This window comes from Chelativorans multitrophicus (assembly GCF_011317445.1).
In the GTDB taxonomy this organism is placed as follows: domain Bacteria; phylum Pseudomonadota; class Alphaproteobacteria; order Rhizobiales; family Rhizobiaceae; genus Chelativorans; species Chelativorans multitrophicus.
This window is the reverse complement of sequence record NZ_JAAAPL010000004.1, coordinates 167,993-224,975: the sequence shown is the minus strand read 5'-3', so window position 1 is coordinate 224,975 and position 56,983 is coordinate 167,993. Positions and strand designations below refer to the sequence as shown.

51 protein-coding genes and 1 other RNA gene (2 of these 52 cut by a window edge) are annotated in these 56,983 nt (G+C 61.5%); 23 read left to right on the top strand and 29 right to left on the bottom strand.

Annotated features, from left to right (window positions below; all coding sequences use genetic code 11):
• Positions 1–1,024, bottom strand: partial view of a translation elongation factor 4 gene (lepA, locus tag GNP00_RS19200; protein WP_041545780.1) — the 5' portion only. The gene continues 785 nt to the left of window position 1, outside the view; 1,024 of the gene's 1,809 nt are visible here — the first part of the coding sequence; the start codon lies at positions 1,022–1,024; the stop codon falls past the left edge of the window.
• 170 nt (positions 1,025–1,194) lie between these two features.
• Positions 1,195–1,665, bottom strand: a complete 471-nt coding sequence (locus tag GNP00_RS19195) for a CYTH domain-containing protein (protein ID WP_011583382.1) — start codon at positions 1,663–1,665, stop codon at positions 1,195–1,197.
• An 89-nt stretch (positions 1,666–1,754) separates the two neighbouring features.
• Between GNP00_RS19195 and GNP00_RS19190 the strand changes: the two genes are divergently transcribed.
• Positions 1,755–2,492: a CerR family C-terminal domain-containing protein gene (locus tag GNP00_RS19190; protein WP_011583381.1), complete on the top strand. Its 738-nt coding sequence runs from the start codon at positions 1,755–1,757 to the stop codon at positions 2,490–2,492.
• A gap of 57 nt (positions 2,493–2,549) precedes the next feature.
• Complete coding sequence (mbfA, locus tag GNP00_RS19185) at positions 2,550–3,533, top strand: iron exporter MbfA (RefSeq protein WP_011583380.1); 984 nt, start codon at positions 2,550–2,552, stop codon at positions 3,531–3,533.
• 84 nt (positions 3,534–3,617) lie between these two features.
• Here the strand turns inward: mbfA and GNP00_RS19180 are convergent, their stop codons facing one another.
• From GNP00_RS19180 to GNP00_RS19165, 4 genes are all read right to left on the bottom strand, one after another.
• A complete protein-coding gene (locus tag GNP00_RS19180) occupies positions 3,618–4,124 on the bottom strand; it encodes a YciE/YciF ferroxidase family protein (RefSeq protein ID WP_011583379.1) in 507 nt (168 codons plus the stop codon).
• A 476-nt stretch (positions 4,125–4,600) separates the two neighbouring features.
• Positions 4,601–4,960 carry a DUF1850 domain-containing protein gene (locus GNP00_RS19175; RefSeq protein WP_011583377.1) on the bottom strand — a complete coding sequence of 120 codons (360 nt, stop codon included), beginning with the start codon at positions 4,958–4,960 and terminating at the stop codon, positions 4,601–4,603.
• Positions 4,957–7,083: a TRAP transporter permease gene (locus tag GNP00_RS19170; protein WP_166016221.1), complete on the bottom strand. Its 2,127-nt coding sequence runs from the start codon at positions 7,081–7,083 to the stop codon at positions 4,957–4,959. The genes GNP00_RS19175 and GNP00_RS19170 overlap by 4 nt, the downstream gene beginning before the upstream one ends.
• Positions 7,084–7,214: 131 nt before the next feature.
• Positions 7,215–8,171 carry a TAXI family TRAP transporter solute-binding subunit gene (locus GNP00_RS19165; protein ID WP_011583375.1) on the bottom strand — a complete coding sequence of 319 codons (957 nt, stop codon included), beginning with the start codon at positions 8,169–8,171 and terminating at the stop codon, positions 7,215–7,217.
• A 276-nt stretch (positions 8,172–8,447) separates the two neighbouring features.
• On the opposite strand from GNP00_RS19165, the gene GNP00_RS19160 reads away from it, so the two are divergent.
• Together GNP00_RS19160 and cydB are read left to right on the top strand one after the other, a co-directional pair.
• Complete coding sequence (locus GNP00_RS19160) at positions 8,448–9,884, top strand: cytochrome ubiquinol oxidase subunit I (protein WP_011583374.1); 1,437 nt, start codon at positions 8,448–8,450, stop codon at positions 9,882–9,884.
• 5 nt (positions 9,885–9,889) lie between these two features.
• Positions 9,890–10,894 (top strand): cytochrome d ubiquinol oxidase subunit II, encoded by a 1,005-nt coding sequence (gene cydB / locus GNP00_RS19155; protein ID WP_011583373.1) that lies wholly within the window; start codon positions 9,890–9,892, stop codon positions 10,892–10,894.
• A gap of 13 nt (positions 10,895–10,907) precedes the next feature.
• Here cydB and GNP00_RS19150 read toward each other — a convergent pair whose 3' ends face one another.
• From GNP00_RS19150 to GNP00_RS19130, 5 genes are all read right to left on the bottom strand, one after another.
• Positions 10,908–11,180: a hypothetical protein gene (locus GNP00_RS19150; RefSeq protein ID WP_011583372.1), complete on the bottom strand. Its 273-nt coding sequence runs from the start codon at positions 11,178–11,180 to the stop codon at positions 10,908–10,910.
• 83 nt (positions 11,181–11,263) lie between these two features.
• Positions 11,264–12,067: an isocitrate lyase/PEP mutase family protein gene (locus GNP00_RS19145; RefSeq protein WP_011583371.1), complete on the bottom strand. Its 804-nt coding sequence runs from the start codon at positions 12,065–12,067 to the stop codon at positions 11,264–11,266.
• Between the two features lie 90 nt (positions 12,068–12,157).
• The gene (gene dut, locus GNP00_RS19140) at positions 12,158–12,643 is read right to left on the bottom strand and encodes a dUTP diphosphatase (RefSeq protein WP_011583370.1); all 486 of its coding nucleotides are present in this window, start codon (positions 12,641–12,643) and stop codon (positions 12,158–12,160) included.
• A gap of 73 nt (positions 12,644–12,716) precedes the next feature.
• Entirely contained in the window at positions 12,717–13,199 is a 483-nt protein-coding gene (locus GNP00_RS19135; RefSeq protein WP_011583369.1) for an SRPBCC family protein, read from the bottom strand.
• Complete coding sequence (locus GNP00_RS19130) at positions 13,196–13,510, bottom strand: ArsR/SmtB family transcription factor (protein WP_011583368.1); 315 nt, start codon at positions 13,508–13,510, stop codon at positions 13,196–13,198. Before GNP00_RS19130 ends, GNP00_RS19135 begins: the two co-directional genes overlap by 4 nt.
• A gap of 151 nt (positions 13,511–13,661) precedes the next feature.
• Between GNP00_RS19130 and GNP00_RS19125 the strand changes: the two genes are divergently transcribed.
• On the top strand, positions 13,662–15,260 hold the full coding sequence (locus GNP00_RS19125) for a peptide chain release factor 3 (protein ID WP_011583367.1): 1,599 nt from the start codon (positions 13,662–13,664) through the stop codon (positions 15,258–15,260).
• 10 nt (positions 15,261–15,270) lie between these two features.
• On the opposite strand, the gene GNP00_RS19120 is transcribed toward GNP00_RS19125, so the two are convergent.
• Complete coding sequence (locus GNP00_RS19120; RefSeq protein WP_011583366.1) at positions 15,271–15,690, bottom strand: HIT family protein; 420 nt, start codon at positions 15,688–15,690, stop codon at positions 15,271–15,273.
• 112 nt (positions 15,691–15,802) lie between these two features.
• On the opposite strand from GNP00_RS19120, the gene ffs reads away from it, so the two are divergent.
• From ffs to coaBC, 4 genes are all read left to right on the top strand, one after another.
• An RNA gene (gene ffs, locus GNP00_RS19115) (signal recognition particle sRNA small type) lies at positions 15,803–15,900 on the top strand.
• A 105-nt stretch (positions 15,901–16,005) separates the two neighbouring features.
• The gene (locus GNP00_RS19110; protein WP_011583365.1) at positions 16,006–17,808 is read left to right on the top strand and encodes a DNA polymerase III subunit gamma/tau; all 1,803 of its coding nucleotides are present in this window, start codon (positions 16,006–16,008) and stop codon (positions 17,806–17,808) included.
• A 12-nt stretch (positions 17,809–17,820) separates the two neighbouring features.
• The gene (locus tag GNP00_RS19105; RefSeq protein ID WP_011583364.1) at positions 17,821–18,144 is read left to right on the top strand and encodes a YbaB/EbfC family nucleoid-associated protein; all 324 of its coding nucleotides are present in this window, start codon (positions 17,821–17,823) and stop codon (positions 18,142–18,144) included.
• An 82-nt stretch (positions 18,145–18,226) separates the two neighbouring features.
• Positions 18,227–19,462, top strand: a complete 1,236-nt coding sequence (gene coaBC / locus GNP00_RS19100) for a bifunctional phosphopantothenoylcysteine decarboxylase/phosphopantothenate--cysteine ligase CoaBC (protein WP_011583363.1) — start codon at positions 18,227–18,229, stop codon at positions 19,460–19,462.
• Here the strand turns inward: coaBC and GNP00_RS19095 are convergent.
• On the bottom strand, positions 19,356–23,192 hold the full coding sequence (locus GNP00_RS19095; protein WP_166016219.1) for a hypothetical protein: 3,837 nt from the start codon (positions 23,190–23,192) through the stop codon (positions 19,356–19,358). The genes coaBC and GNP00_RS19095 overlap by 107 nt on opposite strands.
• 515 nt (positions 23,193–23,707) lie before the next feature.
• Here GNP00_RS19095 and queC point away from each other — a divergent pair.
• From queC to queE, 3 genes are read left to right on the top strand one after another with little or no spacing between them, the layout of a single operon-like run.
• A complete protein-coding gene (gene queC, locus GNP00_RS19090) occupies positions 23,708–24,406 on the top strand; it encodes a 7-cyano-7-deazaguanine synthase QueC (protein WP_011583361.1) in 699 nt (232 codons plus the stop codon).
• On the top strand, positions 24,406–24,762 hold the full coding sequence (gene queD / locus GNP00_RS19085; protein ID WP_011583360.1) for a 6-carboxytetrahydropterin synthase QueD: 357 nt from the start codon (positions 24,406–24,408) through the stop codon (positions 24,760–24,762). Before queC ends, queD begins: the two co-directional genes overlap by 1 nt.
• Entirely contained in the window at positions 24,759–25,499 is a 741-nt protein-coding gene (queE, locus tag GNP00_RS19080) for a 7-carboxy-7-deazaguanine synthase QueE (protein ID WP_011583359.1), read from the top strand. The genes queD and queE overlap by 4 nt, the downstream gene beginning before the upstream one ends.
• 42 nt (positions 25,500–25,541) lie before the next feature.
• On the opposite strand, the gene GNP00_RS19075 is transcribed toward queE, so the two are convergent.
• The 4 genes from GNP00_RS19075 to GNP00_RS19060 form a co-directional block, all read right to left on the bottom strand.
• On the bottom strand, positions 25,542–26,090 hold the full coding sequence (locus GNP00_RS19075) for an SRPBCC family protein (RefSeq protein WP_011583358.1): 549 nt from the start codon (positions 26,088–26,090) through the stop codon (positions 25,542–25,544).
• 117 nt (positions 26,091–26,207) lie between these two features.
• Positions 26,208–26,561 (bottom strand): ArsR/SmtB family transcription factor, encoded by a 354-nt coding sequence (locus GNP00_RS19070; RefSeq protein ID WP_011583357.1) that lies wholly within the window; start codon positions 26,559–26,561, stop codon positions 26,208–26,210.
• 142 nt (positions 26,562–26,703) lie between these two features.
• Positions 26,704–27,189, bottom strand: coding sequence for a bacterioferritin (bfr, locus tag GNP00_RS19065; protein WP_011583356.1), 486 nt, complete (start codon positions 27,187–27,189; stop codon positions 26,704–26,706).
• Complete coding sequence (locus GNP00_RS19060; RefSeq protein ID WP_011583355.1) at positions 27,155–27,466, bottom strand: hypothetical protein; 312 nt, start codon at positions 27,464–27,466, stop codon at positions 27,155–27,157. The genes bfr and GNP00_RS19060 overlap by 35 nt, the downstream gene beginning before the upstream one ends.
• 418 nt (positions 27,467–27,884) lie before the next feature.
• Here GNP00_RS19060 and GNP00_RS19055 point away from each other — a divergent pair, with 418 nt between their 5' ends.
• The 6 genes from GNP00_RS19055 (at position 27,885) to GNP00_RS19030 (ending at position 36,054) form a co-directional block, all read left to right on the top strand.
• Positions 27,885–29,105 (top strand): ABC transporter substrate-binding protein, encoded by a 1,221-nt coding sequence (locus tag GNP00_RS19055; protein WP_011583354.1) that lies wholly within the window; start codon positions 27,885–27,887, stop codon positions 29,103–29,105.
• A 43-nt stretch (positions 29,106–29,148) separates the two neighbouring features.
• Positions 29,149–30,828, top strand: coding sequence for an ABC transporter permease (locus GNP00_RS19050; protein ID WP_011583353.1), 1,680 nt, complete (start codon positions 29,149–29,151; stop codon positions 30,826–30,828).
• 9 nt (positions 30,829–30,837) lie between these two features.
• Complete coding sequence (locus GNP00_RS19045; protein WP_011583352.1) at positions 30,838–31,479, top strand: ATP-binding cassette domain-containing protein; 642 nt, start codon at positions 30,838–30,840, stop codon at positions 31,477–31,479.
• Positions 31,480–31,596: 117 nt separating this feature from the next.
• Complete coding sequence (gene hrpB, locus GNP00_RS19040; protein WP_011583351.1) at positions 31,597–34,062, top strand: ATP-dependent helicase HrpB; 2,466 nt, start codon at positions 31,597–31,599, stop codon at positions 34,060–34,062.
• Between the two features lie 39 nt (positions 34,063–34,101).
• On the top strand, positions 34,102–35,427 hold the full coding sequence (locus GNP00_RS19035; RefSeq protein ID WP_011583350.1) for an ActS/PrrB/RegB family redox-sensitive histidine kinase: 1,326 nt from the start codon (positions 34,102–34,104) through the stop codon (positions 35,425–35,427).
• A gap of 60 nt (positions 35,428–35,487) precedes the next feature.
• Positions 35,488–36,054, top strand: coding sequence for an ActR/PrrA/RegA family redox response regulator transcription factor (locus GNP00_RS19030; RefSeq protein WP_011583349.1), 567 nt, complete (start codon positions 35,488–35,490; stop codon positions 36,052–36,054).
• A gap of 10 nt (positions 36,055–36,064) precedes the next feature.
• On the opposite strand, the gene GNP00_RS19025 is transcribed toward GNP00_RS19030, so the two are convergent.
• A complete protein-coding gene (locus GNP00_RS19025; protein WP_041545777.1) occupies positions 36,065–36,565 on the bottom strand; it encodes an MmcB family DNA repair protein in 501 nt (166 codons plus the stop codon).
• 67 nt (positions 36,566–36,632) lie between these two features.
• Positions 36,633–37,025, bottom strand: coding sequence for a Cu(I)-responsive transcriptional regulator (cueR, locus tag GNP00_RS19020; RefSeq protein WP_011583347.1), 393 nt, complete (start codon positions 37,023–37,025; stop codon positions 36,633–36,635).
• A gap of 193 nt (positions 37,026–37,218) precedes the next feature.
• On the opposite strand from cueR, the gene GNP00_RS19015 reads away from it, so the two are divergent.
• On the top strand, positions 37,219–37,839 hold the full coding sequence (locus GNP00_RS19015; RefSeq protein WP_011583346.1) for a L,D-transpeptidase: 621 nt from the start codon (positions 37,219–37,221) through the stop codon (positions 37,837–37,839).
• Positions 37,840–37,918: 79 nt separating this feature from the next.
• Here the strand turns inward: GNP00_RS19015 and GNP00_RS19010 are convergent, their stop codons facing one another.
• The 5 genes from GNP00_RS19010 to GNP00_RS18990 all read right to left on the bottom strand — a co-directional run bounded on the left by GNP00_RS19010 (position 37,919) and on the right by GNP00_RS18990 (position 44,969).
• Complete coding sequence (locus GNP00_RS19010) at positions 37,919–38,488, bottom strand: NifU family protein (protein WP_011583345.1); 570 nt, start codon at positions 38,486–38,488, stop codon at positions 37,919–37,921.
• Between the two features lie 93 nt (positions 38,489–38,581).
• On the bottom strand, positions 38,582–39,073 hold the full coding sequence (locus tag GNP00_RS19005; RefSeq protein ID WP_011583344.1) for a universal stress protein: 492 nt from the start codon (positions 39,071–39,073) through the stop codon (positions 38,582–38,584).
• 82 nt (positions 39,074–39,155) lie between these two features.
• The gene (trpS, locus tag GNP00_RS19000; protein WP_011583343.1) at positions 39,156–40,223 is read right to left on the bottom strand and encodes a tryptophan--tRNA ligase; all 1,068 of its coding nucleotides are present in this window, start codon (positions 40,221–40,223) and stop codon (positions 39,156–39,158) included.
• A gap of 89 nt (positions 40,224–40,312) precedes the next feature.
• Complete coding sequence (murJ, locus tag GNP00_RS18995; RefSeq protein ID WP_011583342.1) at positions 40,313–41,899, bottom strand: murein biosynthesis integral membrane protein MurJ; 1,587 nt, start codon at positions 41,897–41,899, stop codon at positions 40,313–40,315.
• A gap of 262 nt (positions 41,900–42,161) precedes the next feature.
• Positions 42,162–44,969 (bottom strand): [protein-PII] uridylyltransferase, encoded by a 2,808-nt coding sequence (locus tag GNP00_RS18990; RefSeq protein ID WP_041544940.1) that lies wholly within the window; start codon positions 44,967–44,969, stop codon positions 42,162–42,164.
• A gap of 116 nt (positions 44,970–45,085) precedes the next feature.
• Between GNP00_RS18990 and GNP00_RS18985 the strand changes: the two genes are divergently transcribed.
• Positions 45,086–46,051, top strand: coding sequence for a small ribosomal subunit Rsm22 family protein (locus GNP00_RS18985; RefSeq protein ID WP_011583340.1), 966 nt, complete (start codon positions 45,086–45,088; stop codon positions 46,049–46,051).
• Between the two features lie 9 nt (positions 46,052–46,060).
• Here the strand turns inward: GNP00_RS18985 and mutS are convergent, their stop codons facing one another.
• Positions 46,061–48,706: a DNA mismatch repair protein MutS gene (gene mutS, locus GNP00_RS18980; RefSeq protein ID WP_166016235.1), complete on the bottom strand. Its 2,646-nt coding sequence runs from the start codon at positions 48,704–48,706 to the stop codon at positions 46,061–46,063.
• A gap of 181 nt (positions 48,707–48,887) precedes the next feature.
• Here mutS and GNP00_RS18975 point away from each other — a divergent pair, with 181 nt between their 5' ends.
• Positions 48,888–51,173: an NADP-dependent malic enzyme gene (locus tag GNP00_RS18975; RefSeq protein ID WP_011583338.1), complete on the top strand. Its 2,286-nt coding sequence runs from the start codon at positions 48,888–48,890 to the stop codon at positions 51,171–51,173.
• Between the two features lie 313 nt (positions 51,174–51,486).
• Positions 51,487–53,043, top strand: a complete 1,557-nt coding sequence (locus tag GNP00_RS18970) for a phospholipase D-like domain-containing protein (RefSeq protein WP_011583336.1) — start codon at positions 51,487–51,489, stop codon at positions 53,041–53,043.
• On the opposite strand, the gene GNP00_RS18965 is transcribed toward GNP00_RS18970, so the two are convergent.
• Positions 52,953–53,879 (bottom strand): lysylphosphatidylglycerol synthase domain-containing protein, encoded by a 927-nt coding sequence (locus GNP00_RS18965; protein WP_157038146.1) that lies wholly within the window; start codon positions 53,877–53,879, stop codon positions 52,953–52,955. The two genes, GNP00_RS18970 and GNP00_RS18965, sit on opposite strands and share 91 nt — an antisense overlap.
• Before the next feature lie 144 nt (positions 53,880–54,023).
• On the opposite strand from GNP00_RS18965, the gene GNP00_RS18960 reads away from it, so the two are divergent.
• On the top strand, positions 54,024–54,821 hold the full coding sequence (locus tag GNP00_RS18960; RefSeq protein WP_011583334.1) for an endonuclease/exonuclease/phosphatase family protein: 798 nt from the start codon (positions 54,024–54,026) through the stop codon (positions 54,819–54,821).
• Here GNP00_RS18960 and GNP00_RS18955 read toward each other — a convergent pair.
• The 3 genes from GNP00_RS18955 to GNP00_RS18945 all read right to left on the bottom strand — a co-directional run.
• The gene (locus GNP00_RS18955) at positions 54,795–55,934 is read right to left on the bottom strand and encodes an Mrp/NBP35 family ATP-binding protein (protein ID WP_011583333.1); all 1,140 of its coding nucleotides are present in this window, start codon (positions 55,932–55,934) and stop codon (positions 54,795–54,797) included. The genes GNP00_RS18960 and GNP00_RS18955 overlap by 27 nt on opposite strands.
• A gap of 172 nt (positions 55,935–56,106) precedes the next feature.
• Positions 56,107–56,823: an HAD family hydrolase gene (locus GNP00_RS18950; protein ID WP_011583332.1), complete on the bottom strand. Its 717-nt coding sequence runs from the start codon at positions 56,821–56,823 to the stop codon at positions 56,107–56,109.
• 77 nt (positions 56,824–56,900) lie between these two features.
• Positions 56,901–56,983: the end of an aldo/keto reductase gene (locus tag GNP00_RS18945; protein ID WP_011583331.1), read on the bottom strand. Its footprint extends 679 nt past the window's final position; the window shows 83 of its 762 coding nt (coding positions 680–762); its start codon lies off the right edge, out of view; its stop codon occupies positions 56,901–56,903.

Genomic DNA, 56,983 nt, shown 5'->3' with positions numbered 1-56,983 from the left:
AACCGAGCGCGGCGGAGGTCTCCATCTCGTAGGAGAAGCTGGCGTCGTTGAGCCTGAGCTTGCCCACGGCGGCGCGCAGATCCTCGAAATCGGCGGCGTCGACCGGGAAGAGGCCACAGAAGACCACCGGCTGGGCCGGCTTGAAGCCGGGAAGCGCGGCGGCCGTCGCGCGCTTGTCCTCGGTGATCGTGTCGCCCACGCGGGTATCCGCGACCTCTTTGATGGAGGCCGTGATAAACCCGATCTCGCCAGGGCCGAGCGACTCCACCATCACCATCTTTGGCGTCATGACGCCGACACGGTCGACCGGATAGCGTGCTCCCGTGCCCATCATGCGAACGGTCTGTCCCTTCTTCAGCACGCCGTCGATGATGCGCACCAGCACGATCACGCCGAGATAGGCGTCGTACCAGCTGTCGACCAGAAGCGCTTTAAGAGGGGCGGAGGCGTCGCCCTCATGGGGCGGAGGAAGGCGCATGACGATGGCTTCCAGCACCTCGTCCACGCCGACGCCCGTCTTGGCCGAAATGGGGATGGCGTCGGATGCGTCGAGGCCGATCACGTCCTCGATCTGCGCCTTGACGCGCTCGGGCTCGGCGGCGGGCAGGTCCACCTTGTTGAGGACTGGAACAATCTCGTGATTGTTGTCGATGGCCTGATAAACATTCGCCAGGGTCTGCGCCTCCACGCCTTGAGAGGCGTCGACGACCAGAAGCGAGCTCTCGCAAGCGGCGAGCGAGCGGGAGACCTCGTACGCGAAGTCCACGTGGCCGGGAGTGTCGATCAGGTTCAGCACGTAGTGCTCGCCGTCACGGGCATCATATTCGAGACGGACGGTGTTTGCCTTGATGGTAATGCCGCGCTCGCGCTCGATATCCATCGAGTCGAGCACCTGCTCCTTCATCTCCCGCTCCTCCAGCGAGCCGGTCATCTGGATGAGCCGGTCGGCGAGCGTCGACTTTCCATGGTCGATATGGGCGACGATGGCGAAGTTGCGGATGTTCTTTATTGGCGTGTTCGTCATGCGCGGCATGTAGCAGTGCCGCCAGGGGCAGGCAAGCGAGGAAGGCGCGCGGAAAACCCGGGAATCAGCGATGCGCACCGGGCTGACAGGCCCGCGCAATCTTTTCAGCCGCTTGCGCGTCTCGTTGATGCGCGCCGGGGCGATCCTACTTGCCTATTCTCTAAGGCAACTTATGCGAGACTTTCCGGCAAACCGCGCAGCGCCATCGAGGCGTTGAGGTAGGCCGTGTCGCCCGTGACCTCGCGCCCGAGCCATGAAGGCAAATCGGCATCCTCCACGTTTTCGGGAGTCTCAAGTTCGGCAAGGATGAGCCCGGAAAGGGGGCCGGAGAATTCATCCACCTCATAAACGCGGCCGCGGTGTGTGACGATGTGGCGCGTCTTTTCTACGACGAAACCGAGCGCGAAGGCCTCCATCTCCAGCGCATCCTCAATCGTGATCTCATATTCGAATTCGTCCCGCACGCGAGCGGCGGGGCCCAGTTTGAGTGTCAGCGTCGCCCGGCCCTCTTTCAGCCGTACTCGTAAGCCACGATCCTCGGACGCGACGAGATAGAATTGCCTAATCGCGACGGACGCTGTGGCCAGTTCGCGCCAGGCATTGCTGCTTACGAGGAATTTGCGTTCGCTTTCCTTGGCCATGCTGCCTCTCCTCAAGACTAGTCAAAACCCGTGGGAGAACTTGCGCAAGAGCATTGACCAAAATCAATCGACTGATTAAATGGCCGGCTATGGAAATCATTCTTGGTACTGGTGACGGAAAACCCCTGCGTCTCAGCGGGGCTGATCGAACACGCGAAGCGCTGATCCGCGCCGCGCTCCGGCTCTTCGGTGAACAGGGATTCGACGCCACCTCGACGCGTGCGATCGCCGCCGAGGCGGGAGCGAATATCGGCTCCATCGCCTATCATTTCGGGGGAAAGGAAGGGCTTCGAGCGGCCTGTGCCCGCTATATCGTCGAAAGAATCGCGGCCGTCACCGATCGCACCCTTGATGATTTTGCCGAGGGCGACGAAAAGGTCTCCGCCACTCCGGAGGAAGCCCGCGCCCTGCTCTGCCAGGTAATCGACACGCTTATGGGCTTTATCGTAGCTTCACCTGAAGCCGGTGAGTTCGTGCAGTTCCTGCTGCGGGAGATGACACATCCGACCGCAGCACTCGACATCATCTATGACGGGGTGTTCGAGCCGACGCATCTGCGGCTCTGCAGACTGTGGGAGGCAGCCACCGGCGAACCCGCCGAGAGCGAGCAGACCAGAATCGCGGTCTTCACCATCATCGGTCAGGTGACCTATTTCAGAATCGCGCAGGAAGCAGTTCTGCGGCGCATAGGCTGGGAGCGGATCGGCCGCCGCGAAACCGCCGCGATCTCCGAGATTGTGAAGGGCAATCTGAAGGCCATCCTGGATCAACGCAGGTTGAAAGTGCGGCAGAGCAGCCTTGCGACGCAGGCACTTCCCGATCCTTGACGATTTAAAAGGGGAGACCTAGTTTAGAATTATTCTAATCAGGTGGGGTTCCCCGTTATGTTCAATCGCCTCTTCGGGTTCAACCGCCGGTCTTTCTCCTCCCTTTCCGAACAAGAGATCCTGGCTCTGGCGATTTCGTCTGAAGAAGACGACGCGCGAATCTATCGCGCCTATGCGGACGGGCTCGCGGCGGATTACCCGCACTCGGCCGCCATGTTCGAGGAGATGGCGGCGGAAGAAGACGAGCACCGGGAAGCGCTGATCGACATGCATCGCAGACGATTCGGCGAACGGATCCCGCTCATCAGGCGCGAACATGTGCGAGGCTATTACCAGCGCCGGCCGGATTGGCTGGTGCGGCCACTTGGACTGGAGCATGTGCGCGCGCAGGCGGCACAGATGGAGGAGGAAGCGCAGCGCTTCTATACGGAAGCTGCAAAGCGCACCGAGGATGCCGCCACGCGAAAGCTGCTGGGCTTTCTCGCGGCAGCCGAGCAAAAGCACGAGACGCTTGCCGAGCAGCTGGAGAAAAAGCATCTGGGACCTGAGGCGCGCAGCGAGGAAGAGCGGACCGAGAGAAGGCAATTCATTCTGACCTATGTCCAGCCGGGGCTTGCAGGCCTCATGGACGGTTCGGTCTCCACGCTTGCGCCAATTTTCGCTGCCGCCTTCGCCACAGGCGACACGTGGCAGACATTCCTCGTGGGGCTTGCTGCTTCGATCGGCGCCGGCATTTCGATGGGATTCACGGAGGTGGCTTCCGACGACGGCATCATCTCGGGACGGGGGTCACCGATAAAACGCGGCCTCACAACCGGCGTCATGACGGCACTTGGGGGGCTCGGCCATGCCCTGCCCTATCTCATCCCGCATTTCTGGACGGCGACCATAATCGCCTTCATCGTCGTCTTCTTCGAGCTTTGGGCGATCGCGTTTATCCAGAACCGTTACATGGAGACGCCCTGGAGCCGCGCGACGTTCCAGGTCGTGCTGGGAGGAGCTTTGGTCTTCGCTACGGGGATGCTGATCGGCAACGCGTGAACGGAGGCGGGTATGTCAGCATAATAGCCCTCCTCCACCAGCCAGCGGCTACGGAGGAGGGCTCGCGGTCAGTCAGCAGGGAGATTATTGCACTGCGGCAAGATTGATTCGGCTTTCGGCAAGTTCGGTAAGCTTCTCGTCGGTCGCCTTCTCCTCGGCAAGGTTGCGCTTCAGGATATCCGCGCATTCCGACATGCCAAGCTCCTGTGCCCAGGTGATGAGCGTGCCATAACGGGTGATCTCATAATGCTCCACGGCCTGAGCAGCCGCGATCAGCGCGGCATCGAGCACCTTCGGGTCCTCCACCTCGCCGGCAATCTCGTCCGACTCCTCAATGATGCCGTCGATGGCCGGGCAATCGACGCCCTTCGGCTCCATATTCATCATCTGGAAGACCTGCTCCAGATTGCGAATGTGGCCTTCTGTTTCCCTCAGATGCTGCTCAAATCCTTGCTTCAGCTGCTGGTTGCTGGCCTTCTCCATCATCTTGGGCAAGGCCTTCGTGATCTGGTTTTCGGCGTAGTAGATGTCCTTGAGCGTGTGCATGAACAGATCATCCATGCTCCTGATGTCGTTCGAAAACAGACCCATCTTTTTTGTCCTCTTCTTGTCGCGTTACGACCCGCGGGGCTCCCCGCGCCGGTCCTCTAAGGACTAACCCTGCTCCGGGCACTCTGTTCCACGCCAAGGGCGGATGGGGACGCCATTTTCTGTGGCATTTTGAGCACAGGAGGAAGAACAAAGAAGCTTGCCACGCCGCCGCCAAAATCGCTCCCATTTTCCGCCATGGAGCGATGGTGTCTGGCCTCTATCGAAGCGAAGCGTTCACCCGGCATTCATCCGTTTTCCGTAGGATCTCATTCGGGAGGGACGTTCGAAGAGCCAGGACACGGGACCATGGGGTTCATCAAGTTGATCGTTGCCGGCGTGAAGGCCGTCCGTGATTTCTTTGCACCGCGTTATCGCCCGGAGTGCCACTATATGCGCGGTCCAGGACCAGCCTGCGCCCGGCGTGAAGGCGACAGCCCCTCGGCCCACGCTTAGAGCCTTACACCGCCAGACAGAATTCAAGGACAATAGCTGACGACGATCGTTGATCCAGGGCGGCCGCCAAGCGCATGGCACGTCCCGGCCGCGCAAAGTGTCCAGGCGCTCTGCGTCGCGCCGGAAGCAGCAAGGCGCAGTTCCGGAAGGAGGCCAACGTCCGGCCTATAAATCCACCAGCCTCGCTCGTAACGGGACCCTGGTGGTGGCTCCATGCCGGCACCAGACCCCTGAACGCGGGCCTCAACGATCTCCACACCGGCGGGCGAGGCCCGCCACGTCTCCTGCCACTCCACCTGCTCAACCGAATGGGTCCAGGAGAGGGTGAAAAGATTTGCGAGGATCACCGTCAGCTTCCCGCCAGCGAGGATACAGAGACTCATTCGGCCGCACTGCCTCTTTCAGAGCCGGCTCGCTTGGTTCGCGAGGTCTGGCGCCGAAGAAATACGATGGCAAGAAGGATGGCCGAAAGACCAAAGCCGATCTCGTCCGTTATCGGCAAGGCTGCAACCAGCGTGAAGGCCGCTGCTGCGGCAAGGAGCCGCTCCCACCAGGAAAGCGGGCGGTTCAGGTAGCCGATGACGGCCGCGCCCCAGAGGCCGATCGCAAGGCCTGCTTTTACGATGATGTAGGCGACCGCCAACGGATATCCGAAGGCGGCTGCAGTCGGCCCGCCATCCTGGAGCATTAGTACGGGCGAATAGACGGCCATAAACGGAATGACAAAACCGGCCGTCGCGACTTTTATGGCTTCCATGGAGATCTTTAGCCCACTCTCGCGCGCAATCGGACTTGCCGCGAAGCACGCAAGGGCGACGGGAGGCGTGAGATCGGCCAGGATGCCGAAGTAGAAGACGAACATGTGGCTGACGATGAGCGGAACGCCGAGCGCGAGCAAAGCGGGACCAGCGATCGAACCGGTAATGATGTAATTGGGGATCGTCGGGATGCCCATGCCGAGAATGAGGCAGGTGATCATCGTCAGGATGAGCGACAGGAAGAGGCTCTTTTCGCCAACCGAGACGATAAACTGCCCGAAGGTGTTGGCAGCGCCGGTCAGCGTCAGGGCGCCAATGACGACGCCCACGATCGCGCAGGCTACGCCGACTGGAAGCGCTGCTTTGGCGCCTTCGGCCAGTGCCGCGCGACAATTGTCAATCGTCTTGATCCCGCCCTCGACCGCAAGATTGGCAAGGATGAGAGCCAGCCCTGCGAGAAGAACGACATTGATGCCGAAACGAAAGAAGCTGGCCGCCACAAGGCCCAGCCCCACCCAGAAGATGACGCGCAAAACATAGGAGGGCAGGCCAAGCGCCACCGATCCGCCCAACACCAGGAGGATCGTAAGCCCCAGGCCGACCGTGCCCGCGTAAAGCGGCGTATAGCCGCTAAAGAGAAGATAGACGAGCACGGCGAGCGGAAGGATCAAATACCAGCCTCTGCGCAGCGCAGCGACCGCCGAAGGCAGTTCGGCGCGGGGCAGGCCGTGCAGCCCGCGCTTGCCCGCTTCCAGATGCACCATCCAGAAGGCCGAGGAGAAATACAGCAAGGCCGGGACGATCGCGGCCTTGACCACCTCGTAATATTCGATGCCGAGCGTCTCCGCCATGATGAAGGCGACGGCTCCCATCACGGGCGGCATGATCTGCCCGCCCATCGACGCGGTGGCCTCCACTCCACCGGCAAAGGCCGGCCGGTATCCGAAGCGCTTCATGAGCGGAATCGTGAACTGGCCGGTGGTGACCACGTTCGCCACGCCGGAGCCCGAGATGGTGCCCATGAGAGCCGAAGTAATGACGGCGACCTTGGCAGGCCCGCCTTGGGCATGGCCGACGAGCCCGAGCGAGACGTCGGTGAAAAGCCGGATCATGCCGGCACGCTCAAGGAAAGAGCCAAAGAGAATAAAGAGGAAGATATAGGTGGCCGAGACATAGATGGGGATGCCGTAGATCCCCTCCGTGCCATAGGCCATATGCTCGATCACCTGCGAAAAATCATAGCCGCGGTGGTTGAGCGGGGCGGGAAGATACTGGCCAAGCAGGCAGTACAGCAGAAAAGCGCCGGAGATGATGGGCAGAGGCGGCCCCATCAGAACATAAGACGCGGCGAAGACGGTGATGAGCGCGATCACGCCTACGACGATGTCGATCTGCGTGGGATAGCCGGCACGCAGGATTAGCGGCTCATATTCCACGAACTGATAGAGCGCGACGGCGACGCCCGCGAAAGCAAACAGCCATGCAAGCGCCTTCACCGGACGGCCGGCATTCCTCGCCGAGGCGACGACAGGGAAGACGAGGAGCAGCAGAAATCCCACGTGGAAAGCCCTGACGATCTGGCTCGGCAGGTTGATGAGATGCGCCGCCGTACCGATCTGAAATACAGAGAAGGCCACGGCGATCCACATGAGAAGCCGGCCTTCGATCGTACGCTTGAAGTCGCCGTGCGTGGGATCGAGAAGCTCCGGTTTCAGCGCGGGGGGAGAACTGCTCTCGGCTGTCGTCATTGAATAATTTGGCCTCCCCTATTGCATCCCAGGTCAGCTCGACCGCTAACGCTTTCGCGCTTTATGGCGGGCAGCCAAGCGCGAAAGACGGCGTTATGCGGCAGCATTGGCCTTCCGCTATACCTGATCGGCTAGAGCAGACCCTTTTCCTTATAATACCGTTCCGCGCCGGGGTGCAGCGGAATCGGAAGGGCCTTGGCAGCGTTTTCGAGCGAGATGTCCCTGGCGGCGGCGTGGGCGGCCGTCATCTCATCCAGATTCTCGAAAAGCTGCTTGGCCATCTGGTAGGCCACCTCGTCTGAGACATCCGAATGCGTGACGAGGATATTGGTGACGGCAAGCGTCGGGACGTCCTCCGTCTGGCCCTCATACGTACCGGCCGGAATCGTCGCCGACTGGAAAGGCGCGCCGAGTTTCTCGGCGACTTCAGCGGGAACGGCCACCATGTTGATCGGCATGGAAACCGCCAGATCCTTGATCGAGGCCACGCCGAGGCCCGCCGACTGGAGGGTGGCGTCGAGCTGCCGATTTTTCATAAGTTCGACGGATTCGCCGAAGGGCAGATATTCCGTCTTCGACAGATCGTTATAGCTCATGCCTACAGCCTCGAAGATCTGGCGCGCATTGAGCTCCGTACCGGATTTGGGCGCGCCGACTGACAGGCTCTTGCCCTTCAGGCCCTCTAGGTTCTCGATGCCCGACTCCTCGGATGCCACGATCTGGATGTAGTTCGGATAGATTGCCGCGATGGCCCTGAGCTTGTCGAGCTTTTGCGGGAAGCCGGCTTCCTCTTGCCCCTCCCAGGCGGCCTTGACGGAATCGCCGAGCGAAAAGGCAATCTCGCCCCTGCCCTGCTGCAGAAGGTTGAGGTTCTCCACCGAAGCCTTGGTCGCCTGCACCTGCGTGCGAACACCCTCGATATTTTCGCCGTAGATCTTGGAGAGCGCGACGCCGAGCGGATAATAGACGCCGGACGTGCCGCCCGTGAGCACATTGACGAATTCCTGCGCGCCGGCGGCAGCCGGATGGAATCCGAGCCCGAGCGCCACAGCTGCGGCGGCCACATGTTTCCTGTTCAAGCCAATCATCTCGTCTCCTCCAAATCTCCCTGACTATCCCTGCATGGCAAGGACCGTCGATTCACGGTGATTTGGCCAACCATAAAGGCAAGCGAGGAGGCTGGGAACTGGTCACGTCTGCGACTTTCGGATCAAGACGCGGCGTGCCGCCCGGAATTTCGAAAATCTATTGGTCGATAATAAGCGCCTGCGCCAACAGATCCGCCCAGAGCGGACATCGCTGTCGTCTGCTCCATCATTATCAAATTTGGTTGCCGGACGGGCACCCGTGGTGGAGAGAACTTAATGGAATTCGATCCAGTCCTGCTCGCGCGCATACAATTTGCCTTCACCGTTTCCTTCCACATCATCTTCCCCGCTTTTTCAATCGGCCTGTCTGCCTTCATCGCCGTGTTGCTGCTCGCATGGAGGTGGACGAAGAAGGAGAATTTCCACCGCCTCGCGCGCTTCTGGACAAAGATCCTCGCCGTTTCCTTCGCCATGGGCGTCGTGTCCGGCATTGTGCTCAGCTATCAGTTCGGAACGAACTGGAGCCGCTTTTCTGAATTCAGCGGCAATGTGATCGGCCCGCTGATCGGCTACGAGGTGCTGACGGCGTTTTATCTGGAAGCGACATTCCTCGGCATTCTCCTGTTCGGCTGGAACCGGTTTCCCGCCTGGCTCATCACTCTTGCAGCCTGCCTCGTTGCTATCGGAACGTCCATCAGCGCATTCTGGATTCTCTCGGCCAACAGCTGGATGCAAACCCCCGCCGGCCATGAAATTCGCAATGGGATCGCCTATCCCGTCGACTGGCTCCAGATCATCTTCAACCCGAGCTTCCCCTATCGCTTCGCGCATATGGTGAATGCCGCCTATCTCGCGACAGCGGTCGTGGTGCTTGCGGTCGGCGCACGATATCTGCTCGCGGGACGGTATTCCGAAGAAAGCCGCACCATGCTCAGGATTGCGGTCGGCATGATTGCGGTCTCGGCAACCCTCCAGCTTGTCATCGGCGACCAGCACGGGCTCAACACCCTTGAGCACCAGCCGGCGAAGGTGGCGGCCATGGAAGGGCATTGGAGCGGACAGGATCCCGCGGCACTGGTCCTTTTCGGCATCCCTGACAAGGAGGCGCGAAAGAACCATCTTGAGATCGCCATTCCCAATCTCGGCTCGCTCATCCTCACCCATGACTGGAATGGGACTTATCCAGGAATGACCGATTTCCCCGAGGACCAATGGCCGCCGGTAGCCAAGATGTTCTTCGCCTTCCGCATCATGGTGGGAATAGGGCTTCTCCTGATCGCGGTCGGCTTCTGTGGCCTTTATCTCTGGTGGCGGGGACGGCTATTCGAAAACCGGCTCTACCTGCGAGCCACCTCCTATATGTGGCCACTTGGCTTCATCGCCATCCTGGCCGGTTGGTTCGTCACGGAGCAGGGACGGCAGCCCTGGCTCGTCTACGGCCACCTGCGCACCGCGGCCGGCGTTTCGCCTGTACCAGGTGCAAGCGTGGCGAGTACGCTCGCCCTGTTCGTCTTCATCTATGGGATCGTGTTCGCCACCGGCATTTACTACATCAACCGGCTGATCAATGCGGGTCCAAAGGGCCAGGCGACCGAGGCCGCCGCAGGTGTGCCGAACGGCCCGCTCTCCGGCGCTGAGGAAGCCACGCGCGAAGCGACCGGGCGATCGCCGGGCGACGGCCCAGGCGCATCGCTCGCCCCGCCGAAGGGATGACAGCGATGGAATGGTATCTCCCTGCAATATGGGCAGGCCTCATCGGCACTGCCGTGGCAATGTATGTAATCCTCGATGGGTTCGACCTCGGCATCGGCATCCTCTTTCCTCTCACGCATGAGGAGGAGGAACGGGACCAGATGATGAATTCCGTCGCTCCCTTCTGGGATGGCAACGAGACCTGGCTGGTGCTGGGCGGCGGCGGCCTTTGGGTGGCATTCCCGACAGCCTATTCGGTGATCATGCCCGCGCTGTACCTGCCTGTAATGGGAATGCTCCTGGCTCTGGTGCTCCGCGGGGTGTCTTTTGAATTCCGGTGGGTTGCAAAGCCAAGCCACCGGATGTGGGACATCGCCTTTGCAGGCGGCTCCATTATTGCCGCTTTTCTGCAGGGCGTGATCCTCGGCGGACTGCTGCAAGGGATCCAAGTAGCGGACAGGCAATATGCCGGCGGTCCCCTGGATTGGCTGACGCCATTTGCCATCTTCGTGGGTCTTGCCGTGGTCGCGGGATACGGTCTTCTAGGCTCAACCTGGCTGTTGATGCGCACGATCGGGCCAGTACAGGAACTGGGACGCCGCTACGCGCCGATATTCCTCCTTGCCGTGCTGGCTGGGATGGGGATTGTAAGTCTCTGGACGCCGCTTTTGATCGACCGGATCGCGGAAAGGTGGTTCAGCCTTCCAAACTTCTATGTCTTGTGGCCCGTACCGGTCGCGGCAGCCCTGGTCGGCTATGGCATCTGGCGCTGGCTGGCCGAAGGGCGCGAGGGACTTCCCTTCTTTGGCGCGATCGTCCTTTTCCTGCTCGGCTATGCCGGCCTTGTCATCTCCACCGTGCCCTATCTGGTGCCGCCGCACCTCACTTTCTGGGACACGGCAGCGGTACCGGCTTCCCAGATCTTCCTGCTGATCGGGACGGTCTTTCTCCTGCCGCTCGTTTTCGGCTACACCATCTTCGTCTACTGGGTCTTCCGTGCCAAGGTCGGCCCTGGCGAGGGGTATCACTGAGCCGTGGCGGCGCTCATTGATCGCCGATCAGCAAGGACGCGCCGACGACGCCCAGGAAAACGAGACCGAAGCCGAAGACGGTGACCAGAAGGTGATTGTGAGAAAGGCCAATCGGAGCCCACCGGCCATAGAGGGCAGGATAGTAGATCGCCGCGCCCAAAGCCGACCATCCACCAGTCGCAACCGAATAAAGCCGTTCGATCGCCTTTGCATTGGGGCGTAAGCCGCGCAGCGCAGCAAACGCCATCATCACCGCCGCACAGATAGCTGCCAGAGCAGGGACCATTTTCCTTCGCCTTGTCGCAACGGCCGCATCTTGTCGCAGCCGGGGTTCCTTTACTACGGACCGCCTGCTCTTGAAAAGGAAGCTCAAACGGGCGCGGAAAACAAATTCTGCAGGCGCGCGAAGGGCATGACTTCGCGGGCATAGGCAAAGCTGCCGCGCGAAAGCATCTCGGCTGCGGCCCTTTCCACGGCGCCGAAGGCCAGGGTCGCCAGTTTCGAGCCGAGCGAGATGCGCTTCACGCCCGCCTCCGCCAGTTCCGTCACGGTGAAACTTGCCACGGTCAGCACATTTACGGGCTTTTTGACAGCCTGGCATATTTCCCGCACCTGCTCGATATCGCTGAGCCCCGGCGCGTAGAGCACATCCGCACCGGCGCTTTCAAAAGCCTGCAGGCGACGGATGGTGTCGTCGAGATCGGGCCGGCCATGGAGAAAGTTTTCCGCCCGCGCAGTGAACACGAAGTCACCCTTGAGCGCCCGGGCGGCCTCGGCGGCGGCCGTCACCCGCTCCACGGCGAGCGAGAAGTCATAGATCGGCCGGGCCGGATCGCCGGTGGCATCCTCGATGGAGCAGCCGGCCAGCCCTGCCGCTTCCGCCGCGAAAATCGTCTCGGCGGCGCTGTCGGCGCTATCGCCCTTCCCGCGCTCCAGGTCGGCCGAAACCGGCAGCGGTGTTGCACCAACGATCTCGCGGCAATGCTGCATCATCTCTTCGAAGTTTACCCCGCCATCCGGCAGTCCGCGCGAGAAAGCATAGCCTGCGCTGGTCGTGGCAAGCGCCTTGAAGCCGAGCGAGGCAAGCAGCTTCGCCGTACCGATATCCCACGGGTTGGGAATGATGAAAATGTCCTGATGCAGGGCGCGAAAAATAGAGCCTTTCCCGGTCATGGCCGTCCCTCCCGATCGCCTGATTTCAATGAGGGATCCACAAGCCGGCCGAGTCAAGAGCCAGCAAGAGCCGTCGTGGCAGATAGGCTGTCAGACAGTACCGGTGGAGCCGAAGCCGCCCGAGCCGCGCCGGGTTTCGCCAGCGCTGGCACGCTCCTCGATGGTAGCGCGGGTAATTGGCGCGATCACAAGCTGGGCGATGCGCATGCCGCGCGTCACGGCGAAATCTTCCTCGCCCAGATTGACGAGCAGCACTTGGACCTCGCCCCGGTAGTCGCTGTCGATCGTGCCGGGCGTATTGAGGCAGGTAATGCCATTGCGCAGAGCCAAGCCGGAACGCGGGCGAACCTGCCCCTCGAAACCCTCCGGGATCTCGAGAATGAAACCAGTGGGCACCAACGCCCGCCTGCCCGGAAGCAGGATGATCCGGCGGTCCTCCGCCACGGCAGCACGCAAATCCATCCCCGCTGCCCCTGCGCTCTCATAGGAAGGAAGCGGCAAGTCTTTGGCGTGCGGCAGACGGACAACGCCGATAGCGGGACCGATGACAGGCATGGAAACGGGTGAACTGGTCATAACTCCTATCTGACGCCGGCAGCCGGACTCGTCAATTCGCCCGCCGTCTTGAGGCAGATTTTTTCAACTGATTTCAGACGATCGTCTTTTCCACCATTTCGGCATAGTTCCTGAGCAATCCCACCCAGCCGCCTTCAGAATCGAAGGTTCCGCGCGCGGCCTCTGCTTCTCCGCCGAAATTCTCCAACAGGCGATGTTCAAGCTCCACACGCGTGGAGTCGGATGTCACCGACACGAAGCGGACCTCTACTTCGGTGTGCAAATCGGGATCGTATTTCCAATCCATGCCGATGCGCCAGGCGAGAAGCACGCGCGATGGCGGTTCCCATGCGAGCACTTCCCCCCACTCGCATTCGCTGCCGTCTTCGCCCGCTTCATACCAGCGGCCGCCCTCGCGCGGTTCGATCACAGCCGATCTAAGCGGCGAAGAACCGATGCTGTGGCTTGCCGGCCACCAGCGGCCAAAGCCGGATGTAAATACTTCAAAGGCCTTGTGCTGAGGCGCCTTCACAGTGACGGAACGGCGCACCGGCGCCGGGATACTGGTCGCATTCATTTATCTCTCCACTCCTGTTCCACCTGTTTCTGGAATTCTTGCAGCGCGGAGCCCCAAAACCTGTCCAACCACGCGCGCATGCGTACAAGCCCGGCCGGGTCGACGTGGTAGATATTGCTCGCCCCCCTGGGCTCCGAACGCACGAGCTGCGCTTCCCTCAACACCTTGAGATGCTGGGAGACTGCCGATTGCGTGACCGGCAGCGACCGCGTGATCTCCGCCACCGAGCGCGGCTGTTCCGCCACAAGCTCGAACACCGCCAGGCGGGTCGGATCGGCAAGCGCCGCAATCTGCGACATTTCATTAGCCATTACTAATGATTAGTGAAGACTGATTATTCTGTCAAGCCCGGCCTGGATCTTGCGATGCTACAATTACGGCCGAGGCTTCCTACATATGGATTTCTGTTCGACAGCGGCGGTCATGACTGGTAAGAGGCCGCCGTCAAAAGGATTTCCGGATATGCCAGAGAGTTTGGCCGACGCTGTGGCGCGCCGCCGTACCTTCGCGATCATTTCGCACCCCGACGCGGGCAAAACGACGCTCACCGAAAAGCTGCTGCTTTTCGGCGGGGCCATCCAGCTTGCCGGCGAGGTGAAGGCAAAGAAGAACCGTATCCAGACCCGCTCGGACTGGATGGCGATCGAGCGCGAGCGCGGCATCTCGGTCGTCACCTCGGTGATGACCTTCGAATATGGCGGCCACGTCTTCAACCTGCTCGACACGCCCGGCCACGAGGATTTCGCCGACGACACCTATCGCACGCTAACGGCGGTCGACTCCGCCGTTATGGTGATCGACGCAGCAAAGGGCATCGAGCCGCGCACGCTGAAACTCTTCGAGGTGTGCCGGCTGCGGGACATTCCCATCATTACCTTCGTCAACAAGCTCGACCGGGAGAGCCGCGATCCGTTCGAGATCCTAGACGAGATCGAACAGAAGCTGGCACTCGATACGGCGCCCATCACCTGGCCGATCGGAAGGGGAAAAAGCTTTTCGGGAACCTATCACCTGGCGAACAACACGATCCGGCACTCGGACGACGATGTGGAGCCGATCAGGGTGAACGGGCCGGAAGCGGAAGCCGTTTCCGGCCTCCTGCCCGAGCACGAGCGCGATACTCTGGTCGAGGAGATGCTGCTGGCAAAGGAGGCCTGCAAGCCCTTTGATCGGCAAGCGTTCCGTGAGGGGCATCTGACACCGGTCTATTTCGGCTCGGCGCTACGTAATTTTGGCGTCCGCGACCTGATAGAGGCGCTGGGCGCCATCGGCCCTGCCCCGCGCGCCCAGGATGCGGACTCCCGCAAGGTGGAGGCGACCGAGGAGAAGATGACGTCATTCGTCTTCAAGATTCAGGCCAATATGGATCCGAACCACCGGGATCGTATCGCCTTCGTGCGCGTGTGCTCCGGCAGGCTGGAGCGCGGCATGAAGGCAAAGCTCGTGCGCACGGGAAAGCCCATCAGCCTTTCCGCACCGCAGTTCTTTTTCGCCAAGAACAGGATCACCGCCGACGAGGCCTTCGCCGGCGACGTGGTGGGCATTCCCAACCACGGCACACTCAGGATTGGCGATACGCTGACGGAGGGGGAGGACATCCTCTTCCGCGGTGTGCCGAATTTCGCGCCCGAGATCCTGCGCCGCGTACGGCTCTCCGATGCAATGAAGGCGAAGAAGCTGAAAGAGGCCCTGCAGCAAATGGCCGAGGAAGGCGTGGTGCAGCTCTTCTCGCCCGAGGACGGCTCACCGGCGATTGTCGGTGTCGTCGGCGCGCTGCAGCTCGACGTGCTCAAGGAGCGGCTGAAGAACGAATACACGCTGCCGGTGGATTTCGAAATGGCGCGCTTCACGATCTGCCGCTGGATCTCGGCTGAAGACAAGGCTGAGCTCGAGCGTTTCATTACCGCGCATCGCGGCGACATTGCGCGGGATCTCGACGAGGACCCGGTGTTTCTGGCGCCACACGAATTCGGCCTCAAATACGAGGCGGAGCGCTGGAAGGCGATCACCTTCACCGCGGTCAAGGATTATCAGGTGAGGGAAAAGGCCAAAGCGGCGTAGCTCATTCCGACTAGAGGCTGCTTTTGATCTTCTCGGCCAGCTGATGGAGCTCTTCCCGCCGGTAGGGCTCGCGCACGCCGTGGCCCCAGACCGGACCCGGCCAGGCGGGGTCGCCCTCGTTGCGGGCGATGACGTGAATATGGGCCTGGCGGACGATATTGCCGAGCGCGCCGCAATTTATCTTGGTGCAGCCGGTCAGATCCTTTAGCGCTTTCGACACCAGATTGGTCTCGAAGCTGAGCATTGCCTGATCGAGGGGCGTAAGATCGTGGACCTCCTCGATATCCGGGCGTTGGGGGATAAGCAGAAGCCAGGGCCAGCGCCGCTCGTCGCGCAGGCGCAGTTCGCACAAGCCCAGCCACGCGACGGGAAGGCTTTCAGCCTCCAGCCGCGGATCAAGAACGAACCCTCCTTTGCTGCCCGGCAGCATTGCCTCCTCTCCTGTTCAAGCAGGGGAAGCTAGAGTGGTGCTGAGGCGCCTGCAAGCCTTTCCTTCATGCTTGGCCTTGCATTTGCCCGCGGGATTGACGATATGGGGTGCGGGAGGTTGGTGGTGGACGCGCCACTCGCCAACCGGGTCAGGTCCGGAAGGAAGCAGCCCTAACGAGCTCCGGCACGGGTCACCGTGCCAGCCTCCCGCCTTTCCTTCCCGCTGCCCATTGACGCGGCTCCCCATCCAAGGGGAAACTCGCCGTCGGGCGAAGACCCGCATCGAGGCCCACATCACGGGAGCGTGGACGAGCAGATGAACGATGTCGCGCAGACGGCAGAAGGCAAGGCCGCCTACCGCGTGCTCGCACGCAAATATCGCCCGCGCGACTTTTCCCAGCTCATCGGCCAGGAGCCGATGGTACGCACGCTCACCAACGCATTCGCAGCCGGCCGTATCGCACAAGCCTGGATGCTGACCGGAGTGCGCGGCGTGGGCAAAACCACCACCGCCCGCATCCTCGCGCGCGCGCTCAATTACAGGACCGAGGCCGTCGACCGGCCGTCCGTCGACCTTTCCGTGCCCGGCGAGCACTGCGAAGCGATTCTCGAGGGGCGCCATGTCGACGTGATCGAGATGGACGCGGCCTCGCATACGGGCATCGACGACATCCGCGACATCATCGAGCAGGTGCGCTACGCGCCGGTTTCCGCGCGTTACAAGGTCTATATCATAGACGAAGTGCACATGCTCTCCAACCAGGCCTTCAACGGCCTGTTGAAGACGCTGGAGGAGCCGCCGCCGCACGTCAAATTCATCTTCGCAACCACCGAGATCCGCAAGGTCCCGATCACCATCCTCTCCCGCTGCCAGCGATTCGATCTGAGACGGATCGATTCTGGCCTCATCAAGCAGCATCTCGCCCATATCGGCGATCTGGAAGGCGTGGATGCCGATAGCGACGCGCTGGCGATGATCGCGCGCGCCGCCGAAGGCTCCATGCGCGACGCCCAATCCATCTTCGACCAGGCAATCGCCCACTCCTCGGGAAAGGTGACGGCTGAGACCGTGCGCGACATGCTGGGGCTTGCGGACCGTGCACGCGTGATCGACCTTTTCGAGCATCTGATGAAGGGCGATGTAGCGGCAGCGCTCGCCGAATACCGCGCGCAATACGATGCAGGGGCCGATCCGGCCGCCGTGCTCACCGATCTGGCTGAGTTCAACCATCTTGTCACGCGCATGCGCTTCGTGCCCGATGCGGCGAATGACGGCTCACTGCCGCAGGAGGAGCGCACGCGAGGACTGGAGTTTTCGAAAAACCTTTCGGTTCGTGTGCTCTCGCGCACCTGGCAGATGCTGCTGAAGGGCATTCAGGAGGTGCAGGGATCGAGCCGCCCCATCTCGGCGGGCGAAATGGTGCTGATCCGCATCGCGCATGCGGCGAATTTGCCTACACTGGACGAAGCGCTGAAAACATTGGAGGGGCTGCCCGCGGGGAATGGAAGCGGGCGCTCCTCAGCCGGCTCTTACGCTCCCTCGCCGCCGGGCAATGGAGGAGCGCAGGCCATATCGAGCCAGCGCATGCCTTCGGGCGGCGGCGGACAGACTATGCGGCTGATCCAGTCTTCACCGGCCGAATATGCCGCGTCTCCCCAGCCAGCGGAAGCCGAAGCGCCGAGCGTCCCCGTGAAGTCGCTGGCCGACATCACCGAGCTGGCGGACGCGAATCGCGATATCGCCTTCAAGGTGCAGTTCAAGCGCTGCGTACGCCTCGTCCAGATCGAGCCGGGCAGGCTTTCGGTCAACCTTACCGAGGACGCGCCGAAGACGCTTCTGGGGGACCTGACGAATCGCCTGCAGAAATGGACCGGGCGGCGGTGGATCGTCTCGCTTTCCAACGAGCCCGGCAGCAAGACGCTGGCCGAGGAGGAAAGCGGGCGTCGCGAAACCGCGCTGGCCGATGCACGCGCCGACCCAACTGTGGCCGCGATCCTGCAAAGCTTTCCCGGCGCGCGTATCCTCGACGTGCGGATACCCGACGCGGCGGCTGAAGAAGAAGCCGAAGGCGCGCCGCCCGAGCCGGACCTTGGCGACGATGACGATGATGATCTCTGATTGGAGAAGAGAATGCGTGACCTGATGAACCTGATGGGCAAGGCGAAGGAAATGCAGGCCAAGTTCCAGGCCATGCAGGAGGAGATCGCCCAGTTGGAATCGGATGGCCAGTCCGGCGGCGGCGCCGTGAAGGTGACTCTTAGCGGCAAAATGGAAATGAAAAAGCTCCAGATCGATCCATCCCTTTTCAAGGAAGGGGAGGTCGAAATCCTCGAAGACCTGATCCTGGCGGCCCACAATGACGCCAAGACGAAGGTGGAGCAGACGATCCAGCAGCGGACACAGGAAATGACAGCCGGTCTGCCCCTGCCTCCGGGAATGAAGCTGCCGTTCTGAGGCCTGCCGCCGCTTTGCAAGGACGCCGAATTCGGCCATACCCTATGCGCCAGTTGAAACCAGGCGTGAAGGAAACGTCCCGTTGAGCCTTTCCGGTAAGCGCATCCTCCTCATTATCGGCGGCGGAATCGCAGCCTACAAGTGCCTCGATCTTATCCGCCGCTTGCGCGAGCGCGGGGCGAAGGTGCGGTGCGTGATGACGCAAGCCGCACAGGAATTCGTCACGCCCTTATCCGTTGGCGCGCTCACGGCTGACCATGTTTTCACCGATCTCTTTGACCGGCAGGACGAGCAGGATGTCGGCCATATCCGGCTGTCGCGGGAGGCCGACCTAATCGTGGCTGCGCCAGCGACCGCCGATCTGATGGCAAAGCTTGCAACGGGCCTTGCGAACGATCTTGCCTCGGCGGTGCTGCTTGCCACCGATAAGCCGGTGCTCATGGCGCCTGCCATGAACCCGAGAATGTGGATGCATCCCGCGACGCAACGAAACTTGACGCAGCTCAAGGCCGACGGCGTGCGCTTTGTCGGCCCCAACAGCGGCGAAATGGCCGAAAGCGGCGAGGCCGGCGAAGGGCGCATGGCCGAGCCGCTGGAAATCGTAACGGCCATCGAAACCATTCTCGACGGCGGGAAAAGGCTCCTTACCGGCAGGAAGATCATCGTCACCTCGGGGCCGACCCGCGAGCCGATCGATCCGGTGCGCTACATCGCCAACCGCTCCTCCGGCAAGCAGGGCCATGCGATTGCCGCAGCACTCGCCGAGCTTGGGGCGGAGGTGCATCTCGTTTCGGGTCCGGTCGCCATTCCCGACCCGAAGGGTGTGGCGACAGTGCATGTTGAGAGCGCGCGCCAGATGCGTGACGCGGTGGAAGCGCTTCTGCCGGCCGATGCGGGCATCTTTGTCGCGGCGGTCGCGGACTGGCGCCCACTGACGGAAGTCGGGGAAAAGATCAAGAAGGACAGGGGGGCGAACCCGCCTCCCCTGAAACTCGCCGAGAATCCCGATATCCTGGCCGGCGTGGGCCATCACGAGAACCGGCCGCGCCTCGTGATCGGCTTTGCCGCGGAAACGCAAAATCTGGTCGAGAATGCCCGCACGAAGCTCGCCAAGAAGGGCGCCGACCTCATCGTGGCCAATGATGTTTCCCATGATAGCGGCATCGGCCGTTCCGGCGTTATGGGCGGCGACCGGAACAAGGTACATATCGTTAGCCGCGACCGCGTCGAGGAGTGGCCGGAGGCAGGCAAGGAGGAGGTCGCCCGGCGGCTGGCGGCCAAGGTGGCGGAACTCTTAAACTCGAAGGCCAGGATGTGAGTGGGCTGAAGCGGAGGGCCGTAGAAAATACCTGAAGGCAGAGAAAGCGGGATTCCTCCCCCGCTTCCCGCATCGCCGCTATCGGCGTCTCCAAAATTCTCAACCCCCGTCGGCGTCGCGTGCCGCTCTTCACTTCTGAATGTTGCAGCAGGCAGAAACCGTCGTGAATAGGCCTGTTCTGGGAAACAGGGCGTTCAAATAATCGTCCTGGAGCTTCACATATTTTTCGAGCGAGTCGTAGTCGACGCCGGCAATCTCGAGCGCATTCTTTTTCTCTTCGGAAATGCCCGGGTAAGTAAGCCTTGTCTTTGCTTCTATACCCGCCTCTTTCAAGATCCTGTCCTCCAGGTAAACGACGCCCCCCCCGTTCCCCCAACCCGAACTGTTGAATTGCTTCGGGCAGGTTTTCCTGATCGAACCAATCGGAAAGGGAAGGATCGAGCTTCCCGGTCAGCATATGGATCGCCTCATGGAGAATGACGCGGCGGCCATTTGGAGCGAAAAGCTTCCCATTGCTCGATAGAAGCTGTTTGTCAGCGATAAAGCTTAGCTCGTTTACCTCAATGTCTGGAACCGTCAGGATCCTAGCCTGAAAATCGCATTCCGGCCTGCATGCCTGATCGCCGCAGACATGGATCTGCCACTTGGCGTCCTCCCCGATTCTGCCGCTGTCAACGGCGCCATTGTAAAGCGATCTAAATGTTTCCGATGTGTCGTAAAGTTTCCGAAGGAAGGCGGCTATTCCTGCCGCGTCTTCGGACGAGAGAACCAGCTTTCCATCCGGGTGCATGCGGCTGACAGAGATATGCTGATTGAAAGTTTGTTCTACGATCCCCGGCTCATGGCGCAAATCTTGATACCCACGTAGTATCTGCTCCACAACCCTGACAGTTTCCGTTCGTGAGACGATCACCGGCCGCGTGCTTTGTTCTGCTTGGAGAGAGGCGGGCAGCGACGGCGCCCTTTCATGCCAGTGCCTGCGTGCATAGGCTTCGGGAACAGCGACATCCAGCGCCTCGGCGGCTGACTCGGAAATGATTCTCAAGACTTCCTTGGGTGCACCGCCTCTGAGCCCGGGCGCATCGCGTGCAGTCTGCCATTGTCCATCAACCTGCTGGAGGCGAATTCTACGGTCCCGGCCGTTGCCTGTCGGATCCACGGGGTTCCAAACCGGCCGCTCCGGAACCGAGGCGGCCGCGTCAAGGGCAAGGCGATAAAGATGAGGCCCGATCTGGGCGTAATGCGCCAGCGTCGACGGATTTTGCCACGTCCCATCCTGCCGGCGCCTCATAAGCTTGGGAATCTTTTCGGGAGGTACCGGCACCATGCGATCGGCAACCTTGGCGATCTCCGAAGAGAGAAGATGCGAGGCATCCAATCCGCCTACGGCAATGCCGTAAGGATCGCCGACGCTCCCGTGTTTGCCAGTCTTGTCGGTGAGCGCCAATGCACGGTCTTCAATACCAAGGTCTGCCAACGCGCGTAAACTATGCTGCGCTTGCAGCCGGAGTGGCGAAGGCAGCTCCTGGTGCGAAAACATGTGCGGCGCCACCAGCCCCCCCGCTATTTCTGCATGTCCTACAACACGGCTGTTTATCGCCAGATGGCCCTCGCCGAAGGTCACGAAGTCCAATCCCAGGCCCAGGGCGCCACCCACAACCTCCGCGGCGTCGCCATCGGCCAGACCGTGAACGATCACATAGCCCGCTCCCAAAAACGGAACCATTGTGATCAATGCCGTTGCCGCACGCTCTCCATCTCCAGCGGCTACTCCGTCCACGGCATTGTATATATTCCCCAAAATCGGAACAGCGCTGATTATCTCTTCTGGGCTCCCATGAACAATGCCTTCGGCGATGCCCATAACGCTTGATATGATGGGCATATTGTCGAGCCAATGCTTCAATTCTGAGAGAGAATTGCTGTTGCCCTGCTTATATTGAGAGACGATTTCATTGATCCTCGCCGTCAACACATCAGGGGTTAAATTCGCGTTTTCGCGACGTAGAGCCAAGCGGGCGCTTGCTGCAAACCAAGGGTGCTGCGGCAGCGCCGCATTGAACTGCGCTTTTGCCGCCCTGTACTTATTGATTTCCTCCAGCCCGACGCTTCCATAACCGCCGTTGAGGTATGGCACCGGCACATGGGGCACGTTTCCGGGAGTGGGAAGGAAATTTTCCGCTGTATCGATGAAGTAATCGAGCAGAGTTTCACCGCCAAAGCGCGGCTCGAAATCCAATTCACCTTTTGGCAGCTTTGTCTTTTCTTGCAGGATTTCTAGCGCGACCGCCCTTCGATCAAAGCGCGGCGGTCCGTCCGCTTCGGTGAGAAGATCCTTTATTACCCCCCTCAGGCCGGCCAATCGCTCAGAGGCTGTACCGCTAAGCTTGATTCCCTGAGTTTTGGCGAGATGAAGCCCAAAGAGGACCCGCGGGTCGATCAGCGTGCTCTCCTGTGAGGGCCACTGCTGCACCAGATTGGAAAATGCCTGATCTAAAGCTTCCTGCGATGCGTATGCGGCAGCAGGCGCCTTACCGCGGGCCATCGCCGCGGTCTTGAGGACGGATGCCATTGAGTGCGCAATCGTCCCGATTGGATATCGGGTATCTTGACCGTGAGCGTCCATCCAGCGCGTCACCATCTCGCGGCGCGCGGATTGCGTCAGGTTCGCAAAGGCAGGCAGCCGCATGAGCGCCGGATCGTCGGCAAGCTCCAGGATTGTCTTGCCAAGCGCGTTAACGATGGCGTTCCCGTCGAAGTAAACACTGCTGGCTCGTTCGCTTGCACTCAGATTGTCAGGCAAGAACAGACGCTGTTGCAGACGTTCATCTTTGAGTGCGCTCACAAACTCTAGCCGCCGCTGAGCGGTCTCGCCGCGGGATCGCTGCTTCAGCGGCGTGTCGCTGCCCACTTGGCGGCTGGCTGCGTAGAGCCTGGCTGCTTTGTTGACCAGCTTTTTCGATCCGACCAGCTTGGCGAGCCGCGAAGGCGTCATATCCATCGCATGATCCAGCTCGGCAATCACCTTCTCGACCTGCTTTGTATGACTGCCCGCATGACGCATCACCGCGATCAGTGCCGCAGTCGGCGTCTCGATACGCGGGCGGGCGCGGGTCAGGTCCAGCCATTTTGCCTTTCCCAATGGAGCCGAAGAGGATGTTTGTGGATGCGCCTTAGGCGCGGAGTGAATTTTCACCTTTCCGCGCGGAGACTCCGAATCCGTACTGCCGATATTCGGCGCCAATTCCCAGGAATCGAACTGCAAGCTGCGCGTCAGTCTGATGCTGGAAAAATTCGAGCCCTCTCGCGCTGCCGCGCCCCCATTATCGCGAACTTTCATTGCATACGATTGAGGCTGCGTTGGCCGCGGCTTTCGATATCCGTTCATGTTTGAGGCGGCGTCAGCACCCGGCAAACGCCACGACGACAGCAGCGTTGCCAGGGTCAGCACGGCTTGCGCCTTTGAATTTAACGGCTTTTGTTTTGGCAGGTGCGTTCCGAGCTGATTAGCGTCGAGGGGGTTCTGGCGGGCGACGGCATCGAAGATCTGTCCCGAAGAATCCAGGGCCGGCAGTGTAAAAACCTGTGGCCGCGCCTTTGAAAGCGCGCCGGTATGGCGCTGTGGCTTCTCCGAAAAGTGACCATGCCAGCCTTGGCTCTTCCTCCCCGTTTGCACTCTGTCATCTAGAATGTGCGAAGTAATTTGTGATTGCTGGCAAATTCTGTTCATTTATTGCTCTGTTACTTGGCGCCGCAACAATTGACGCACACCACGATTATTCAAAAAATAGTTTCGTCCAGCATTGCGGCGTGCAATCCCTGCACGGCAATTGTGCGGTTCACCTCACCTTCAGGATGGCGAAGCAATGCCCGTTGCCGCGGCGAACCACACTCCGGCCCAAAGTAATTCTCCGGCGTTCTATGCGGCCAAGAAAGGAAAACTGGCGTGCTACGCGCCCGGACCCGTTGGTGATCAATAGGTAAACGATATTATCCTGGGTGCTGGGGCAACGGAATTTGCAATTTCCTAGTTGAATATAACGCCACGCAGTGCGGTTTGGGCAGTCCGGCGGAGCGCGTAGCCCATCGACAGCGCAGTGCTCAAGCCGGTTGCGGTCTGGATTTCGGTTTAGGCAGCCGACACGCCGGCACTCTCCCGGTTCACAAGCAAAGCCACATGGGCTAGGGGGAGGGCAGAGAAATCTCCGGTCGCAGCCTACCCGGTAAAAACAAGGACCCTGCTCTGTGAAGACTTTCGTTATCTGCTCTGGCGGATTGGACTCGGTTTCGCTTGCCCACAAGGTGGCGGTCGAGAAAACCCTCGCTGGTCTCATTTCCTTCGATTACGGCCAACGCCACAAAAAAGAACTCGATTTCGCCCGCGCCTGCGCGCAGCGGCTCGATGTCAGGCATATGATCATCGATATTCGCGCCGTTGGTGAGGGGCTGGCCGGTTCGGCTCTGACAGACGAGATCGACGTGCCCAACGGCCATTATGCCGAAGACACCATGCGGATCACCGTTGTGCCCAATCGCAACGCCATCATGCTGGCGATCGCCTTCGGCGTAGCGGCAGCGCAAAACGCCGACGCGGTGGCAACGGCCGTACATGGCGGGGATCATTTCATCTATCCCGATTGCCGCCCCGGTTTCATCGAGGCCTTTCAGGCGATGCAGGCGCAAGCTCTCGACGGCTACGCCAAGATTGCTCTTTACGCGCCTTATGTGAACCTTTCCAAGGCCAATATCGTCTCGGATGGGGTACGCCACCGCACCCCGTTCGAGGCGACGTGGTCGTGCTATAAAGGCGGCAAGCATCACTGCGGCCGCTGCGGCACCTGCGTTGAGCGCCGCGAGGCGTTCGATCTCGCCGGCGTCACCGATCCCACCACATATGAGGACGCTGCGTTCTGGCGCGAGGCCGTCGCGAGGAAGGCGGGCTGATGTTTAGGATCACCAAGCAGTTCCACTTTTCGGCGTCACACCAACTGTTGCGATTGGCCGACGATCATCCTTGCAAGCGTCTGCACGGCCACAATTATATCGTCGAGATCGAGCTGGCTGCCGACGCGCTCGACGAGAACGGCTTTGTTCGTGACTATCACGACCTAGCGGCGTTCCAACGCTATGTCGACGAAACGCTGGATCACAGACACCTCAACGATGTCTTCGGCCACGACGCGGTCACGGCCGAATGGCTGGCCAAGCACTTTTTCGACTGGTGCCGTGAGAGGCTGCCCGAGACGTCCTGCGTTCGCGTCAGCGAAACGCCCAAGACCTGGGCCGAGTACCGGCCATGACCAGCGACAAATCCGAAACGCATATCCGGGTGGCGGAAATCTTCGGGCCGACCATTCAGGGCGAGGGGCCCCTGATCGGTCTGCCGACCGTCTTTGTGAGGACGGGCGGATGCGACTACCGGTGCGCTTGGTGCGACAGCCTGCATGCGGTCGACACCCAATACCGGCACGATTGGGAGCCTATGACGGCAAAGGCTGTTTGGGAGAAAGTGCAGGTGCTTTCGGCCAACACTCCGCTCATGGTGTCGCTTTCCGGCGGCAATCCGGCGATACAGCCGCTGGGCGATCTCATCGCATTGGGCAAATCATCGGGCTATCGGTTCGCGCTCGAAACCCAAGGATCGCTGGCGCGCGAGTGGTTTTCCGAGCTCGACGTTCTGATTATCAGTCCCAAGCCTCCCTCCAGCGGCATGGAAATGGATTGGCAGAGGTTAAGCGACTGCATCGCCCGTGCGGGAGAAGGAACCGAAGTCGCGCTCAAGATCGTGATCTTCGACGAGGCCGATTATGCCTTTGCGCGCGCGGTTTCGGCCCGTCATGGCGGCTTGCCGCTTTATCTTCAGCCTGGCAATCACACTCCGCCGCCAGCCGATGCCCATTACGCGCCGATCGACATTGAGGGCGTGATGCGGCGAATGCGCTGGCTAATTAACAAAGTTGCCGCAGATGCGTGGTTTTCAGTCCGGGTTCTGCCCCAGCTGCACGTCCTGGTCTGGGGCAACAAGCGCGGCGTTTAGGCGGAATGACCAAATATGATTGGCCCATCATGGAACCCTTCATCACCCCCGCTCCGCGAACTTTCTCGCATATTTCCTTTCCAGCCCGGCATGAGTGGACCAGAAGCCACGCGGCTCCCGGCCCGACAGGCGATCCTCCAGGATGCCCAGATGCGCCTCCCAGCCGCTGGCAACACTGATCATCATCTCCGCACCCTCCAGTCGGCGGTGCGTAAGCACGAGCCGCACATTCGGCCCTTCCGGGAAAAGCTCGAAAGTGACCTCGCTCTTTCCGCCGTCCCCCGGCCAGCTATAGGTGATGAGGCGAGGCGGATCGCATTCGATCACTTCACCAAGCATCGCCGGGCTCGTCTCGTAATGCTTGTAGCGATCAGGTGTCGGTTCGAAGGAAAGCTCGCGGTGGCGGAACAGGAGCTCCACCTTGCCGCCCGGGAAAAGCTCCATACTGCCCGCCGCCAGCCACAGCCGGCGCTTTTCAGAGTCGGTCAGGTAATTCCAAAGGCGCTCGGCCGGTCCGGGCAACACCCGCTCGATGCGGACGGTTCCAGGGGCGATCGCCTCGCCCGTCGCCGGGAAATCATGCGTTTTCATTCGAGCCTCCTGCTGGTTATGCGCCGAGCCCATCCGGAAAGCGGTCGGCGACGAGGTTAGCTGCTGGAGCACGATGCTTGCACCGGCGGGTGACGTTCACCGCGAAGGTGTTCGGGGTCATTTCCCCATCTTCCCTGCTCTTTCATCCTCGGCGCGCAGCAGCGCCTCGAGTGTATCGAGACCACGGGTCCAGAAGCGCTCATAGTAACGAAGCCACGCGTCAGCCTCGGCAAGGCGATCGGCGTTCAGGCGGCAATAATGGGTGCGGCCCGCGATGCGGCGCTGGACGAGTCCCGCCTGCTCCAGCACCTTCACATGTTTCGACGCACCGGCGAAGGACATATCAAACGGCGCAGCCAGTTCCCCGATGCTCCGCTCGCCCTCCGCCAGATCGCGCAGCATGGCGCGGCGCGTGGTATCGGAGAGCGCATGAAAGATCGAGTCCAGAATAACGGGATGTTGTTCAACCATGTGGTTGATAATAGCGCATCAGCGCGGATAGTCAACCATTTGGTTTAAAATTTGTTGTGATACGAAAAAGGCGGCTCAAGGCCGCCTAACTCGTTAACTGAACCCATGCCTGAACACGGAAATCGCGCCAGCGATCAAGTATCTACTCTGCGTCCTTCGCCGAGTCGGCGTTAAGGAGGCCGTATTTCTCCTCTCCGATGGAATCGAGCAGCTGAAGCTGCGTTTCAAGAAAGTCGATATGCCCTTCTTCATCCGCCAGCAGTTCTTCGAACAGCTTCATGGAGATGTAGTCGCCCGCCTCATGGCAAATCTCGCGCGAGCGCTTGTAGGAGTTGCGGGCGTCATACTCGCCGGCGAGATCGGCTTCCAGCACTTCCTTGACGTTCTGGCCGATACGCAGCGGAGCGAGCGTCTGCAGGTTTGGATGGCCTTCGAGGAAAATGATGCGCGCGATCAGCTTGTCGGCGTGGTGCATCTCCTCGATGGACTCGGCGCGTTCCTTATGGGCGAGCTTGGTGTAACCCCAGTCTTCCAGCAGCCGGTAATGCAGCCAATATTGATTAACGGCTCCGAGCTCCAAAAAAAGAGCCTCGTTAAGCCGCTCTATGACCCTTGTATCGCCTTTCATTAAATTTGCTCCCGAATTTATCCCGCAAAGCGCGGACACGATCCAAATATGTCACGATCTTCTCGTCGCCAGTATCGGAAGCGCGGTGATAATTTTCGGTTACCCGAATGATCGTTTCCACCAAGCCCGGAAAGCAGCCGCAGCAACGTCCACGCTTTGCCATCGAGTGATAAACCTTGGCGGGGACGATGAGTTGCCACGGATCCTCATCGAGCATCGCGACGATAGCCGCCTCGATTTCCTTCTGGGTGATGAGGTTGCAATGGCAGACGAGCATGGCTTCCGGCTGACTGGTTCTTCAGGAGCAGGCCCGAAGCCTGCATTCCCTCACCTGAACATCGAACCTTGAACTACCTTCCGCTGATGCCGCGCTTAGCGGCCTTTCGGGTTGGAGTCCTTCAATCGAATGGGTTCAAGGCCCAGACATTTGGGAACGCATCCTTCGGACGGGCTCATAAAAGCGTTTCAGTGGGATGTATGTCAACCTAAACTTGACTTTCAAGGTCATGGTTGACCAGATGAGGAAAAAATGCCGCAGCCAGATCGCCGAAGCGGGTCGATGTTCAGGTAGATTCTCCGGTCAAGCGCGACCTCCACCAACAGGGCCGCGCCTCACGGGGTTTTGAGGGCCGCTCCATTGATTCCGAGGCGCGGGCGGTGCTCTATCGCGGGCAAACTGGGGAAGAGGAACCGCCGTGCTGAAACATTTCCTAGCTGCCGCACTCCTTTGCACCGCCAGCCTTCCGGCGCATGCGGAGGATTTCACCGCCGCCGACTGGAACAAGGTGCTTGAAGAGGCGCGCGGTCAGACAGTCTATTTCAACGCCTGGGGAGGAGCGCAGAACATCAATGCCTATATCGGATGGGCGGCGGGCGAACTTCGGGACCGATACGGCGTCACCTTGAAGCAGGTGAAGCTCGACGACACGGCTCACGCGGTGGCAACCGTCCTTGCCGAAAAGACGGCCGGACGCGATGAGGGCGGCTCGGTGGACCTCATCTGGATCAACGGCGAGAATTTTGCCGCCATGAAAGAGCGCGGACTGCTGCTGTCGCCCGGCTGGGCGCAAGATCTCCCGAACTGGCGCTACGTGGACCACGAGAACAAGCCCACCATCACGACTGACTTCACCATTCCCGTCGAAGGACTGGCAAGCCCTTGGGGAATGGCACAGCTTGCCTTCTTCTACGACGGAGCCCGCATGGACGCGGCGAAGCTTCCTCGCACTGCCGATGAGTTGCTCGCCTGGGCGGAAGCCAATCCGGGACGCTTTTCCTATCCCCAGCCGCCTGATTTCACCGGCACCTCTTTCCTGAAGCAGGTCCTCTTGGAAAAGGTGACGGACCGGTCCGTTCTGGATCGGCCGGTGGAGGATGACGTTTTCGCCGAGGTAACAAAGCCGCTCTTCGACTATCTCGACACGCTGCACAAAGTTGCGTGGCGAAGCGGGCGGGCCTTCCCACAGAACTATCCCGCCATGAAGCAGCTTCTGGCAGACGGCGAACTGGATATCATCTTCGCTTTCAACCCTTCGGAAGCTTCGAGCGCGATCGCCAATGGCGAGCTGCCGGATACGGTGCGCTCCTTCACCTTCCCCGGCGGCACGCTCGCCAACACGCATTTCGTGGCAATACCGTACAATGCTAATGCCAAGGCCGGCGCTCTCGTCACGGCGAATTTCCTGCTATCGCCGCAAGCGCAGGCGAGAAAGCAGGACCCGGCCTTTTGGGGCGATCCGACCGTGCTGTCCATGGAAAAACTCGATCCCGCCGCGCGCGCAGGTTTTGAGGCAATCGACCTCGGCATCGCGACACTGAAACCGGAAGAACTCGGCCCCGCGCTGGGCGAGCCGCATCCAAGCTGGATGGAGCGCATCGAGGAAGAATGGAACCGTCGCTACACGGCCGAGAATTGAGGGTACCCCACCCTCCCCTTTGTGGGGAGGGTGGAAGGTGCTCATGCTGACCCGCCTGGGCCCTGCCCTCGTTATCCTGCTTTTGACCGGGCCCATTGCCTTCGGACTGGCCGGGACGGTGCTGCCTGCATTCGGCTTCCTGCCTGTGCTGGGCGGCATGGAGCTCACGCTCAGGCATTTTCGCGACCTCTTTTCCGAGCCGGCCATTTTTACGTCGGCGAGCCTAAGTCTCACGATGGGGCTTGCGACCGCTTTCATTTCCCTCCTTACAGTCATGCTTTTCATAGCAGGCTACGCGGGCACCCGGGCTATCGGCCGCGTGCAGCACCTGGTCTCCCCACTGCTTTCGCTTCCGCATGCGGCCGCAGCCTTCGGGCTTGCCTTTCTAATCGCGCCATCGGGGATGCTCGCGCGGCTCATCTCTCCGGAACTCACCGGCTGGCAAAGGCCGCCAGACCTCCTGATCGTCAACGATCCGATGGGGCTCGCGATGATGGCAGGGCTGATCGTGAAGGAGATTCCCTTTCTCCTGCTGATGACGCTTGCGGCACTCCCTCAAGCGCCGTTGCCGCAGACGCGGATGCTTGCCGCTTCGCTTGGCTATGGGCGCATGGCGGGTTTCCTGCTCGGCCTCTGGCCGGTGATTTACCGGCAGATCCGGCTGCCGGTCTTCGCGGTGATTGCCTTTGCCTCCTCCGTCGTCGATGTGGGGATCATTCTCGGCCCAACGCGTCCCGCGCCTCTTGCGGTGCGCCTTGTCGAGTGGATGGACGATCCGGATCTTTCCATGCGCAATCTGGCCAGCGCCGGTGCGCTGCTGCAGCTTGGCGTGACCGGGCTGGCGCTTGCGCTCTGGCTGGGTCTGGAGCGGCTTGGCGCAGCGCTTTGCACACGCATGGCGATGCATGGGTGGAGGTTTCGACGCGATGCGCTCATCCGCGCAGCAGCGCTCGCGGCAATGGTGCTTGCCGCAGCTATTGTTCTCGCTGGGCTTTGCTCGCTTTTGCTTTGGTCCTTCGCCGGGCTCTGGCAATTTCCCGATGCGCTGCCCTCCTCCTTCACGCTCAGGACCTGGATGCGGACCCTTCCCTCCATTTTGGAGCCGCTGCGGATGACGCTGCTTGCCGGTCTTCTCTCAACGCTGATCGCCTCCTTGCTTGCGATCCTTTGCCTGATGAATGAGGACGAGACTCGGCGAAGGCCGGGCCGTGGAGCGCTCACCCTGCTTTATCTGCCGCTGCTGATACCGCAGGTCGCCTTCGTTTTCGGCCTGCAACTCTTCCTCGTCTATGCAGGCATGCTCGCCACGCTGCCGGCGCTGGTGCTGGCGCATCTCGTTTTCGTCATGCCCTATGCATATCTGTCGCTGAAGGACCCATGGTATGCCTTCGACCGTCGTTACGACCAGATCGCGGCGGGGCTTGGCAAAGGCCGAGCGCGAAGGTTTTTCTCGATCCGCCTGCCCGTCATGCTGCGCGCGGTCCTCACCACGGCGGCGGTGGGCTTCGCCGTTTCAGTCGGACTTTATCTGCCCACCGTGTTGGTCGGCGCCGGCCGGCTGACAACGGTGACAAGCGAGGCGGTGGCGCTCGCTTCGGGCGGCAATGCGCGGGTGATCGGAGCCTATGCCTTCTGGCAGATGTTTCTGCCCGCGGCCGGCTTTGCCGTTGCAACCTTCATGCCGACACTGATATTCCGGCGCTTCCGCGGCATGCAGGTTTAGGAAGACACGTTGAAGGAGAAGGGGCTTTTTCTCGATGGCGTGAAAATCACGCTCGGCGGGCGCACGCTCATCGAACTTTCGCGCCATGTGCGTCCGGGCGGAGTGCTGACCGTCATGGGGCCTTCCGGCTCGGGGAAATCCTCCCTTCTCGCCTATCTCGCCGGCTTCCTCGATCCGGTTTTCACGGCGTCCGGCCGGGCGCTGGTCGACGGCATCGAGATAACACGCCTGCCGCCTGAGGAGCGCCATGCGGGTATCCTGTTTCAGGACCCGCTTCTCTTTCCTCATATGAGCGTCGCCGGCAACCTGATATTCGCTTTGCCGGAAAGCCTCAAGGGGCGGAGCGAGCGCAGGGCGCAGGCGGAGGCAGCGCTTGAAGGCGTTGGCCTTGACGGCATGGGCACGCGAGACCCGGCGACGCTTTCGGGCGGGCAGAAGGCGCGGGTGGCGCTTGCCCGCGTTCTCCTTTCAGAGCCGCGCATGCTGCTTCTGGACGAACCCTTCTCCAAGCTCGACATGGATCTGCGCCAGCAGATGCGCATGCTCGTCTTTGACAAGGCACATGAGCGCGGCCTGCCGGTTCTGCTCGTCACCCATGATGAGGCAGACGCCGAAGCCGCCGGCGGCGAAACCGTGCGGATTGGAGAATGAACGGTATCCACTCCCTCTCCCGTGTTCATTCCCTCGGTCCGGCAGAAAGCGGTTTTAACAGCTTAGCTGAAGCGAAGCGAAAGCTCAGTGTTGGAACTCGCAAGAGAGGGGGTGCGAATGTCCGCGGACGCTAAACTGCTCCCCGAGCTACCGGTAAGCGCCGTGCTACCGGCGCTGAAGGAAGCGCTGGAGCGTGAGGGGAAGGCTGTGCTCGTCGCCCCGCCGGGTGCCGGCAAGACGACGCTCGTGCCACTTGCGCTACTCGATGAAACGTGGAGCGCTTCGGGCAAGATCGTACTGCTTGAGCCTCGGCGTCTCGCCGCCCGTGCCGCGGCGCGGCGGATGGCTGCGCTTCTCGGCGAAGAGCCCGGCGGCACAGTTGGCTATGCCATGCGCATGGAGCGGAAGGTTTCCGCGCGCACCCGCATCCTCGTGGTTACGGAAGGCGTGCTCGCCCGCATGATCATTGACGACCCGGCGCTGGAAGGCGTCTCGGCGGTCATCTTCGACGAGTTTCATGAACGCGCGCTCGACGGCGATTTCGCATTGGCCTTGGCGCTGGACGTGAAGGGAGTGCTCCGGCCTGACCTGCGCCTCATCGTCATGTCCGCCACGCTCGACGGCGCGCGGGTGGCGAGCCTGCTCGACGGCGCGCCGGTGCTTGAAAGCGAGGGACGCAGCTTTCCCATCGAGGTACGCTATGCCGAGCGCGCGCCGGATACCGCGATAGAGGAGGCGGTAGCCAGCGCGGTGCGGCAGCTCATTGCGGAGGGAGACGGCAGCGTTCTCGCCTTTCTGCCCGGCCAGCGCGAGATCGCCCGGACACAGGAGCTCCTTTCGGGCAGGTTGCCTCAAAATGTGGATCTTGCGCCGCTGCACGGCGGTCTCGAAGGCCCTGCGCAGGATGCCGCAATCCGGCCGGCAGCACCGGGCCAGCGAAAGGTGGTGCTCGCGACAGCAATTGCCGAGACCTCCGTCACCATCGATGGAGTGACAGCCGTGGTGGACAGCGGGCTTTCGCGGCTTCCCAAATACGAGCCCGACACGGGACTTACGCGGCTCGAGACGGTGCGCGTCTCCCGCGCTTCGGCAGACCAGCGCGCCGGCCGCGCCGGGCGCACGGCGCCGGGCATTGCGCTCCGGCTCTGGCGTAAGGAGCAGACGGCCGCACTGCCCGCCTTCACCCCGCCAGAGATCCTGGAAGCGGACCTTTCGGGCCTGCTGCTCGACTGTGCCGCCTTCGGCGTCACAGATCCCACGACGCTCGCCTTTCTCGACCCGCCGCCCGAGCCGGCATTGAACGAAGCGCGGGCGCTAATGAAGACGCTCGGCGCATTGGACGAGGCCGGCAGGCTGACGCCCGAGGGGACGGCCATGCGGCGGCTGGCGCTGCCGGTGCGGCTTGCGCATATGGTCACCGTCGCCGCGGCCAAGGGGCAGGCTAGCGCGGCGGCGAGGCTTGCCGTGATTGTTTCCGAGCGAGGGCTCGGCGGCAACAGCATCGACCTCGACGAAAGGCTCTCGCGTTTCTCAACGGACCGCTCGCAGCGCGGCAAGGCGGCGCGGGCGCTGGCAGACCGGCTGGCGGAAGCGGCGGGTGGTCGCAAAGACGAGGTTGGTTGTGCCGCCGGCCCACTTCTCCTGCATGCCTGGCCGGATCGCGTGGCAAAGGCGCGCGGCGAATATGGACGTTTCGTGCTCGCCAATGGGCGCGGCGGACAGGTAGACCCCGGCGAGCGGCTTGCTCGCGAGCCCTATCTGGTCGTAGCCGACCTGCAGGGCAAGGCGCGCAACGCCCGTATCGCCGCGGCCGCCGCCATCAGCGAAGCTGAAGTGATCGAGGGCCTAGGGCAGCGGATCGAGACCCATACCGAGACCGTATTCGACCGCGAGAAAGGCACCGTGCGCCAGCGCGAAACGAGGCGGCTTGGCGCCATTGTCCTCGGTGAGCGTGCGCTGCCGGCGCCGAAAGGACAGGAGGCCGATCAGGCAATTCTCGACGCGGTGCGGGAGCATGGACTTGCAATCCTGCCGTGGAGCAAGGAGTCGATAAGTTTGCGCGCGCGCCTTGCCTTTCTGCACGCGGCGGAGGGGGAGCCCTGGCCGGAGCTTTCAGACGAGGCGCTTCTTGCCCGGCTGGAAGACTGGCTGCTGCCTTATCTGCGCGGCGAGCCGTCGCTTTCCGCCATATCCGGCAGTGCGCTCGCGGAAGGGCTGATGGCGCTCGTGCCCTATGACCTGCAGCGGAAGGTCGACGCGGAGACGCCCAGCCATTTCACGGCGCCGACGGGAAGCCGGGTGCCGATCCGCTACGAGAATGGGGAGGCGGTGCTGGCGATCCGGGTTCAGGAGCTTTTCGGGCTGAGGGAGCATCCCACTGTGGGGAATGGCGTCCCGCTCACGCTGGAGCTTCTCTCGCCAGCGCACCGGCCGATCCAGAAGACGCGCGACCTGCCCGGCTTCTGGCGCGGCACATGGGCCGATGTGAGGGCGGATATGCGCGGCCGCTATCCCAAGCATGTATGGCCGGAGAATCCGGCCGAAGCAGCGCCGACAAACCGCGCGAAGCCGCGGCAAAAATAATGCTTGGTAAGGAGAAGTCCGCTGGCTCATAAAAGCTTCATGCTGGAAGAACAAAGAACGCCGAACAGCCATGTCAGCCGGAGCCTGAGGCTAAAGACGCTCATCAGGCTGAGATGGCTCGCGGTTGTCGGGCAAAGCGCCGCGGTCCTGGTTGTCTGGATCGGGCTTGGCTTTCCGCTGCCCGTCATTCCCTGCTTTGCGCTTATTGCAGCGTCCGCCGCCCTCAACATCTATCTCACTTTCCGTTATCCGAGCGCCCATCTTGTTCCACCGGCGGCCGCACTTGCGATCCTCACCTTCGATGCCTCGCAACTTGCCGGGCTGCTCTTCCTGACCGGTGGGCTCACAAATCCATTTTCGCTGCTGATGACGGTACCGGTCGTCATCTCTGCCACGTCCCTGCCGCTCATCTGGACGGGCGTGCTCGGGGCCTATGTGGTGGTCGTGGCCAGCTTGCTTGCCGTTTTCCACCTGCCGCTTCCCTGGTTTCCGGGGACCGAGCTTGCCATGCCGCTGATCTATGTGGTGGGCATGCTGATCGCGGTGGTTTCGTCCATCGCATTCACCGGCATCTATGCCTATCGTGTGGCGGAGGAGGCGCGGCTGCTTGCCAACGCGCTCGCGGCCACGGAGCTGGTTCTGCAGCGCGAGCAGCACATCTCGGCGCTGGACGGCCTGGCAGCGGCAGCGGCCCATGAACTCGGCACGCCCCTAGCCACGATTGCCCTGGTGGCGCGGGAAATGGAAAAGGCATTGGGAGATGACACGCGCTTTCGCGAGGACGTCACGCTGCTGCGCTCGCAAAGCGAACGCTGCCGCCAGATCCTGAAGCGGCTTACCAGCCTCTCCTCGGAGGGCGAAGCGCATCTGGCGCAACTGCCGCTTACCTCGCTTATCGAAGAGACCGCCGCGCCACACCGCGATTTCGGCATCGAAATAAAGCTCGCGGCCCAGGAGATGGAAGGGCCTGAACCCGTCGGCCGGCGCAATCCCGGTGTCATTTACGGGCTCGGGAACCTGGTGGAGAACGCGGTCGATTTCGCCCGCAGCACAGTGAACATCAGATGGTGGTGGAATGCGGAATTGGTTCGCATCTCCATTACCGACGACGGGCCTGGCTTTCCCGCCGAAATCATCGATCGTATCGGCGAGCCCTATATGTCGCGGCGGCCGGCGGGCAGCTCGAGCGGCGGCGGGCTGGGGCTTGGCCTTTTCATAGCGAAAACGCTTTTGGAACGCTCCGGGGCTACGGTGCAGTTCGCGAATGCGGGTGGCGAGGGCAAGGGCGCAACCGTGGAAATAAGCTGGCCGCGGGAAAGATACCTCGCCGGAGGCGAAGCCTCCGCGCAAGGCTATCAGAAATAACAAAAGCTGGAAAAACGCGGCTTCCTTTCCTAAATTCTTGCATATATCAGCGGGGCCATGATGAACGATACGACAGCCGAACAGGCCAATAATATTCCCGGCGAGGATCGCACCCTTCTCATTGTTGAAGACGATCGGCCTTTTCTTGCGCGTCTTGCGCGCGCCATGGAGGGCCGGGGCTTCATGGTCGACACAGCCGAGAGCGTCGAGGAAGCGATCGCCAAGGTGAAGGCGGCGCCGCCCGCCTTTGCGGTGATCGATATGAGGCTTGGCGACGGCAACGGGCTCGATGTTGTTTCCGCTCTCCGCGATAAGCGGGAGGATGCCCGCGCAATCGTGCTTACCGGGTACGGCAATATCGCCACCGCTGTGACAGCGGTGAAGCTCGGCGCAATCGATTATCTCTCCAAGCCCGCCGATGCGGACGATATTTACGCCGCACTCATGCGCATGCCAGGTGTCAAGGCGGAGCCGCCGGAAAACCCGATGTCGGCCGACCGGGTGCGCTGGGAGCATATTCAGCGCGTCTATGAGATGTGCGATCGCAATGTTTCGGAAACGGCGCGGCGGCTCAACATGCATCGCCGCACGCTGCAACGCATCCTAGCCAAGCGCGCGCCGCGCTGAACTCTCCCGCTTAAAAATCTTCGCGATCCAGCATCGGCACGGGAACACCGGCAAGCTCGGCCGCGGTAAGCCGCGCGGCCCCAACGCGGGCAAAGCGCAGCATGAGCGCCTTGCGCGTGGCCGGCGGTAGCCGGTGCTCTGGCGCATCGCGCAAAATCTCCGCGCCATAACCGTCGGAAAGGATGAAGCCGCACTCTTCCGGAAAGATGTCGCCGGGCACATCCGGGTGTGACGCGAAGAAGAAGCGATCCGAGTGCAGGCGATAGTCCGGCCATTTCCGGTCCACCCGGAAATCTTCCACGGACGACTTTATTTCGATGATCCAGATGTCGCCTTTCGCCGTGAGCGCCACCAAATCGGCGCGGCGGCCTGTGGCGAGCGACAGCTCGGGCAGAACAACCGCCCCCATCTGCGTGAGAAGACGCTGCACGCCCCGTCGAATGACAAGGGCCCTATCGGACTGGCGGCCATCCAGGAGCGGATTGACGGGAAGTGGCGAGACGATCGGCATAATCGGAAAATGCCAGCAATACGCGAAGGAATAAAGGCCTAAAGCCATCTTTCATTCGTGACGGCCGCTAGGCTGAAGCCCCCGCGATATCTTCAAGGATCGGGCAGTCCGGGCGGTGATCGCCATGGCAGGCCGCGATCAACTTCTGCAGCGTGGCACGCATGGATTCCAGCTCCCGTATCTTGTCCTCGATCGCCCGCACATGTGAAACGGCGATCTGCTGGACGTCATGGCTGGCGCGCGACTTATCCCCGTAAAGCTGCAGGAGCTGCCGGCATTCCTCGATGGAAAAGCCGAGGCTGCGCGCTCGTTTCAAAAAGGCGAGGCGATGCACATCCTCGTTCGAATAGGCACGATAGCCGTTGCCCGCGCGGGCGGGCGAAACGAGCCCGATCTCCTCATAATAACGGATCGTCTTGGCAGGAAGGCCGGAGCGGCTGGCCACGTCACCGACATTCATCGCTTCACCTCTTTCAAACACACTGCCTTTAATTGGGGATGATTGTTGCGGGAAAGCAATAGCCAGGGCGGAAATGACGGATAGACATCATCGGACGCTTAGAAAATCTTGGCGGCTCGTTAACCTTGATTTTAAGAATAGCGGCGAAAATCAGGTATTGTTAACACCTGGGTAACGGGGATCGGATTTTTTCATGAAATCGAAAGCTGTTCTTCTTGCCGCCGTGCTGGGACTTGCGGCGGTACTGGCCGGTTGCAGCGTTGACGGTACTCAGCGCATCTTTACCTCCGAATATGGATCGGTGAAAGACGCCGGCTATCAGTTGCCAAAGATCCCGGTTTCCCGCGTGCCGCGCCAATATCACCGGCAGATCATCAGCTACCAGACCGATGAAAAGCCCGGCACGGTTGTCGTCGATACCAAAGACAAGTTCCTTTACCTCGTGATGGAAGGCGGCAAGGCGATGCGCTACGGCATCGGCGTGGGCCGCGAGGGCTTCTCCTGGTCCGGTACGGCGCGCGTGGCACTGAAGCGCGAATGGCCCACCTGGACGCCTCCGGCGGCGATGATCAAGCGCCAGCCTGAATTGGCGAAGTGGGCCGGCGGCATGCCGCCCGGATTGTCCAACCCGCTCGGCGCACGAGCCCTCTACCTCTTCAACAAGAACGGCGATACCGGCTACCGGCTGCACGGCACACCAGAATGGTGGTCGATCGGGCAGGCGATGTCCTCGGGCTGCATCCGCCTTCTGAACCAGGACATCATCGACCTCTATAACCGCGTGGAGGTCGGCGCAAAGGTGATCGTGAAATAAGCGCCGCGCTGCGCTTTACTCCAAAGAAAAACCGGGCCTGCATGGCCCGGTTTTTTTTCTTGGGAAGGATCTTGCCTGCTTAAGCGACCTGCTCGACCTGCTGCACCTCGGGAACGAAGTGGTGAAGGAGGTTTTGGATACCGTGCTTAAGCGTCGCGGTGGAGGATGGGCAGCCGGCGCAGGCGCCCTTCATGTGCAGGAATACGGTGCCATTCTCATAGCCGCGGAAGGTGATATCGCCGCCGTCCTGGGCAACTGCCGGACGGACGCGGGTCTCCAGAAGTTCCTTTATCGTGGTGACGATCTCCTCGTCGGCCTCGTCATAGAACTCGCTGCTGGCCGTTTCACGCTCACTGCCGTCATTTGCCGCCATCACCGGCTGGCCCGACATGAAATGCTCCATGATCGTGCCTAGAATGGCGGGTTTGAGGTGCTGCCAGTCCGCCCCGTCCTTCGTGACGGTGATGAAATCGAAACCGAAGAAGACGCCGGTCACGCCCGGAACCTCGAACAGCCTTGCGGCAAGCGGCGAAACTGCCTGCGCGGAGTCGGCCGAGCGAAAATCCGCCGTGCCTTCCTCCAGGACCACCCTGCCCGGCAGAAATTTCAGGGTTGCGGGATTGGGGGTTGCTTCCGTCTGGATGAACATCGGCGGAAATCTCCGTGCTGCTTTTTTTGGAACAATTCTAAAATAGGCCGAATAGCCCGACCATTCAAGCGGCATATGGGATGTGGAAGGCGCTTATGCCAAGCTTTCGATTTCCTCGTCCGTCAGGCTGTGGGGCACCACAGTTACAGGAATCGGGAATGCGGCTCCCTTTCCGGCGATGGAGGAGACCAGGGGTCCCGGACCCTCCTTAGCCCCGCCCGAGCCAAGAACAAGAATGGCAATGTCCTGATCATCTTCGATGAGCTTGTGGATCTCATCGACGGTTTTGCCCTCGCGCACAACCAGTTCGGGCTCGATGCCCACCGTTTCGCGGATTTTGGCGGCATAGCCGTTAAGAGCAGCCTGGGCGTTTGTGGTCGCCTCCTCGCGCATGATCTGCTCGACGCCGAGCCAATGCTGGAAGTCGCCGGGCTCTATAACGAAAAGCAGCACCACCGACCCGTTCGTGGACTTTGCCCGGCGCGAGGCATAGGCCACGGCGCGGTCGCATTCCGGCGTCTCATCGACGATCGCCAGGAACTTGCGTTTATGGCCGGCCTCCCGGCTCAAACGTTTGGAAACCATGCGTGTCCCTTCCTGCACGGGAGCCGCCCACCAAGCAATCTGCCACCGAGCGGGGCGGGCGGCAAGGTGGAGTTCTCACGGATCAGTTCACCAGCAGACCGATAATTTCGTGCACATGCTTCATGGTCGCCTCAGCCTTGACGGACGCACGCTCGCCGCCATCCCTGAGAACATTGTCGATGTAGGCCGGATCGGCCTTGAGGCGTCGCATCTCCCCGCCGATAGGCGCGAGCTTCTCCACGGCAAGATCCGCAAGTGCGGGTTTGAAATCGGAGAACTGGCGTCCGCCAAACTCGGCGATTACGTTTTCCCGCGGCATGCCGGCAAGTGCGGCGTAGATGCCCACCAGATTATCGGCCTCCGGACGTCCGGCGAAACCTTCGACATCGCCCGGCAACGGTTCCGGATCAGTCTTTGCCTTCCTGATCTTGCGCGCGATCGTGTCAGCATCGTCCAGGAGATTGATGCGCGAGAGGTCCGATGGATCGGATTTAGACATCTTCTTGGAGCCGTCGCGCAGGCTCATCACGCGCGGCGCAGGCCCCTCGATAAGCGGCTCCGTCAGCGGGAAAAAGCCGTTCACCTTCTCCTCGCCCACCGTCATTTCGACGCCGTAGCCGAGATTTGCGATTTTCTCGGAGAAGTCGTTATTGAACTTCTGGGCGATGTCGCGGGTCAATTCCAGATGCTGCTTCTGGTCCTCGCCGACGGGCACATGGGTGGCGCGGTAAAGAAGTATGTCAGCGGCCATCAGGCTCGGATAGGCGAGAAGGCCGAGCGAGGCATTCTCGCGGTCCTTGCCTGCCTTGTCCTTGAACTGCGTCATGCGGTTCATCCAGCCAATGCGGGCGACGCAGTTGAATATCCAGGCAAGCTCCGCATGTTGCGGCACGCGGGCTTGGTTGAAGATGATGTTTTTCTTGGGATCGAGTCCGCAGGCGAGATAGGCCGCGGCGATCCCCCGCGTTTGGTCGATGAGATCGTCGTGAACCAGCGTGGCCGTCAGTGAATGCATATCCACAACGCAGTAGATGCATTCGTAGCTATCCTGCAGGGCGACGAACTTTTGCAATGCGCCTAGATAATTGCCGAGATGGAGATTGCCGGTGGGCTGCACTCCGGAAAAAACGAGCTGCTTGAATTCACTCATGGGAACACCCTGAAAGCCGACCGCCCCGCGGGCGCCGTAAACGTCGCGCTTATGGACGACCGGGAAAAGGCAATCAAGCCCAAAGCCGGTCAACCTTGCTGCGTGGCCGGATTCGGCCGCGGGCGTCTGCGAAGAGCCGATTTAAGCTCTGCCCGGTCAATCGCGCCTGTGAGAATGGCAAGGGCGAGGTAAATCACGCCCGCGATAGCGACGATGAAGAGCACTCCGAGACCCTGCAGCAGCACGGATGCTTGCTCCAGCGGCCCGGAAAGAACGGCATTGAGCAGATAGGCGACCGCGCCCATGGCGGCGCTTGCGAATATAACCATGGCTACCCGGCGCCAGGTGACCGGCGAAGGGCGAAAATCATTCCGCCGCCAAAGCGTGCCCGCCAGCAGAACGACATTCAACCACGAGGAAAGCGAGGTGGCGAGCGCGATCGCCACATGGCCATAGAGCGGGAAGAGCGCCAGGCTCAGGCCGATATTGGCGATCACCGAAGCGAGCGAGAACCACATGGGCGTTTTCATGTCCTCGCGGGCGAAAAAGCCGGGCTGGAACACCTTGATCAGCACATAGGCCGGCAAGCCTGAGGCGAAGGCGGCAAGCGCCGCCGCCGTCATCTGCGTGTCGAGCGCAGTGAACTCACCGCGTTCATAGAGCAGGCTTACGATCGGGGCCGGCATCACCATGAGACCGATGGCGGCTGGAAGCGTGAGGCCAAGTGCGAATTCCAGCGAGCGGTTCTGCAGGTGCTGTGCATCGGCAAAATCGCCCGCTTTCAAGGAGCGCGAAAGCTCGGGCAGGAGCACCACGCCCACCGCCACGCCGATGACGCCGAGGGGGAGCTGGTTAATGCGGTCGGCGAAGTTCAAGAGCGATATCGCCTTGTCCTCGGTAGACGCGATGATCTGCCCCACAAGCAGGTTTATCTGCATGATGCCGCCGGTGATGAGCGCCGGCCCCATCAACACCAGGAGGCGGCGCACGGCGGGAGTAAGCTTTGGCGCGCGCAAACGCATGGACAAGCCGGTGCGGCGGACCGCCACAATCAGGATCGCAAGCTGGGCGATGCCCGAAATGAAGACGCCCCAGGCAAGCATCAGGCCCGATCCGCGCTCGGAGAAGGAGCCAAACAGGCCTGCAAGCAGCACTGCGATGAGAATGACGTTGAGGAGTACCGGAACGAGAGCCGCCAGGAAGAACTTCCGCATCGAGTTCATGATGCCCGAGAGCATCGCGGCCAGCGACATGCAGGTCAGGTATGGAAACATGATGCGGGTCATCGCGACCGTCAGGTCGAACTTTTCCGGCGTGTCGGCGAAGCCCGGCGCAACAATCGTGCCTACCAGCAGAGGCATGAAAATCATGGCGAGTGCGGAAAGACCAATCAGAACCGTGAGCAGGACCGCCAGCACATCCTCGCCGAAACGGCGCGCCGCCTCCATGCCTCCGCCTTCTAGTTCCTTGGCAAAGAGCGGGATAAAGGCGGTGTTGAATGCGCCCTCGGCAAAGAGCCTGCGGAACAGGTTGGGAAAACGAAAGGCCGCATAGAACGCGTCGGTAACCGGTCCCGCGCCAAGCGCCGCCGCGATCAGCGCCTCGCGCGCGAAGCCCAGGATGCGGCTTGCCATAGTCGCGCTGCCGACACTGGCGAATTTGGCGACGAGGCTCATGAGTGGGAGGCCTCGCGCGGCTTTGAAGGAGGGCGGCCATATGGAAGAGCCCGCGCCCCACGTTGCCCCCCTCTGGCCTGCCGGCCATCTCCCCCACAAGGGGGGAGATTGGCTGTCGCATTACCACCGCCCACCCTGCAGCGCTGGCAATTGGCGAAAGCTGGCATGAGGGTTGACCTCCCCCCTTGTGGGGGAGATGGCCGGCAGGCCAGAGGGGGGTGTGAAGGGAAACCGATATTTCCGAACGTGATTGACGCCACCATCACGCCGCCACCGTCTTGGCCTTCGCGCGATTGTTGCGCCGGGGCGGACCGTTCTCAATTGTCTCGATGAGTTCGCGCCGTATGACCTCAAGCCGATCAGGATTATCAACCTTCGACCCGGTGAGGTCGGTTACATAGAAGGTATCGATCACCTTCTCGCCGAAGGTGGTAATATGCGCGGAGGCGATATCGAGCGACAGGTCGGAAAGAACGCTGGTGACCTCCGAGAGAAGGCCCGGACGGTCGAGGCACTCGATTTCGATCACCGAGAACCGGTTCGACAAGGCATTGCGGACATCCGCGCGGGGCTCGATGCGGAAGGCTTTCGTGCCGCGGCGTGGTTTTGTCCGCTTCTCTATAACCTCGGGCAAATAGGCCGTGCCGGACAGCACGTCCTCGATCAGCCGGCCCACGCGCTGGGCGCGGCGCAATTCGTCCTCATCCATCTCGAATTCGCGGCCGATGAGGATCGTGTCGAGAGCCCGGCCGTCGGTGGTGGTGAAGATCTGAGCATCGACAATATTGGCATTTGCGGCCGCGCAGGCACCGGCAATAACGGAGAGCAGGCGCGGATGGTCGGGCGCGAGCACGGTGATTTCCGTCACAGCCTCGAATGCGTGCGGCTTCACCATGGTCGAAAGGGCCTTGCCCTCCCGATCCGCGGCACGAATGAACTCGGCATGGCGGATCTGGTCATTCTCGTCCACAGCAAGCAAGTAATTCTCGTAGTGAAGCGCGATGTACCGGCGCGCATCCGCCTCTTCCCAGCCGGTTTTCTGAAGCTCTTCCGCCATGGCATTTCGTGCGGCCTCTGCCCGAGCCGCGCGCGAGGCTTCCGAAAAACCGCCGGTGAGCAGGATCTCAGTCTCGTAATAAAGCGTACGCAAGAGCTGGCCCTTCCAGCCGTTCCAGACGCCCGGACCCACGCCGCGGATATCGCAGACGGTAAGCACCAGAAGCAGCTTCAGCCGATCGACCGACTGAACGATGTCAGCGAAATCCTGAATAGTTTTGCGGTCGTTCAGATCGCGCGTCTGCGCGGTCATGGACATGGTGAGGTGCTGCTCGACTAGCCACGACACCATTTCCGTCTCGGCTGCGTCAAAGCCCATATGCGGGCAGAGGCGGCGGGCGATACGGGCGCCAGCCTCGGAGTGATCTTCCGGCCTGCCCTTCGCGATATCGTGGAAGAGGAGCGCGGTGTAGAGCACTGCCCGCCAAAGCTTCAGGCTGGGCATGATGGAATGCGTGAGCGGATGGACTTTTTCGGCGTCTCCGCGCTCGATCTCGGCCAGGATGCCGATGCAGCGGATCAGATGCTCATCCACCGTATAGTGGTGATACATGGAAAACTGCATCATCGCCACGACCTTGTTGAAGTCGGGGATGAGCTTTCCGAGCACGCCAGCCTCATTCATGCGGCGCATGTTGAGCTCGGGATCCCGGTCAGAGGTGAGAAGATCCAGGAAGAGCCGGTTTGCCTCCTCGTTCCGGCGCAAATTGCGGTCGATCAGGTGGAGTGACCGCGTGAGCAGCTTCAGCGCATCGGGATGGTATTCGAGCCCATGCTTGTCGGCGAACCAGAAGAGCCTGAGCATGTTGACGGGGTCGCGTTCAAAGACGCCCTCGTCCGCGACATTGATGCGATGATTGTCGATGACGAAATCGCTGGTGCCGGCGAGCTTGCGCTTGCGGCGCTGGAAAGTGAGGAAGATGCGGTTGAAGCCCGGAACGTGCTTGGCTTGCTCTTCCTCGAGCGCGGCACAGAAGATGCGCGTCAGATCGCCGACCGACTTGGCGACAAGGAAGTAGTGTTTCATGAAGCGTTCGACGGGCGATAGGCCCGGATGACTTTTGTAACCCAGCCGTTCAGCGATATCGCGCTGAATGTCGAAGTGCAGCCGCTCTTCCGCCTTGCCGGTCAGGAAATGCATGTGGCAGCGCACGGCCCACAGAAAATCCTCGGCCTTGGCGAACTGACGGTATTCATTGCGGGTGAAGACGCCCTTTCCCACCAGTTCCTCAGCTTCGCGCACGCGATAATAATACTTACCGATCCAGAACAGCGTGTGGAGATCGCGCAGGCCGCCCTTGCCATCCTTAATGTTCGGCTCCACCACATAGCGGCTCTCCCCGCCCTTGGCGTGGCGCGCGTCGCGCTCGGCGAGCTTGGCCTGGATGTATTCCGCGCCGGTATCCTTGACGATCTCCTCGTCGAACCGGGCGATCAGATCGTTAAAGAGCGCCTCATCCCCACAGATGAAGCGGGCCTCCAGCACAGCCGTGCGGATGGTGATATCGGAACGGGCCTGGCGGATGCACTCGTCCACATTGCGCGTGGCATGCCCCACCTTAAGGCCAAGATCCCACAACATGTAGAGCATGTATTCGGCGATCTGCTCGCCCCAAGGCGTTTGCTTATAAGGAAGCAGAAAAAGCAGATCGACGTCGGAGCCCGGCGCCAATGTTCCCCGCCCGTAGCCGCCTACGGCAACAACCGCCATTCGCTCGGCGGCAGAGGGATTCTCAGCCGGGTAGACATGGTTGGCAGCAAAATCGTTCAGCGCTCGGGCGATCTCGTCCATAAGATGCGAAAGCCGTGTGGCGCAGGCCGTGCCGCTGCCATCTTCAGCCAGCAACTTCTCCGCCAATTTCCTGCCAGCCGACAGCCGCGCTTTCAAAAGCTGCAGGACATTGCTGCGCGTGGCAGCCGATGCCGCGCCGTCTTTCGCGACCATGGCATCCAGCTCCGCACGCAGGCTTGCGGGCTCGATGATCTGATCCAGCTTTAATGAAACTTTGGCCATCGTTTTTCCGCCTTAGGCGGCCGCTGTATAGCGTGTTTCCCGCCGACAAGAAACGGCGTCTTGCACCAATCGTGGGCAGCGATTATTTGGCGGGCTTCCCTGGAGCCACACCTTATATGGAACTTCCCCCCAAGCTGCGCCAAGCTGTCGACCGGATGCTGGAGGGCACGCCTCTGGCAGAATTGCAGAGGGCCGCCAGCCTGCTTTCCCAACGGTATCGTAGCGAGACGCGGGACGGAAGGCTGCATGTTGCCGATGCGCTGGCCGCAAAAGCCTATCTGGCCACTCGGCTTCCCGCGACCTATGCCGCTGTGCGCCAGGCGATGAGCGATGTGGCGGCATTAAGCGTGGAGATGCCGAAGAGCCTTCTGGATATCGGCTGCGGGCCGGGAACGGCTCTTTGGGCAGCGCTCGATGAATGGCCGGAGCTAGAAGATGCCGTGCTTGTCGAGGCGAGTGCTGCCATGCAACGAGTGGGTGAGCATTTGGCGCGTGATATAGGGCCGGCGCGGCTTTCCTGGCGCGGCGCCGCCGTGGAAGACGGTCTTCCCGGGACAGAGCCGGCGGATCTGGTAACGCTCTGCTACGTGCTGGACGAGTTGGCCCCTCCGGCAGCCGAAGCGCTGATTGGCCGGCTATGGGCGCTAACGAAGGGAACGCTGCTTATCGTCGAGCCGGGAACGCCTGCGGGCTGGCGGCGCATCCTCAACGCGCGGCGGCAATTGATCGATTCCGGAGCGCGTATCATAGCGCCATGCGTTCATGAACTTACCTGCCCGATCGCCGAGCCTGACTGGTGCCACTTCTCCCGGCGGGTCGCCCGCTCCCGTTTGCACCGGCTGACAAAAGGCGGCGAGGTCCCGTGGGAGGATGAAAAGTTCATCTATCTTGCAGCTTCTCGCGCGGCCGCGAGCATACGTGGAAATCGTGTGCTCGCGCCGCCGAAGGTGGCAAGCGGGATCGTTCGGTTGAAGGTCTGCAATCCCGGCGGAAAGGTGGAGGAGCGGCTGGCCACGCGGCGAGACGGTGCAGCCTTTAAAGCAGCCAAGCGGCTTGAGTGGGGGGACATCGCCGAGGAGTGATGGCCCGGATCACCCCTCGATCACAAGCCGCTTAAGCTTGTAGAGAACCTCCAACGCCTCACGCGGGGTCATGTCGTCGGGATTGAGCGCGGTAAGCTCCTCGCGCAGATGGTCTGGGGCTTTCGATTTCGGCGGCTCCTGCCGCATGGCTGCGGAGAAAAGCGGCAGGTCGTCGACAATGCGCGCAGCCTTGGTGCCCGTTTCGCCCTCTTCCAGCCGGTGCAGCACATCGCGAGCGCGCTCGACCACCGTCTGTGGCAGGCCGGCGAGGCGCGCCACCTGAATGCCGTAGGAGCGGTCGGCGGCGCCGCGCGCCACCTCGTGCAGGAAAATTACCTCGCCCTCGAACTCTTTAACGCGCATGGTGACGTTGACGAGCCGCGAAAGCTTTTCCGTAAGAGCCGTCATCTCATGGAAATGGGTTGCGAACAGGGCGCGGCAGCGATTCTTTTCGTGGAGATATTCCACGGCCGCCCAGGCGATGGAGAGCCCGTCAAATGTGGCGGTGCCCCGGCCGATTTCGTCGAGGATGACAAGCGAGCGTTCCCCCGCCTGGTTCAGGATCGCGGCGGTCTCCACCATTTCCACCATGAAAGTAGAGCGCCCGCGCGCCAGATCATCGGAGGCGCCAACACGGGAGAAGAGGCGATCCACCACACCGATACGGGCGGAGCGCGCCGGCACGAAGGAGCCCATTTGTGCGAGCACCGCAATAAGCGCGTTCTGGCGCAGGAAGGTGGACTTGCCGCCCATATTGGGGCCGGTGAGGAGCCAGATCGCACCGGCCTTCTCGCCCTCGGCCGGCGAGAGATCGCAGTCGTTCGCCACGAACGGCTCGCCAAGCTGCTTGCGCAGGGCCTGCTCGACAACCGGATGGCGACCACCTTCGATATGAAAATCCAGGCTCCCGTCCACAACCGGGCGGCAATAGTCCTCGCCTTCGGCAAGGCAGGCAAGCGCGGCCGACACATCGAGGACGGCAAGAGCCTGGGCGGCTGCACGCAGCGGCTCCGAAGCCGCCACCACCTCCCCCACCAGGCGCTCGAAGACGGCAAGCTCAATTGCAAGCGCGCGGTCGGCGGCATTGGCGATCCTGGTTTCAAGATCAGCCAGCTCGGTCGTGGTGAAGCGCATGGCATTCGCCATGGTTTGCCGGTGGATGAAACGCGCCTTCGCTTCGTCGGTGCCGTTGAGGGCGCCCGCGTTGTTGGCCCTCACCTCGATGTAATAGCCGAGGATGTTGTTGTGCCTGATCTTGAGCGAGCGGATGCCGGTTTCCTCGATCAGGTCGCGCTCCATGCCGGCGATCACCCGGCGCGACTGATCGCGCAACGCGCGCATCTCGTCGAGTTCGGCATCGTACCCCCCGCGCACGAAGCCGCCGTCACGCTTCAAAAGCGGCAGATCATCGGCAAGTGCGCGATCAAGGTGCGATACCAGCGCTGCGGGAAGGGACAGCAATGTCGAGAGCGCAGCGGATATTTCAGAGGGCGCTTCCTTCCCCCGCAGGAGATCGGCTGCCGCCGCGGCCGCCTCAAGCCCGGCCGAAAGGGCGCCAAGGTCGCGCGGCCCGCCACGATTGAGCGCCAGTCGCGACAGCGCCCGGCTTATATCCGGCACGCCTTTCAAAAACGCGCGCAACCTATCGCGCAAGCCGGGCTCATCGAGGAAGAAAGACACTGAATCCAGCCGTTCGGCGATGACCTGCGGATCGGTGAGCGGCGACATCAGCCGCTCGGCCAAAAGCCTGCTCCCGGCGCCGGTTACCGTACGATCGATCGCCTTCAGGAGACTGCCCTCGCGGCTACTTGAAAGGGTGCGCGCAAGCTCAAGATTGGCACGGGTCGATGGATCGATGAAAAGGCTTTTCCCCTCCTCGTCCCGCTCCGGGGCGGCCAAAGGCGGACGCTCCGCCTTCTGCGTCTTCTCCACATAAGCGACGGCGCCCGCAATGGCGGACAGCTCCGCACGGGAAAAGCGGCCGAAGCCATCAAGCGTCGCGACACCATAGAAACGGGAAAGCCGCATAGCGGCACTCGCCGAATCAAAGAAGACCGGCGGCTGCGGTACGACAACACGGCCCAGCATATCGAAGACGGGACGAAGCTCCGCATCGTGGTAGACCGGCTCGGCCACGATCAACTCGCGCGGATCGATGCGTGAAATGTCGGCGAGCAGCCGATCGGGCGCGGTGGACGCCACCCGGAATATCCCGGTGGAAATGTCGATCCAGGCGAGCGCCAGTTCCTCGCTGCCTTTCACCCGACCGAGCGCCATCAAATAGTTGGCTTCGGAAGGGTCGAGCAGCTTCTCCTCAGTGATGGTGCCCGGCGTGACCAGCCGAACTACGTCGCGGCGCATCACCGCTTTGTAGCCGCGCTTTTTTGCTTCCGCGGGATCTTCCATCTGCTCGCAGACAGCGACGCGATGCCCGAGCGCAATGAGCTTCTGGAGGTAATCATCAGCCGCATGGACCGGCACTCCGCACATGGGAATGTCCTCGCCACGATGCTTGCCGCGCTTCGTCAGCGTGATGCCCAATGCGCGGCTGGCCACTTCCGCATCGTCGAAGAAGAGCTCGTAGAAGTCGCCCATGCGATAGAAGAGCAGACAATCCGCATTCGCAGCTTTGATCTCGATATATTGCTGCATCATGGGCGTGGCGCCCTCGGTCGCGGGCACCGCGGAAGCTTCACCTTGAAGGATTGGCGTTTCCTGATTCAAAATCCGCCCCACGGAAAAAAATCTGGTGGCCCATTTACCTACCGCAAATGTGGCCTTATGCACCCGTGTTCGGCAGAACTCCACAAGAAGCCGACGGGAGAGGCGGATTTAAATGGCCGAAGCTGAAAAGAACGACAGGGTGGGCCCCTCGGTGAGTGCGCAGGAAGCGCTTGAATTCCACGCCATGGGGCGACCCGGAAAGCTGGAAATCACTCCGACCAAGCCGATGGCGACGCAGCGCGACCTGTCGCTCGCCTATTCCCCCGGCGTGGCCGTGCCTGTCAAGGCCATCGCGGAGGATCCGGCTCGCGCCTTCGATTACACGACACGCGGCAATCTCGTCGCCGTCATTTCCAACGGCACAGCCATTCTCGGCCTCGGCAATCTGGGCGCATTGGCCTCCAAGCCGGTCATGGAAGGCAAGGCTGTGCTCTTCAAGCGCTTCGCCGACGTGGATTCAATCGACCTTGAGGTGGAGACGGAGGACGCAGACGAGTTCGTCAATTGCGTCAAGCTGCTCGGTCCCTCCTTTGGGGGCATCAACCTCGAGGACATCAAGGCGCCGGAATGCTTCATCATCGAGACGCGCCTGCGCGAGCTCATGGACATCCCGGTCTTCCACGACGACCAGCACGGCACGGCCATCATAGCCGTCGCCGGCCTCATCAACGCCCTGGATCTCACCGGCCGTGACATGAAGACGACGAAGCTCGTCTGCAACGGCGCGGGAGCAGCCGGCATTGCCTGCATCGAGCTTGCCAAGGCGATCGGCTTTGCGCCGGGGAACATCCTCCTCTGCGACACGAAGGGCGTGGTCTACAAGGGCCGCACGGAGGGCATGAACCAGTGGAAGTCGGCCCACGCCGTGGAAACCGACAAGCGCACGCTGGCCGAGGCACTTGACGGGGCGGATGTCTTTTTCGGCCTTTCGGCCAAGGGGGCGCTCACGCCCGCCATGGTTCAATCCCTGGCCAAAAACCCCATCATTTTCGCCATGGCCAATCCCGACCCGGAGATCACTCCGGAGGAGGTGGCCGAGATTCGCACGGACGCCATCATGGCGACGGGCCGGTCGGACTACCCGAACCAGGTCAACAATGTGCTTGGTTTTCCCTATATTTTCCGCGGCGCTCTCGATGTGCGCGCCACGACCATCAACGACGCGATGAAGGTGGCGGCAGCCGAGGCGCTCGCGGCTCTCGCACGGCAGGACGTGCCGGATGATGTGGCCGCCGCCTATCAGGGAAACCGGCCGAAATACGGGCCGAACTACATCATTCCCGTGCCCTTCGACCCGCGGCTCATCACGGCGGTCCCGGTGGCCGTCGCAAAGGCGGCGATGGATTCGGGCGTTGCGCGGCGGCCTATCCTCAACCTGGAGCGCTACGAGCAGGAGCTTTCCGCCCGCAGGGACCCGATCGCCTCGACGCTGCAGCGCATCTATGACCGCGTGCGCCGCCAACCCAAACGCATCGTCTTTGCCGAAGGGGAGGAGGAGCAGGTGATGCGCGCGGCGGTCTCCTATGTGAACCAGCGGCTCGGCACGGCGATCCTGCTGGGGCGCGAGGAGCGCATCCGCGAGACGGCAGTAAATGCGGGAGTCGATCTCGCCCGATCCGGAATCGAGATCATCAATGCCAGGCTCTCCCGCCGCAACGGCATTTACGCAGACTATCTTTATGAGCGCCTGCAACGGAAAGGCTATCTTTTCCGCGACTGCCAGCGGCTCATTAACAACGACCGCAACCACTTTGCTGCCTGCATGGTGGCGCTTGGCGATGCCGACGGCATGGTGACGGGCGTGACGCGAAACTATTCCACGGCATTGGACGACGTGCGCCGCGTCATTGATGCAAAACCCGGCCACCGGGTGATCGGTGCTTCCATCGTGCTGGCGCGCGGACGCACCGTCATCGTCGCGGATACCGCCGTGCACGACATGCCGGATGCACAACAGATCGCCGACATTGCCGAGGAATCGGCAAATTTTGCCCGTCGCATGGGTTACGAGCCGCGCGTGGCGATGCTCGCCTATTCCACCTTCGGGCATCCCGCCGGCGAACGATCCGAACGCATCCAGGAAACGGTGAAGATTCTCGACAAGCGGCGCGTGGATTTCGAGTATGACGGCGAGATGGCCGCCGATGTGGCGCTTAATCCGCAGATCATGCAGCAATATCCGTTCTGCCGCCTTTCCGGGCCCGCGAATGTACTGGTGATGCCGGCATTCCACTCCGCGTCGATCTCGACCAAGATGCTGCAGGAGCTGGGTGGTTCCACGGTGATAGGTCCGCTGCTGGTGGGCCTCAACAAGCCGGTGCAGATCGTTTCGCTCAATGCGAAGGACTCAGACATCGTGAACATGGCCGCGGTTGCGGCCTACACAGCGGGCGGATGAGCGCGGCGGTTTCTCTGGAACATCGCGCCACATAGGCTGTTTTCAACGGCAGCGGCGACAATGGTCGCGGCGTGCCAACGGAAGCAGGTTTCCCGCGATGAGCAGGAATATCATGATAGCAATAGCGGCCGCGATCCTGATCGTGCTCGCCCTTTTCCTCTTCCTGCAGCCGAGGGGCGGGAACGAGGCCGGTGGTCAGCCGCCGCACGCGACGACAGGCGGCTGATCCGAGAACAGGTTCACAACTGCTCCGCGAACCTATTTGCAGGTTGCGCGTTGAAGCCTCGTGACTCACGTGGGCAAAGGGACCTGGATGAGGAGCGAGGTCTTTCAGGAAGACGCGCCGGCTTTCGGCGCGCGCGGTACGGTGCTGGCGCCGGGCCGCAACTGCCAGCAGATCGCGATGGCTCATCGGGCCGCCTTTCTCATCGACGCGGAGGCCTATTTCGCGGCGTTGGATGAGGCGCTCAGGAGCGCTACCCGCTCCATATTCATCATCGGCTGGGACTTCGATGCCCGGATTCAGCTCCGGCCGCAGGATGGAGAGGATGCCCCCAACCTGGGTACTTTGCTGCGGAAGCTTGTTGAGGAACGGCCGGAACTCGAAATCCGCATTCTGGTATGGAGTCTTGCTGCGCTGCATGCGCCGGGAGCAACCATTCCGCTCGTTTTCGGCGCGGAGTGGGAGGAGCACCCGCGCATTCGCCTCCGGCTCGACACGCACCATCCCATCCATGCGGCGCACCACCAGAAGATCGTCACCATTGACGATTCGCTGGCCTTCATCGGCGGCATGGACCTGACGGTCGGCCGCTGGGACACCCCGAAACACAGGAAAGACGATCCACGCAGGAATGGGCCTAACGGTATCGCGTGCAACCCCGTTCATGATCTGCAAATGGCGCTGGACGGGCCTGTCGCCCGCGCCATTGCGGAGGTGGCGCGTGACCGATGGGTCGAGTTGACCGGGGAAAAGGTTCCGTTCTCGAAGCCTGCCGAGAGGTGGCCGGAAAATCTTGCCACTGATTTCAGCCACGTTCCCGTGGCGATTGCCCGGACCATTCCCGGGCTTGGCGGGGCAAAAGGAGTGGGAGAAGTAGCGCTTCTCACGGGCGATCTGCTCAAATCCGCCAGGCGCACTGTCTATATCGAAGCACAATATTTCACCGCCAAACGCCTGCGGAAAATCTTGCGCAAGGTGCTTTCGCGCCGGCACGGACCTGAAATCGTCGTCATCTGCACGCGCCACGCCAACGGGTTCATCGAGCGTTTCATCATGGGCGCCAATCGCGAGCGTCTTCTTCGCAGCTTGAAGCGCTGGGACCGCTATGACCGGCTGCGTGTCTACTATCCCGCCCTAGACGGGCAGGAGGACGACGGAATCCTCCTCGTCCACGCTAAGCTGATGATCATCGACGACCGGTTCCTTCGGCTAGGCTCGGCCAATCTGAACAACCGATCGATGGGACTGGATACCGAATGCGACGTTGTCATCGAAGCGGACAGGCCCGAGACTCGCCAGGCGATCGCACGCTGCCGCGAACGCCTGATCGCGGAGCATCTCGACCTGGATCCCGCCATGGTTCGCGAAACCATGCGGCAGGAAAATTCGGTGATCCGCACGATCGAAAAGCTCAACCGCCAAAGCGGGCGCTGTCTTTGCGCAATCGATGTTCGTCCAGGACCGACGCATTCGTTTCCCGGAACGCGCCTGCTCGATCCGGAAAGGCCGTTCCGTCTGGTTGAATGGCTGCGTTCCAAGTGGCGGCGCATCTTCGGTCAAGACGCCGTTTCCGCGCCCGGCCGGGACAGCAACGCTTCCGACAGGGCGAGCAGGATGCTGCCCATGAAAAGCGGCAGAAGGAAATAGGCGAAACGGAAGACGAGCACGGCGCCGATAAGATGGGCTTGCGGCAGCAGATAGAGCACGACGCTTTCGATCACGCCGAGCCCGCCCGGAGCGTGGGTGATCAGCGTTGCAACATTCGCACTTACATAGACCGCGGCCACTTCCAGGTAAGCTACCTCCGCCAGAGCCGAGATCGCCTGGTGAAGCGCTGCGGCGACAAAGGCAAAATTGAGCGTGCCGATAACGGTCTGGGCCAATGCCAGCCTGAAACGCGGCATCTCCAGCCGCCTGCCGCGAAGGTGGACCGCGCGCCCGCCCAAGAACCCCGCGAGCAAGATGTAGACAGCCGGCCAGGCAAGACAGATGCCGCCAATCAGATAAACTGTCTGGCGCCGGATGCCGATTACTCTTTCAGCCAGGCCAGGATTGGCAATCAGGCCTATCCCGCCGAGGATGGATAACCCGAGCCCCACCGTAAAACCGCAGAATACGATGACCTTTGCGACCTCTTCGGCGCTCAACCCCCATCGTGAATAGAAGCGATACCGGATTGCGCCGCTGCTTAAGGCGGCAAAGCCGATATTGTGACCGAGCGAGAGGCTGGTGAAGGAGGCAAGTGCCGCGCGCGGATAAGCCAGCGGGTGGCCGGCATAGCGCAGGGCCAGCCAGTCGAAACCCGTGAGACAGAGATAACTAGCGGCTGTGAAAGCCAGCGCGAAGGCCATGCGCTGGAGCGGAACGGCGGTGACGGCCTGAACCAGCTCGTTCCAATCATATTTCGACAGCGTGCGGTAAAGCAGATAGCCGGACAAAATGACGGCGACCACCGCGATCGCCCAACCGAGAAAACGTTTCAACGAGCTACGCCCAGAGGATTTCTTCAAAGCCTACTCTCTCGTGGATGACCGTGAATGCAACGCGCGGGACCAGCTTTCAGATCCGGGCCGCTACAAAAACTCACCCGCCGTTCAACAATCCGGCGGCTCATGCGTTGAGCGGAAATGAGAGTACAGGACGCGAATGAGAAAGGCCCCCGCCATGGGCTGTCCGAGCATGCAACCATGCGGGTGATGACCTGGAACATCCATGGCGGGATTGGTCCGGACGGACGGCGCGACCTGCAAAGGGTTGTGGATCTCGTCCGCAAGCACGATCCGGACCTCGTGGCCCTGCAAGAGGTTGGCTCCAGGCGCAAAGTCACGGATGCGGCCGAGGCTTTCACTTTTCTCCTCAGTACGCTTGGCAACCATGCAACCGAGACCCGGCTCATTACGGCGCCAGACGGGAACTACGGCCACGCCCTGATTTGCCGGTGGCCGCTCCGAAGTACGGTCTGCCACGACATTTCCTACCGCAAACGTGAGCGCCGTGCGGCCATAGAGGCGGTGGCCGAGACACCATTCGGCCCCTTGCACGTGGTTGCCGCGCATCTCGGATTGAGCTTCAGGGAACGCAGGCACCAGGCACAATTGCTGGCAGATCTGGTACGGTCGGGATCGGCACCGACCGTTCTCATGGGCGACCTCAACGATTGGGTTTGGAGCGGCTCCGTGCAGACCCTGCTCAACCGTCTCTTCCCTGGCCATACCCATTTCAAGACCTTTCCCGCATTCTGGCCCGTTTTCGCGCTTGACCGCATCTATTGCCGGCCAGGCGGAATGCTGGCGCGGCAATGGACCGATCCGCAAGCGCGAACCGCATCCGACCATTTGCCGGTGATCGCCGAATTACGGATGGAAGAAGGTCTCTCGTCAGGAAGGACCGGGAAGACCTTATTCGAAGATGATAGCGGGGGTTGAACCGGCGGCCGCCTTCTCCGCCTCCAGTCTCTCCAGCACCTTTTGCGCCACGGCGCGGTAGGTTTTCGCCTGCGCGCCTTCGGGATCGGATACCACCACCGGGGTTCCGGCATCGGACATTTCCCGCACGTCCATGGTGAGCGGCACTTCGCCCAGGAAGGGCACACCCAAACGCTCGGCCTCTGCCCTTGCCCCCCCATGGCCGAAAATATCGTAGCGCCGGCCTGTATCCGGAGCGATGAAATAGCTCATATTCTCTACGATCCCGAGAACCGGCACCTCGACGCGCCGAAACATATTGAGGCCCTTTCGGGCGTCGATGAGGGCGAGGTCCTGCGGCGTGGAGACGATCACGGCGCCGGCAAGCGGCACCTGCTGTGCCATGGTGAGTTGCGCGTCGCCGGTGCCCGGCGGCATGTCGACCACCAGCACGTCGAGCGGGCCCCAGGCCACGTCACGCAGAAGCTGCCGCAGCGCCGACATGACCATCGGACCGCGCCAGATCATCGGCGTCTCCTCCTCCACAAGGAAACCGATCGACATGACCTGAAGGCCGTATGCGTCCATGGGCTTCAATGTCTTGCTGTCGATCATCTCCGGCTTGCCCTTGATGCCGAGCAGGCGCGGCATGGAGGGACCGTAGATATCCGCATCGAGAATGCCGACTTTGAGCCCGAGCGATTGCAGGCCGAGCGCCAAGTTTACTGCGGTCGTGGACTTGCCCACACCGCCCTTCCCGCTCGCCACGGCGATGATGGCCTCAACGCCCGGCACGCCAGCCTTGGCGGGCTGGCGGTCTTGTGGCGCATGGGCGCGCTGCGGCTGCGAGGCAGGCTTTGGCTGTGGCGCAGCTCCCATGCCGCCTTGCCGCTCCGCCGTGAGCGCCACCACGGCGCCGGTGACACCGGGCAGGCTCTTCACCGCCCTCTCCGCCGCCTCGCGCAGCGGCTCAAGTTCCTGCGCCCGCGCGGCGGGAACGGTGATGGAGAAGAACACCTTGCCGTCGGCAATGAAGATCTCGGAGACCAGGCCGAGCGAGACGATATCGCTTTCGTGGTCCGGACCCTCAACGGTGCTCAGCTTTTCCACGACGGCTTGACGGCTGACGGTCATTTTCTTCTCTTCACTTGGACTTTGCGCTTGAGATAATGCAGTTGTGGCCGGGAACCAAGCAGATATCCCGCCGTGACGTGTCTGCACATCGTGCTTTTCGAACACATGCCGGTTTTCACGCCGATGCGCCAGCACCAGCCATAACCGATAAGCTCCAAGCTCGACTTTACCGCTAACCGGCTAGGGATTCACCTTCCTGAATCTGCGCCAGCAATGCGGAGAGATCGCCCAGATGCGCGAGCTCTCGAAACCGGGGTTCGTCCACGGGTGGGTTTTCGTGCTCGAATGCCCATGTCAGCTCATGCGGAACGAAGATGCCCCAGGCACCGGCGCGGATGGCCGGGATAATATCGGATTTGAGTGAATTGCCGACCATCGCGCTCTTCTCCGGCCCGTCACCGTAGCGGGCGAAGATGCGCGCATAGGTGTCGCTCGTTTTATCGCTGACGATCTCCACACCGTCAAAAAAGTCGCCAAGCCCGGACTGGGCAAGCTTACGCTCCTGATCGAACAAATCACCCTTGGTGATGAGCAGCAGCCTGTAGCCTCCAGCAAGTGCCTCAAGCGTTTCGGCGGCATGGGGCAGCGGCTCGATGGGATGCTGGAGAAGGTCGCGCCCGATTTCCATAATCCGTGCGATAACCGACGAAGGCACCTTCCCGGCTGTGACATCGAGCGCCGTCTCTATCATTGAAAGCGTGAAACTCTTGATGCCAAAGCCGTAGAAATTGAGGTTGCGCATGGCCGCTTGCAGCAGATGCTGCTTCAGATTTGCGGCATCGGCATAATTCTCCAGAAGCTCCACGAAGCGATCCTCCGTCAAGCGGAAGAATTGCTCGTTCTGCCAAAGCGTGTCGTCGGCGTCGAAACCGATCGTCGTGAGCCGCATGACCTCTCTCCCGCAACGGAACCACGCACGCCAAAGGCATAACGGGCAAGCGCGGCCGTGTCCACGATAGGGGAGCGTTACACGTAGGGCAGCCGCCCCAATGAGGAAAAATGCTCGTTGAGAGAGTCGAGTGACTCCAGATCGCTTTTTTCGAGGGTAA

Bases quoted from the DNA above. Each gene is read 5' to 3' on its own strand.
- GNP00_RS19195 (WP_011583382.1), bottom strand. From the start codon at position 1,665: ATGGCCAAGGAAAGCGAACGCAAATTCCTCGTAAGCAGCAATGCCTGG.
- GNP00_RS19190 (WP_011583381.1), top strand. From the start codon at position 1,755: ATGGAAATCATTCTTGGTACTGGTGACGGAAAACCCCTGCGTCTCAGC.
- mbfA (WP_011583380.1), top strand. From the start codon at position 2,550: ATGTTCAATCGCCTCTTCGGGTTCAACCGCCGGTCTTTCTCCTCCCTT.
- GNP00_RS19180 (WP_011583379.1), bottom strand. From the start codon at position 4,124: ATGGGTCTGTTTTCGAACGACATCAGGAGCATGGATGATCTGTTCATG.
- GNP00_RS19175 (WP_011583377.1), bottom strand. From the start codon at position 4,960: ATGAGTCTCTGTATCCTCGCTGGCGGGAAGCTGACGGTGATCCTCGCA.
- GNP00_RS19170 (WP_166016221.1), bottom strand. From the start codon at position 7,083: ATGACGACAGCCGAGAGCAGTTCTCCCCCCGCGCTGAAACCGGAGCTT.
- GNP00_RS19165 (WP_011583375.1), bottom strand. From the start codon at position 8,171: ATGATTGGCTTGAACAGGAAACATGTGGCCGCCGCAGCTGTGGCGCTC.
- GNP00_RS19160 (WP_011583374.1), top strand. From the start codon at position 8,448: ATGGAATTCGATCCAGTCCTGCTCGCGCGCATACAATTTGCCTTCACC.
- cydB (WP_011583373.1), top strand. From the start codon at position 9,890: ATGGAATGGTATCTCCCTGCAATATGGGCAGGCCTCATCGGCACTGCC.
- GNP00_RS19150 (WP_011583372.1), bottom strand. From the start codon at position 11,180: ATGGTCCCTGCTCTGGCAGCTATCTGTGCGGCGGTGATGATGGCGTTT.
- GNP00_RS19145 (WP_011583371.1), bottom strand. From the start codon at position 12,067: ATGACCGGGAAAGGCTCTATTTTTCGCGCCCTGCATCAGGACATTTTC.
- dut (WP_011583370.1), bottom strand. From the start codon at position 12,643: ATGACCAGTTCACCCGTTTCCATGCCTGTCATCGGTCCCGCTATCGGC.
- GNP00_RS19135 (WP_011583369.1), bottom strand. From the start codon at position 13,199: ATGAATGCGACCAGTATCCCGGCGCCGGTGCGCCGTTCCGTCACTGTG.
- GNP00_RS19130 (WP_011583368.1), bottom strand. From the start codon at position 13,510: ATGGCTAATGAAATGTCGCAGATTGCGGCGCTTGCCGATCCGACCCGC.
- GNP00_RS19125 (WP_011583367.1), top strand. From the start codon at position 13,662: ATGCCAGAGAGTTTGGCCGACGCTGTGGCGCGCCGCCGTACCTTCGCG.
- GNP00_RS19120 (WP_011583366.1), bottom strand. From the start codon at position 15,690: ATGCTGCCGGGCAGCAAAGGAGGGTTCGTTCTTGATCCGCGGCTGGAG.
- GNP00_RS19110 (WP_011583365.1), top strand. From the start codon at position 16,006: ATGAACGATGTCGCGCAGACGGCAGAAGGCAAGGCCGCCTACCGCGTG.
- GNP00_RS19105 (WP_011583364.1), top strand. From the start codon at position 17,821: ATGCGTGACCTGATGAACCTGATGGGCAAGGCGAAGGAAATGCAGGCC.
- GNP00_RS19095 (WP_166016219.1), bottom strand. From the start codon at position 23,192: ATGAACAGAATTTGCCAGCAATCACAAATTACTTCGCACATTCTAGAT.
- queD (WP_011583360.1), top strand. From the start codon at position 24,406: ATGTTTAGGATCACCAAGCAGTTCCACTTTTCGGCGTCACACCAACTG.
- queE (WP_011583359.1), top strand. From the start codon at position 24,759: ATGACCAGCGACAAATCCGAAACGCATATCCGGGTGGCGGAAATCTTC.
- GNP00_RS19075 (WP_011583358.1), bottom strand. From the start codon at position 26,090: ATGAAAACGCATGATTTCCCGGCGACGGGCGAGGCGATCGCCCCTGGA.
- GNP00_RS19070 (WP_011583357.1), bottom strand. From the start codon at position 26,561: ATGGTTGAACAACATCCCGTTATTCTGGACTCGATCTTTCATGCGCTC.
- bfr (WP_011583356.1), bottom strand. From the start codon at position 27,189: ATGAAAGGCGATACAAGGGTCATAGAGCGGCTTAACGAGGCTCTTTTT.
- GNP00_RS19060 (WP_011583355.1), bottom strand. From the start codon at position 27,466: ATGCTCGTCTGCCATTGCAACCTCATCACCCAGAAGGAAATCGAGGCG.
- GNP00_RS19050 (WP_011583353.1), top strand. From the start codon at position 29,149: ATGCTGACCCGCCTGGGCCCTGCCCTCGTTATCCTGCTTTTGACCGGG.
- hrpB (WP_011583351.1), top strand. From the start codon at position 31,597: ATGTCCGCGGACGCTAAACTGCTCCCCGAGCTACCGGTAAGCGCCGTG.
- GNP00_RS19035 (WP_011583350.1), top strand. From the start codon at position 34,102: ATGCTGGAAGAACAAAGAACGCCGAACAGCCATGTCAGCCGGAGCCTG.
- GNP00_RS19030 (WP_011583349.1), top strand. From the start codon at position 35,488: ATGAACGATACGACAGCCGAACAGGCCAATAATATTCCCGGCGAGGAT.
- GNP00_RS19025 (WP_041545777.1), bottom strand. From the start codon at position 36,565: ATGCCGATCGTCTCGCCACTTCCCGTCAATCCGCTCCTGGATGGCCGC.
- cueR (WP_011583347.1), bottom strand. From the start codon at position 37,025: ATGAATGTCGGTGACGTGGCCAGCCGCTCCGGCCTTCCTGCCAAGACG.
- GNP00_RS19015 (WP_011583346.1), top strand. From the start codon at position 37,219: ATGAAATCGAAAGCTGTTCTTCTTGCCGCCGTGCTGGGACTTGCGGCG.
- GNP00_RS19010 (WP_011583345.1), bottom strand. From the start codon at position 38,488: ATGTTCATCCAGACGGAAGCAACCCCCAATCCCGCAACCCTGAAATTT.
- GNP00_RS19005 (WP_011583344.1), bottom strand. From the start codon at position 39,073: ATGGTTTCCAAACGTTTGAGCCGGGAGGCCGGCCATAAACGCAAGTTC.
- trpS (WP_011583343.1), bottom strand. From the start codon at position 40,223: ATGAGTGAATTCAAGCAGCTCGTTTTTTCCGGAGTGCAGCCCACCGGC.
- murJ (WP_011583342.1), bottom strand. From the start codon at position 41,899: ATGAGCCTCGTCGCCAAATTCGCCAGTGTCGGCAGCGCGACTATGGCA.
- GNP00_RS18990 (WP_041544940.1), bottom strand. From the start codon at position 44,969: ATGGCCAAAGTTTCATTAAAGCTGGATCAGATCATCGAGCCCGCAAGC.
- GNP00_RS18985 (WP_011583340.1), top strand. From the start codon at position 45,086: ATGGAACTTCCCCCCAAGCTGCGCCAAGCTGTCGACCGGATGCTGGAG.
- mutS (WP_166016235.1), bottom strand. From the start codon at position 48,706: ATGATGCAGCAATATATCGAGATCAAAGCTGCGAATGCGGATTGTCTG.
- GNP00_RS18975 (WP_011583338.1), top strand. From the start codon at position 48,888: ATGGCCGAAGCTGAAAAGAACGACAGGGTGGGCCCCTCGGTGAGTGCG.
- GNP00_RS18970 (WP_011583336.1), top strand. From the start codon at position 51,487: ATGAGGAGCGAGGTCTTTCAGGAAGACGCGCCGGCTTTCGGCGCGCGC.
- GNP00_RS18960 (WP_011583334.1), top strand. From the start codon at position 54,024: ATGAGAGTACAGGACGCGAATGAGAAAGGCCCCCGCCATGGGCTGTCC.
- GNP00_RS18955 (WP_011583333.1), bottom strand. From the start codon at position 55,934: ATGACCGTCAGCCGTCAAGCCGTCGTGGAAAAGCTGAGCACCGTTGAG.
- GNP00_RS18950 (WP_011583332.1), bottom strand. From the start codon at position 56,823: ATGCGGCTCACGACGATCGGTTTCGACGCCGACGACACGCTTTGGCAG.